37 protein-coding genes, 1 tRNA gene and 1 pseudogene (1 of these 39 only partly in view) are annotated in these 55,143 nt (G+C 68.4%); 18 read left to right on the top strand and 21 right to left on the bottom strand.

The genetic code is table 11. The annotated features are described in order from the left end of the window. Positions 1 to 1,796, top strand: partial view of a dynamin family protein gene (locus HQ314_RS17990; RefSeq protein WP_056444035.1) — the 3' portion only. The gene continues 127 nt to the left of window position 1, outside the view; 1,796 of the gene's 1,923 nt are visible here — the last part of the coding sequence; its start codon lies beyond the left edge, outside the window; its stop codon occupies positions 1,794 to 1,796. Further along, positions 1,793 to 3,262, top strand: coding sequence for a dynamin family protein (locus HQ314_RS17995; RefSeq protein WP_027506933.1), 1,470 nt, complete (start codon positions 1,793 to 1,795; stop codon positions 3,260 to 3,262). The genes HQ314_RS17990 and HQ314_RS17995 overlap by 4 nt, the downstream gene beginning before the upstream one ends. 2 nt (positions 3,263 to 3,264) lie before the next feature. Here HQ314_RS17995 and HQ314_RS18000 read toward each other — a convergent pair whose 3' ends face one another. Then, on the bottom strand, positions 3,265 to 3,822 hold the full coding sequence (locus HQ314_RS18000) for a hypothetical protein (RefSeq protein WP_222633014.1): 558 nt from the start codon (positions 3,820 to 3,822) through the stop codon (positions 3,265 to 3,267). A 181-nt stretch (positions 3,823 to 4,003) separates the two neighbouring features. Between HQ314_RS18000 and HQ314_RS18005 the strand changes: the two genes are divergently transcribed. Then, entirely contained in the window at positions 4,004 to 5,299 is a 1,296-nt protein-coding gene (locus HQ314_RS18005) for a lipase family protein (RefSeq protein ID WP_231476455.1), read from the top strand. Between the two features lie 24 nt (positions 5,300 to 5,323). On the opposite strand, the gene HQ314_RS18010 is transcribed toward HQ314_RS18005, so the two are convergent. After that, positions 5,324 to 6,169: a hypothetical protein gene (locus HQ314_RS18010; protein ID WP_222650782.1), complete on the bottom strand. Its 846-nt coding sequence runs from the start codon at positions 6,167 to 6,169 to the stop codon at positions 5,324 to 5,326. A gap of 151 nt (positions 6,170 to 6,320) precedes the next feature. Between HQ314_RS18010 and HQ314_RS18015 the strand changes: the two genes are divergently transcribed. Beyond that, entirely contained in the window at positions 6,321 to 7,037 is a 717-nt protein-coding gene (locus tag HQ314_RS18015) for an SDR family oxidoreductase (protein WP_222650783.1), read from the top strand. Between the two features lie 5 nt (positions 7,038 to 7,042). Here the strand turns inward: HQ314_RS18015 and HQ314_RS18020 are convergent, their stop codons facing one another. Together HQ314_RS18020 and HQ314_RS18025 are read right to left on the bottom strand one after the other, a co-directional pair. After that, positions 7,043 to 8,170 (bottom strand): ABC transporter permease subunit, encoded by a 1,128-nt coding sequence (locus tag HQ314_RS18020; protein WP_308119463.1) that lies wholly within the window; start codon positions 8,168 to 8,170, stop codon positions 7,043 to 7,045. 1 nt (position 8,171) lies between these two features. Continuing rightward, entirely contained in the window at positions 8,172 to 9,029 is an 858-nt protein-coding gene (locus HQ314_RS18025) for an ABC transporter ATP-binding protein (RefSeq protein WP_222650784.1), read from the bottom strand. A 452-nt stretch (positions 9,030 to 9,481) separates the two neighbouring features. Here HQ314_RS18025 and dnaK point away from each other — a divergent pair, with 452 nt between their 5' ends. From dnaK to HQ314_RS18045, 4 genes are read left to right on the top strand one after another with little or no spacing between them, the layout of a single operon-like run. After that, positions 9,482 to 11,326, top strand: a complete 1,845-nt coding sequence (gene dnaK / locus HQ314_RS18030; RefSeq protein ID WP_222650785.1) for a molecular chaperone DnaK — start codon at positions 9,482 to 9,484, stop codon at positions 11,324 to 11,326. After that, the gene (gene grpE / locus HQ314_RS18035; protein ID WP_222650786.1) at positions 11,323 to 11,931 is read left to right on the top strand and encodes a nucleotide exchange factor GrpE; all 609 of its coding nucleotides are present in this window, start codon (positions 11,323 to 11,325) and stop codon (positions 11,929 to 11,931) included. The genes dnaK and grpE overlap by 4 nt, the downstream gene beginning before the upstream one ends. Before the next feature lie 43 nt (positions 11,932 to 11,974). Next, on the top strand, positions 11,975 to 13,156 hold the full coding sequence (gene dnaJ, locus HQ314_RS18040) for a molecular chaperone DnaJ (RefSeq protein ID WP_027506926.1): 1,182 nt from the start codon (positions 11,975 to 11,977) through the stop codon (positions 13,154 to 13,156). Between the two features lie 27 nt (positions 13,157 to 13,183). Beyond that, a complete protein-coding gene (locus HQ314_RS18045; RefSeq protein ID WP_027506925.1) occupies positions 13,184 to 13,606 on the top strand; it encodes a heat shock protein transcriptional repressor HspR in 423 nt (140 codons plus the stop codon). A gap of 3 nt (positions 13,607 to 13,609) precedes the next feature. On the opposite strand, the gene HQ314_RS18050 is transcribed toward HQ314_RS18045, so the two are convergent. From HQ314_RS18050 to HQ314_RS18060, 3 genes are all read right to left on the bottom strand, one after another. Beyond that, positions 13,610 to 14,359 (bottom strand): FAD-binding oxidoreductase, encoded by a 750-nt coding sequence (locus HQ314_RS18050; RefSeq protein ID WP_308119464.1) that lies wholly within the window; start codon positions 14,357 to 14,359, stop codon positions 13,610 to 13,612. Positions 14,360 to 14,378: 19 nt separating this feature from the next. Then, complete coding sequence (locus tag HQ314_RS18055; RefSeq protein WP_027506923.1) at positions 14,379 to 15,854, bottom strand: trehalose-6-phosphate synthase; 1,476 nt, start codon at positions 15,852 to 15,854, stop codon at positions 14,379 to 14,381. Between the two features lie 119 nt (positions 15,855 to 15,973). Continuing rightward, the gene (locus HQ314_RS18060; RefSeq protein ID WP_200933864.1) at positions 15,974 to 16,141 is read right to left on the bottom strand and encodes a hypothetical protein; all 168 of its coding nucleotides are present in this window, start codon (positions 16,139 to 16,141) and stop codon (positions 15,974 to 15,976) included. A gap of 163 nt (positions 16,142 to 16,304) precedes the next feature. On the opposite strand from HQ314_RS18060, the gene HQ314_RS18065 reads away from it, so the two are divergent. From HQ314_RS18065 to HQ314_RS18080, 4 genes are all read left to right on the top strand, one after another. Beyond that, positions 16,305 to 17,117, top strand: a complete 813-nt coding sequence (locus tag HQ314_RS18065) for an alpha/beta fold hydrolase (RefSeq protein WP_222650788.1) — start codon at positions 16,305 to 16,307, stop codon at positions 17,115 to 17,117. Positions 17,118 to 17,148: 31 nt separating this feature from the next. Next, positions 17,149 to 33,273 carry a non-ribosomal peptide synthetase gene (locus HQ314_RS18070; RefSeq protein ID WP_222650789.1) on the top strand — a complete coding sequence of 5,375 codons (16,125 nt, stop codon included), beginning with the start codon at positions 17,149 to 17,151 and terminating at the stop codon, positions 33,271 to 33,273. 86 nt (positions 33,274 to 33,359) lie between these two features. Then, entirely contained in the window at positions 33,360 to 34,733 is a 1,374-nt protein-coding gene (locus HQ314_RS18075; protein WP_222650790.1) for a lysine N(6)-hydroxylase/L-ornithine N(5)-oxygenase family protein, read from the top strand. Further along, entirely contained in the window at positions 34,730 to 34,978 is a 249-nt protein-coding gene (locus HQ314_RS18080) for an MbtH family protein (protein WP_027506921.1), read from the top strand. The genes HQ314_RS18075 and HQ314_RS18080 overlap by 4 nt, the downstream gene beginning before the upstream one ends. Before the next feature lie 3 nt (positions 34,979 to 34,981). Here the strand turns inward: HQ314_RS18080 and HQ314_RS18085 are convergent, their stop codons facing one another. Further along, positions 34,982 to 36,451 carry a threonine/serine exporter ThrE family protein gene (locus tag HQ314_RS18085; protein WP_374197851.1) on the bottom strand — a complete coding sequence of 490 codons (1,470 nt, stop codon included), beginning with the start codon at positions 36,449 to 36,451 and terminating at the stop codon, positions 34,982 to 34,984. Between the two features lie 202 nt (positions 36,452 to 36,653). On the opposite strand from HQ314_RS18085, the gene HQ314_RS21815 reads away from it, so the two are divergent. From HQ314_RS21815 to HQ314_RS18105, 4 genes are all read left to right on the top strand, one after another. Next, positions 36,654 to 37,511 carry a diguanylate cyclase gene (locus tag HQ314_RS21815; protein ID WP_222650792.1) on the top strand — a complete coding sequence of 286 codons (858 nt, stop codon included), beginning with the start codon at positions 36,654 to 36,656 and terminating at the stop codon, positions 37,509 to 37,511. After that, positions 37,492 to 37,746: a hypothetical protein gene (locus HQ314_RS18095; protein ID WP_222650793.1), complete on the top strand. Its 255-nt coding sequence runs from the start codon at positions 37,492 to 37,494 to the stop codon at positions 37,744 to 37,746. The genes HQ314_RS21815 and HQ314_RS18095 overlap by 20 nt, the downstream gene beginning before the upstream one ends. Before the next feature lie 160 nt (positions 37,747 to 37,906). Next, positions 37,907 to 39,043: a diguanylate cyclase gene (locus tag HQ314_RS18100; protein WP_222650794.1), complete on the top strand. Its 1,137-nt coding sequence runs from the start codon at positions 37,907 to 37,909 to the stop codon at positions 39,041 to 39,043. 25 nt (positions 39,044 to 39,068) lie between these two features. Beyond that, a tRNA-Thr gene (locus HQ314_RS18105) sits at positions 39,069 to 39,140 on the top strand. 365 nt (positions 39,141 to 39,505) lie between these two features. Here HQ314_RS18105 and HQ314_RS18110 read toward each other — a convergent pair. Beyond that, positions 39,506 to 40,078, bottom strand: a pseudogene (locus HQ314_RS18110) (hypothetical protein); the annotation flags it as partial. A gap of 87 nt (positions 40,079 to 40,165) precedes the next feature. Here HQ314_RS18110 and HQ314_RS21895 point away from each other — a divergent pair. After that, the gene (locus HQ314_RS21895; RefSeq protein WP_374197852.1) at positions 40,166 to 40,585 is read left to right on the top strand and encodes a GNAT family N-acetyltransferase; all 420 of its coding nucleotides are present in this window, start codon (positions 40,166 to 40,168) and stop codon (positions 40,583 to 40,585) included. A gap of 327 nt (positions 40,586 to 40,912) precedes the next feature. On the opposite strand, the gene mftG is transcribed toward HQ314_RS21895, so the two are convergent. From mftG to mftA, 6 genes are read right to left on the bottom strand one after another with little or no spacing between them, the layout of a single operon-like run. Continuing rightward, positions 40,913 to 42,328, bottom strand: a complete 1,416-nt coding sequence (gene mftG, locus HQ314_RS18120) for a mycofactocin system GMC family oxidoreductase MftG (RefSeq protein ID WP_222628162.1) — start codon at positions 42,326 to 42,328, stop codon at positions 40,913 to 40,915. 26 nt (positions 42,329 to 42,354) lie between these two features. After that, complete coding sequence (gene mftE / locus HQ314_RS18125; RefSeq protein ID WP_222650796.1) at positions 42,355 to 42,984, bottom strand: mycofactocin biosynthesis peptidyl-dipeptidase MftE; 630 nt, start codon at positions 42,982 to 42,984, stop codon at positions 42,355 to 42,357. 59 nt (positions 42,985 to 43,043) lie between these two features. Continuing rightward, on the bottom strand, positions 43,044 to 44,300 hold the full coding sequence (gene mftD, locus HQ314_RS18130) for a pre-mycofactocin synthase MftD (RefSeq protein ID WP_222650797.1): 1,257 nt from the start codon (positions 44,298 to 44,300) through the stop codon (positions 43,044 to 43,046). Between the two features lie 4 nt (positions 44,301 to 44,304). Then, on the bottom strand, positions 44,305 to 45,642 hold the full coding sequence (mftC, locus tag HQ314_RS18135) for a mycofactocin radical SAM maturase (protein ID WP_222650798.1): 1,338 nt from the start codon (positions 45,640 to 45,642) through the stop codon (positions 44,305 to 44,307). Further along, positions 45,639 to 45,953, bottom strand: a complete 315-nt coding sequence (mftB, locus tag HQ314_RS18140; RefSeq protein ID WP_308119465.1) for a mycofactocin biosynthesis chaperone MftB — start codon at positions 45,951 to 45,953, stop codon at positions 45,639 to 45,641. Before mftB ends, mftC begins: the two co-directional genes overlap by 4 nt. Before the next feature lie 7 nt (positions 45,954 to 45,960). Next, positions 45,961 to 46,071: a mycofactocin precursor MftA gene (gene mftA, locus HQ314_RS18145; RefSeq protein ID WP_155957132.1), complete on the bottom strand. Its 111-nt coding sequence runs from the start codon at positions 46,069 to 46,071 to the stop codon at positions 45,961 to 45,963. Between the two features lie 202 nt (positions 46,072 to 46,273). On the opposite strand from mftA, the gene mftM reads away from it, so the two are divergent. After that, on the top strand, positions 46,274 to 47,122 hold the full coding sequence (mftM, locus tag HQ314_RS18150; protein ID WP_222650799.1) for a mycofactocin oligosaccharide methyltransferase MftM: 849 nt from the start codon (positions 46,274 to 46,276) through the stop codon (positions 47,120 to 47,122). On the opposite strand, the gene HQ314_RS18155 is transcribed toward mftM, so the two are convergent. Genes HQ314_RS18155 through mdo form a run of 6 tightly spaced genes read right to left on the bottom strand, consistent with a single transcriptional unit; the run spans position 47,119 to position 54,212 of the window. Then, positions 47,119 to 47,751, bottom strand: a complete 633-nt coding sequence (locus HQ314_RS18155; RefSeq protein WP_027507086.1) for a response regulator transcription factor — start codon at positions 47,749 to 47,751, stop codon at positions 47,119 to 47,121. The genes mftM and HQ314_RS18155 overlap by 4 nt on opposite strands. Next, positions 47,751 to 49,043: a histidine kinase gene (locus HQ314_RS18160; protein ID WP_308115587.1), complete on the bottom strand. Its 1,293-nt coding sequence runs from the start codon at positions 49,041 to 49,043 to the stop codon at positions 47,751 to 47,753. The genes HQ314_RS18155 and HQ314_RS18160 overlap by 1 nt, the downstream gene beginning before the upstream one ends. After that, the gene (locus tag HQ314_RS18165; protein WP_222650800.1) at positions 49,040 to 50,278 is read right to left on the bottom strand and encodes an iron-containing alcohol dehydrogenase; all 1,239 of its coding nucleotides are present in this window, start codon (positions 50,276 to 50,278) and stop codon (positions 49,040 to 49,042) included. Before HQ314_RS18165 ends, HQ314_RS18160 begins: the two co-directional genes overlap by 4 nt. Before the next feature lie 56 nt (positions 50,279 to 50,334). Further along, positions 50,335 to 51,840, bottom strand: a complete 1,506-nt coding sequence (locus tag HQ314_RS18170) for a VWA domain-containing protein (protein ID WP_222650801.1) — start codon at positions 51,838 to 51,840, stop codon at positions 50,335 to 50,337. Position 51,841: 1 nt separating this feature from the next. Further along, positions 51,842 to 52,909 carry a MoxR family ATPase gene (locus HQ314_RS18175; protein WP_222650802.1) on the bottom strand — a complete coding sequence of 356 codons (1,068 nt, stop codon included), beginning with the start codon at positions 52,907 to 52,909 and terminating at the stop codon, positions 51,842 to 51,844. 31 nt (positions 52,910 to 52,940) lie between these two features. Then, a complete protein-coding gene (gene mdo, locus HQ314_RS18180) occupies positions 52,941 to 54,212 on the bottom strand; it encodes an NDMA-dependent methanol dehydrogenase (protein WP_222640167.1) in 1,272 nt (423 codons plus the stop codon). Positions 54,213 to 55,143 lie beyond the last annotated feature (931 nt).

Raw genomic sequence — 55,143 nt, forward strand, 5'->3', positions numbered from 1 at the left:
ACCTTCTCGACCGGTTGACGGCGGCGCGTGAGCGGGTGCTCGATCCGCGCCTGCGCATCGTCGTGGTCGGACCGCTCAAGCAGGGCAAGAGCCAGTTCGTGAACTCGCTGCTGGGCCTCGACGTGTGTTCGGTGGGCGACGACGAGACCACCGCGGTGCCCACGATGGTCGCGTACGCGGAGACCGAGCGGGCGGAGCTGGTGGTCGGCGAGATCGGCGCCGACCCGGTGCGCATCGACATCCCCATGGCGGACATCCATGCCGTCACACCGACCGACCCGCGCGCGGAGGGTCGCGAGATCCTGCGCCTCGAGATCTCCGTGCCCAGCCCGCTGCTGAAGGACGGGCTCGTCGTCATCGACACCCCCGGCGTCGGCGGCCACGGCAACCCGCACGCCAACAGCACCCTGGGTCTGGTCACGTCGGCGGATGCCGTTCTGGTGCTGTCCGATTCGAGTCAGGAGTTCACCGAGCCCGAGGTGGCCTTCCTGCGCCAGGTGGTGACTCTGTGCCCGGCGGTCGCGTGCCTGGTGACCAAGACCGACCTGTACCCGCACTGGCGGCGCATCGTCGAGGCCGATCGCGGGCACCTCGCGCGGCAGGGCATCGACGTCCCGCTGATGCCGATCTCGTCGATGCTCCGCTCGCACGCGCTGCGGCTGAAGGACGATTCGCTCGACAAGGAGGCCGGCTTCCCGGCTCTCTACGACTTCCTCCGCGGTGTGGTGCAGCGTGCCGACGCCACCACTCGCAAGGCCGTCGCTCTCGACGTCCGCTCGGTGTCCGAGCATCTCGCCCTCGCCCTGGGCAGTGAACTCGCGGCGCTTCGCGATCCGGAGACCGCCGCCGCGGCGGTGGCCGGTCTGCAACAGGCGCGGGCCAACGCCGAGGACATGCAGAAGCGCAGCAGTCGGTGGCAGCAGACACTCAACGACGGCATCACCGATCTGGCCGCCGACATCGACCACGACCTGCGAGACCGGCTGCGCGTCATCACCCGTGAGGCGGAGGAGGCGGTCGACGGGGGAGACCCGGGCAAGGACTGGCCGCGCATCGGTGAGTGGCTCGAGGACCAGATCGCCTCCGCCGTGGGGGACAACTTCGTCTGGGCGCACGAGCGGTCCCTGTGGCTCGCCGAGACGGTCGCTCGGCACTTCGCCGAGACGGCCGATGCGCACATCCCGGCGATGAACATCGCGAACGTCGACGGCGTCATGGACCCGGTGACCTCACTGGGGGACCTCGAGTCCGGCCGGATGGGCATCACCTCGAAGGTGCTCGTGGGCATGCGCGGCTCCTACGGTGGCGTGCTCATGTTCGGACTCATCACGACGATGATGGGACTGGCCCTGCTCAATCCGATCTCGCTCGGCGCCGGAGTCCTGTTGGGCAGCAAGGCCTACAAGGACGACAAGGAGGCGCGGGTGCTCAAGCGGCGGGCCGACGCGAAGGTCGCCATCCGCAAGTTCACCGACGACGTCAGCTTCCAGGTGGGCAAGGAGTCCAAAGACCGCCTGCGGCTCGTTCAGCGCCAGCTCCGTGACCACTTCACCGACATGGCCGATCAGACGGTGCGCTCGGTGAGCGACTCGCTGCGGGCCGCGCAGGAGGCGGCGACCGGCGCCTCGTCCGAGCGTGCCGCGCGCACAGCCGAACTGGAGCAGTCACTGAAGAAGATCTCTGCACTGCGCAGCATCGCGCAGAAGCTCGACCCCGAGGCCGTCGAGGCCGCCGAGGCAGACAAGGTCGTCGAGGCGGCTCGTGCGGACCGCACGCAGATCGGTACCGGCTCGTGAGTGTCACGCTCGACCGTGCGCGGGAACTCGTCGCGGCGGCGCAGGCGGAGTACGTGCGGGAGCCGGACGTCCGGGATGCGTTGCGCGTCTGCGCGGACCGGCTCGACGAGCCGCTGCGCGTCGCGCTCGCCGGATCACTCAAGGCCGGCAAGTCGACGCTCCTCAACGCGCTCGTCGGACAGGACATCGCCCCCACCGACGCGACCGAGTGCACCCGCGTGGTCACGTGGTACCGCCGCGGGACGTCTCCCTCGGTGACGGCCCGGTACGACGGGGACCGCTCGATGAGCATCCCGGTGCTGCGTCGGGGTGGTCGACTGTCGTTCGACTTCGGCGATCTCACCGCGGACCGCGTGGACCGCCTCGACGTCGAGTGGCCGGCGCGAACCCTGGCCCGCAACACCATCATCGACACCCCCGGCACGTCGTCGCTGTCCCTGGACGTGTCCGAGCGGACGTTGTCGATGTTGACGCCCGAGGACTCCGCGTCCGGCGCCGACGCCGTGGTCTATCTCCTGCGCACCCTGAGCGCGTCCGACACGTCGTTCCTCACCCGCATCAACGACGCGGTCGGTGGCGACTCCGGCCCCCTCGGCGTGGTCGGCGTCGTCTCGCGTGCCGACGAGGTGGGCGCCGGCCGCATGGACGCGATGATGTCGGCCAAGGAAGTGGCGTCCCGCTTCGCGGTGGAACTCGAGAAGACCGGTCTGTGCCAGGCCGTCGTGCCCGTCGCCGGCCTGCTCGCCCTCGGGGCACGGACGTTGCGGCAGAGCGAGTTCGGCGCGCTCGTCGCGTTGGCCGACGCTCCGCCCGACGACCTCCAACTGGCGATGCTGTCGGCCGACCGCTTCTCCCGCCCGGACATGCCACTCCCCGTCGATGCGGAGACGCGCGCCGGACTCGTCGACCGTTTCGGGCTCTTCGGCATCCGGATGGCCGTCACGCTCATCCGCATGGGCACGCGCGATTCGCCCTCGCTCGCAAGGGAACTAGTCGAGCGCAGTGGACTCGAGGAGCTACGGCACATCATCGACGTTCAGTTCGGCGAGCGAGCCGACCAGCTCAAGGCGCACTCGGCCCTCGTCGCTCTCGATCGCGTGCTGCGCGCCTCACCGGCCGCGGGATCGCGCGCCATCATCGACGAGGTGGGATCCACCCTCGCCGACGTCCACGGGTTCAAGGAACTGCGTCTGCTCGGTCAGCTACGGGCACGCGAAGTGCGGCTGCCCGAGCCGGAGAAGGCGGAGCTCGCTCGACTGGTGGGTGCGCAGGGCACCGAGACGACGACGCGGTTGGGGCTCGATCCGGACGACTCGGTGGAACTGCAGCGCAAGACGGCCTTCGACGCGGTCCGCAGTTGGCGCTCCCGCGCGTCCCATCCGCTGCTCGACCGGTTCACGGCGCGGGCGTGCGACATCGCCGCGCGCAGCGCCGAGGGCATCCTCGCGGAGCTCGACCGCCGCTGAGATCAGCGCCGGACGGGAGCGGCTGCGAGCCATCGCCCGACGGCGGGGACGAACAGCGGAGCGGTGCCCAGCAGAGCGAGGGCCGCGACGACGAACGGCGCATACGTCGTGGGCTGCTCCAGCGCATCGGAGGTCGCGATCCAGAACGCGATCGATCCCGCGGCCGCGACGATGCCGACCACGGTCAGCGTGGATCGTCCGGTGGGGCGTCGGCCGCGGATCTGCAGGATGCCGGCCAGTCCCACCAGGAGAACGACGGCGCCGACGGCAGCACCGGCGACGAGCGTGATGAGGACCGTCGAGTCGATGTCCTCCGCCGAGGTGCCGGGGGCGTCGGCCGAGAGGACGTCGGCGAGGCGCGACCGTAGTCCCTGGTGGTCGAGTCCCAGCAGCGCGCCGGTGGCCGCCAGGACGACGAGGCACAGACTCCACAGGATCACGGCGGCATCGACGGCGCGTGGGCGCTCGTCGGGAACCGGCTCCCGCATGGGCGTCACGTGCACCGACGGGCGGGGCGGCTTCGGGGGTTGCGAGCCTTCAACACTGTCCGACGCGTTCATGGCTTCAGGCTAGAGGGTCTGTTTCCGCCCGACCCTGTTGTGGTCCGGCCCCGTCCGTTCGGGCTCGCAAAGTGATCGAGCACGAAGTCCGCGGTCGGGGTCACACGGGCTTCTCGGAAGTGGGCCCCATCACTTACGGTCAGGGCGGTAGTGGGCCCGCCTGGGCCCCGTTGTCGATGGGATGAATGTGCGGAAACTGCGGTCTGCCGGCGTCGGTCTGGTGATGTGTCTCGGTCTGTTCGGCGCGGTGGTGCCCACGGCGACCGCCGAACCCCCCGGCCCGGCGTCGAGCTTCTACACGCCCCCCTCACCGCTTCCCGCCGGGAACGACGGTGACCTCATCCGTACCGGGCCGTCGAATCTCGCACTGTCGCTTCCCTTGCCGCAGGGACCGATCCCCGGCACCGCGACGCGCCTGATGTACCGGTCGCAGGACGCCAACGACGCGCCGGTGGCCGTCACCGGGACGTACATCGACCCGTCGGCCGAGTGGACCGGCCCCGGTCCGCGCCCGCTCGTGGTGATCGCCCCCGGCACCCACGGCCAGGGCGACCAGTGCGCGCCGTCGCACCAGTTGAACAACGTCCTCACCTACACCCCCGTGCTCGGACTCATGGTCGAGTACGAGCTGCTCTCCACCTACGCGTTGCTGGCCCGCGGCTACGGCGTCGTCATCACCGACTACGACGGTCTGGGCACGCCGGGTGCGCACACCTACGTCAACCGCGCCGCCGAAGCGCACGCGGTGCTCGACGCGGCGCGCGCCGCGCAGCAACTCGGCAACACCAAGGTCGGACCCGAATCCCCGGTCGGCCTCTGGGGTTACTCCCAGGGCGGCGGCGCCGTGGCAGCGGCCGTGGAGCTCGCTCCCGAGTACGCACCGGAGCTGGACATCAAGGGCACCTACGCCGGTGCCCCCGTCGCCGATCTGGCAGCGACGCTGGCGCAGGTCGACGGCACCATCCTCACCGGTGTCATCGGCTACACCCTGAACGGTCTGCGCCGGTCCAACCCCGAGTTGGGCCCGATCATCGACGCGTCGACCAACCCGGCCGGCAAGGCTGCGCTGGCGGCACTCGAGAATCAGTGCGTCGTGGAAAGTGCACTCACCGTGGGCTTCCACCGCACCAACGAGTGGATCACCACCGGCGAATCGCTGTCGGACTACCTCAAGCGCATTCCCGAGGCGCAGACAGTTCTCGCCGAGAACAAGATCGGTAATCGCACGCCCACCACGCCGGTCTACATCGACACCGGTACGGGCGACGACATCGTTCCGCACGGCCAGGCAGTCGATCTCGCCGCAACCTGGTGTGGAAAGGGCTCGAACGTCCAGCTGAACACTCAGCAGCTGCCGTTCTTCCTCCCCGGGCTCGCGCTCGGCCACGTCCTGCCCGACTTCATCGGACTCGGCGCCGGCACCAATTGGCTCGACGCCCGGTTCCGCGACGTTCCGACAGCGGGCAACTGCGCCTGACCCGTCACCGACGAAGCGCCTCGATCACAGTCGATCGAGGCGCTTCGTCGCGTTCCGGACCCTCGAGGTCGACGCGTCCTTCTCCGACGCCGCCGCGGACCGTGCATCCTGCGCCGCCTCCAGGTCCTGGCGTGCCTTCTCGAGTTGCTCGGTCAGGGCGTCGACCGACTCCTGCAACTCGTCGACGCGATGGTCGGCCTTCTCCAGCGCCTCGGTCGCACCTTGCAGCGCAGCCTCGGCGTCGTCGAGCTCCGCCTGCGCGCGGGCTCGCTGCTCTTCCTTCTCCCGTTCGGCGGTGTCGTCGGGTTCGGGTTCTTGCGCAGGTTTGTCGTCTTCGGCGGGTTCGGGATCGACGGACACCAGCCCCATCGGGCCGAAGCCGCTGTACTCGGCGGCACCCAGCATCCGGCCGCGCCGCATCTCGTCGGCGATGTCCGCATCGGACAGCGCCGCATTCAGGCTCTGGGTCACCTCGCGCCCGACGTCCTCGCCGATCGGGTGACCGCGATCCTCCGCGATCTCCGCAGCCCGGCTCGCCAGCGCGCGCACCGCGCGTTGCCGCTGCTTCGTCAGCGTGCGGAGGGTGGTGCCCGACGGTCGACCGGCGGGCCTCCGGCCTTCCCGCAGATGTTGCTGCGCCTCACGAAGTGCTTCGCCGAGGTCGAGCAGGTCTGAGACGTCGTCCTCCGCGTCGCGCACCGTCACGTTCAGAACCCACCCGACGATCGTCGGTTTGCGCAGCGCACCGATCTGCTTGGCCAGGGCCTTGTCGCCGTCGGAACGCGCCTGCTTCTGCCGGTCCGTGCGGGTGGCGACGAAGTCGGACGGGTCCAGCCCGTACAGCTCGTCGGCCACCTCGTCGAACGTCATGCTGGTCGATTATGCCGCCACGCTGTTTCCATAGAAATTATGGATGGCAAGTCGCGGAACTATCGATAGCGTGATGGGATGATGCTGCGGGCCCGGTGCGCTGAACCTCCCGTGGCCGCGAGAGACGCGGCCGCGGAAGGGACACACCGTCATGAGCACCCTGCAGAACACCCGCATCCTTCTCGTCGGCGGCTCGTCGGGCATCGCGCGGCGCATCGCCGAGTACGCGGTCGCCGCCGGCGCGGAGGTCGTCCTCGGCAGTCGACGCCCGGAGGCCCTGGCCGACACTGTCGCCGAGCTCGGCTCGGGCGCATCGGCGGTGCACCTCGACCTCGACGACGAATCGTCCATCGCCGCCGCCGTCACCACGCTCGGACCTCTCGATCACGTCGTGTCGCTCGCGGCGAACCACGCCAACGGCCCGGTCGCAGACCTCGACCGCGCCGCCGTCGAGGGCGCATTCGCAGCCAAGGTCGTCGGACCGATCCTGCTGGCCAAGCACTTCGCGCCCACGCTGCGGGACGGCGGCTCGTTCGTGTTCTTCTCCGGTGTCGCCGCATGGAAGCCGGCGCCGGGCCTCGCCGTCATGGCCACGACCAACGGTGCTGTCGCATTCCTCGCGGAAGCGTTGGCCGTCGAACTGGCACCGTTGCGGGTCAACGCCGTGTCGCCCGGCATCGTCGACTCGGGTGCGTGGGACGGCATGGGAGACGGGAAGCAGAAGATGTTCGACGCGACGGCTGCCTCCAATCCCGCACGGCGCGTGGGCCGCCCGGAGGACGTGTCGGCAGCGGTGCTGCTCGCCCTGACCAACACCTTCGTCACCGGAACCACCCTCCACGTCGACGGGGGTGGACGGCTGAGCTGAGCGCCTCAGGCGATCCGCACGCCCCTCGGCAAGGTGCGGGCCGGAACGCGGAGTCGGCGCGCGGCGACCGTGAGTCCGAGAGCTCCCAGGATGACATTGACGGCCAGCCCGAGGTACCAACTGTCGCCGACCTTTCCGGATTCGAACGCGACCTGCTCGTCGTAGAAGCTGCGGTTCGAGGCGCTCACGCGGTAGGTCGACACGGTGTCCGCGCAGGTCGGCTCCGTCAGGTACGGGCCCGTGCGCGCCGTCGAGAGCGTCTCGGCTATCGGGCGCGCCACGCTGGGATCGGGTGGCCGCTCGTCCGACATCCAGACACGTACGCTCGGATTGTCATGTGCGGCCACCACATCCGGGAGAATGAGAAACGGGTTGGGCGCCAACAGCCACCAGATACGCTCGGTGTGCTCGTAGGAGCGCACCGTGGCCACGTCGCGACAGTCCGGAACGGTGTCGAACGAATCGTCCACGTACGTGTACTCGGCGCCCACCACCTCGTGGTCCTTCGCCGTGGTCGAGTAGAGCAGGCCGAACAGTGCCGGGAGGCCCAACACCAGGAAGAACACGGTGGCCTGCGTCAGGACGGCCGAACCTGCCGGCCGAGCGGTCAGGGCGGAGTACCCCAGCCCGATCCCGCAGTAGCACAGGAAGATCAGGCAGAGAACGATCACGCCCAGCACCGAGGTGCCGATGCCGTAGGGCGCGGCGACGATGCCCCACACAAGATACGGCGACGCCACGGCGACGAGGGCGAGGCACGACACCCACGACCCGAGAAGCTTGCCGACGGCCAACTGCCAGTGGCTGATCGGCGTCGCCTGCACCACGGCGAGCGTCGCGTCCTTGCGGTCACCGTTGATCGACGTCGCCGTGAGGGTGGGGGCGAGGACCACGCCGAGGAACAGCTCGACTCCCAGTACGACCGCGTAGAGATTGCGCGCCCAGCCGTCGTAGTTCGCATCGGCCTCGTCCACCGACAGTGCCAGATACATCGACCCGAACACGGCCAGCGACATGACCGTGAACGTGACGGCCAGGGTGATGCGCCACCGGGTGGTGCGCAGTCGCTGCCGGAGTTCGAGGCCGATCAGTACGCCGACCACCGACCACCAGCTGCTCATCCGTGCCGCCACGTCAGGTCCTGTCCGCGTCGAGTGCGAGGTACGCGTTCTCGAGTTCCGAGTCGACGCGGGCGAACTCGGCGACGAGCACCCCCGAGTCGACGACCGTGCGCAGGTGTCGCGCCGCGGCCTCCTCGTCGGGGAAGCGCAGGATGTCGGCCGACGAAACAGGCCGGCCCACCGCGCGTAGTCGCCACGATCGTTCGGTGGCGGGTGCCGACTCCCGCGTGCGCCCGTCCGTCATCACGAGCACGTCGTCCACCATCTCCGACAGTTCGGTGAGGATGTGGCTCGACACCAGCACTGCGCATCCGTTGTCGGCGAGCCGGCGGACCTCGTCGCGCAGTTCGACTCGCGAGCGCGGGTCCATGCCGGACGCCGGCTCGTCGAGCAGCAGGATGCGCGGTCGGTGGACCAGAGCGCGGGCGAACCCGAGCCGCTGCTTCTGGCCGCGGGACAACTCGTGCGCGGGTCGGTCGGCGCGATCGTCGAGGTGGACCTGCTGCAGCAGTTCGGCGGCGCGGGCCCGGGCGTCCTGCGAGGACAGCCCGTGCAGCCGTCCGAACGTCGACAGGATCTCGGACGCGGTGAGGCTGTCCCAGGTGCCGAAGACGTCGGGCATCCACCCCACGGCCCGCCGGAGTGCGACCGTCTCGACCGGAGACCCGTCCAGCTCGAGGGTCCCGGAGTCGGGAGCCAGGAGGCCGGCGAGCATCAGCAGCAGTGTCGTCTTGCCGGCGCCGTTGGGTCCGACCAGCCCGGTCACGCTGCCAGGGGTCAGAGTGACGTCGGCGTGGGCGACTGCTGTGTGGCGTCCGAATGTGCGGGTGAGACCTCGGGCCGTCAGGGTCGTGCCGGGAACCGGTGACATGCCGTGGACCCTAACCGTCGGACGTGCGTGTTCAGCCACACTCTCGCGTCGAATTCCGCGGATCTGCAGAAAGCCTCGCGATCGGGTGGGTTCACACGCGCCGACCATGCGTGAGTGCCCTCAACTTGCTGCCGGAGGCGGGATCCCGTCGATCCGGTCGACCTGTGGATGCTGAGGCACGGCCGAGTGCAGGTTTTGCCACATTTTCGCGTCGAATGCTGCCGATCCGCAGAAAGCCTCGCGATCGGGTGGGTCCAGACGCGCGGACCACAGCCGGCCGACCACTCCGGGAACAAACTCGCACACCCCTCCGTTGAGCCGTACGACTGCCATTGAGCGTGGGTCACTCAAGTACGACTTGACGGAGCGAGAATCCGACAGGCAGACTTGAGCGCAGTTCGCTCAGGCAGACGCTCGAACGATCACAGCAGCATCTATCAGGAGGTCTTCACATGGCTCGTGCGGTCGGAATCGACCTCGGGACCACCAACTCGGTCGTGTCCGTCCTGGAGGGCGGCGAACCGGTCGTGGTGGCCAACTCCGAGGGTGCACGCACCACCCCGTCCATCGTCGCGTTCGCCAAGAACGGAGAGGTTCTCGTCGGCCAGTCCGCGAAGAACCAGGCCGTCACGAACGTCGACCGGACCATTCGCTCCGTCAAGCGCCACATCGGCACTGACTGGACCGTCGGCATCGACGACAAGAAGTACACGTCGCAGGAGATCAGCGCGCGCACGCTCATGAAGCTCAAGCGTGACGCCGAGGCGTACCTGGGCGAGGAGATCACGGACGCCGTCATCACCGTGCCCGCGTACTTCGAGGACGCACAGCGTCAGGCCACGAAGGAAGCCGGCCAGATCGCCGGCCTCAACGTCCTGCGCATCGTCAACGAGCCCACCGCCGCCGCTCTGGCGTACGGCCTGGACAAGGGCGAGAAGGAACAGACCATCCTCGTGTTCGACCTCGGTGGCGGCACGTTCGACGTGTCCCTGCTCGAGATCGGCGACGGTGTCGTCGAGGTCCGCGCCACATCCGGTGACAACCACCTCGGTGGCGACGACTGGGACGAGCGCATCGTCACCTGGCTCGTCGACAAGTTCAAAGCTCAGAACGGCATCGATCTGACCAAGGACAAGATGGCTCTCCAGCGCCTGCGTGAGGCTGCGGAGAAGGCCAAGATCGAGCTGTCCTCGAGCCAGAGCACGTCCATCAACCTGCCGTACATCACGGTGGACTCGGACAAGAACCCGCTCTTCCTCGACGAGCAGCTCAGCCGCTCCGAGTTCCAGAAGATCACCGCCGATCTGCTCGACCGCACCCGCGCGCCGTTCCAGGCCGTGGTCAAGGACTCGGGCATCGCGGTCAAGGACATCGACCACGTCGTGCTCGTCGGTGGCTCCACCCGTATGCCGGCCGTCTCCGACCTGGTCAAGGAGCTCTCCGGTGGACGCGAGCCCAACAAGGGCGTCAACCCGGACGAGGTCGTGGCCGTCGGCGCCGCACTGCAGGCCGGTGTGCTCAAGGGTGAGGTCAAGGACGTTCTGCTCCTCGACGTCACGCCGCTGTCCCTCGGCATCGAGACCAAGGGTGGCGTGATGACCAAGCTCATCGAGCGCAACACCACCATCCCCACCAAGCGGTCCGAGACCTTCACCACGGCGGACGACAATCAGCCGTCGGTGCAGATCCAGGTCTTCCAGGGTGAGCGCGAGATCGCGTCGCACAACAAGCTTCTCGGCTCGTTCGAGCTGACGGAGCTGCCGCCCGCCCCGCGCGGTGTGCCCCAGATCGAGGTCACGTTCGACATCGACGCCAACGGCATCGTGCACGTGACGGCGAAGGACAAGGGCACCGGCAAGGAGAACACGATCAAGATCCAGGAGGGCTCCGGCCTCTCCAAGGAGGAGATCGAGCGCATGGTCAAGGACGCCGAGGCTCACGCCGAGGAGGACAAGACCCGTCGCGAGGAGGCCGAGACCCGCAACCAGGCCGAGTCGCTCGTCTACCAGACGGAGAAGTTCGTCAAGGACAACGAGGACAAGGTTCCTGCGGAGACCAAGGAGAAGGTCGAGTCGGCCATCGCCGAGGCTCGCACTGCTCTGAACGGCACCGACATCGCTGCCATCAAGGCAGCGGTGGAGAAGCTGAGCACGGAGTCGCAGGCTCTGGGTCAGGCACTGTACGAGTCGGCAGCAGCCGACGGAGCAGGTGCCGACGGCGCCGCCCCGACCGACGGTAGCGACGATGTCGTCGACGCCGAGGTCGTGGACGAGCCGGTCGACACGGACAAGAAGTGAGTGCTGAGGACACCGGGAAGGTAGACGCACCCGACGTCGACCCCGCCGTGGAGGAGTCCCTCGCGGGCTCCGCCACGGCGCCCCAGCCCGGTGACGTGGAGGACGAAGCAGTGGTTCTCGAGGCAGAGATGTCCGAGGGTTCCGTGGATTCCGAGACTGCACCCGAGAGGGACGAGCTGTCCGAGCGGACGGCCGACCTGCAGCGCCTCAGCGCCGAGTTCGCCAACTACCGGCGACGCGTCGCTCGGGACAAGCAGGTGGACATCGACAACGCCAAGGCGTCGGTGTTGGCCGAGTTGCTGGGTGTGCTCGACGATCTCGATCGGGCGCGCAAGCACGGTGACCTCGAGACGGGGCCGCTGAAGTCGGTGGCGGACAAGCTCGAATCCGTCATCACCGCACAGGGTCTCGTCGCCTTCGGTGACGAGGGCGACGCGTTCGACCCTGCGCTGCACGAGGCCGTGCAGCACGAGGGCGACGGCACCGATCCGGTCGTCGGCAGCGTGTTCCGCAAGGGGTACAAGGTGCGTGATCGAGTTCTGCGCACCGCCATGGTCGCCGTCGTCGACGGTTCGGGCGCCGACGCGGCATCCGACCAGGCATAGTTCGACTACAACGAAGATGTGATGTGAGAGGAGGAGGCGACCGGTGAGCCAACGGGAGTGGATAGAGAAGGACTTCTACAAGGAGCTGGGCGTCTCCTCCTCCGCGTCGCAGGACGAGATCAAGAAGGCGTACCGCAAGCTCGCGCGCGACAACCATCCGGACTCCAATCCGGGGGACGCGAAAGCGGAGGAGCGCTTCAAGGCGGTCAGCGAGGCCAATGCGGTGCTCTCCGACCCCGCGAAGCGCAAGGAGTACGACGAGGCCCGATCACTGTTCGCCAGTGGTGGTTTCGGCCGGGGCGGGTTCTCGCCGGGCGGCGGAACCAACTTCGGCGGCGGGGGTACGGCCGGCGGATTCGACGTCGGTGACCTCTTCGGAGGTGCCGGTGGCGGAGCCGATCTCGGTGATCTGTTCGGCGGGTTGTTCAACCGTGGCGCGGCCGGTGGTCGTACCCAGGCCGCGTCGTCACGTCCGCGGCGTGGGAGTGATCTCGCTGCCGAGGTGACACTCGACTTCCGTGACGCGGCGGTGGGAACGTCGGTCCCGCTGTCCATCACGAGCCCGTCGTCGTGCACCACCTGCCACGGGAGCGGCGCGAAGCCCGGCACGAGCCCGCGGGTCTGCCCGCGGTGCAACGGTGCCGGTGTGGTCAGCCGCAACCAGGGCGCGTTCGGCTTCAGCGAGCCGTGCGACGACTGCCGGGGCACCGGGTCGATCATCGACGATCCGTGCACCGACTGCCGCGGCACCGGCGTGCAGAACCGCACCCGGTCGGTGACGGTGCGGGTTCCCGCCGGTGTCAGTGACGGGCAACGTGTCCGAGTGGCCGGCCGAGGCGAGGCCGGTCTGCGCGGCGCTGCCGCCGGCGATCTGCTGGTGACCGTGCACGTGAAGAGCGACGCCGTGTTCGGCCGCACGGGTGACGATCTCACCCTCACGGTTCCCGTCGCGTACAGCGAACTGGTGCTCGGCACGACGTTGTCGGTGCCGACGCTCGACGGCCGAGTCGGTCTGAAGGTTCCGGCAGGCACGGTGGACGGCCGCACCTTCCGGGTGAAGGGTCGCGGCATTCCCAAGAAGTCGAAGATCGGTGACCTGTTGGTCACGGTGAAGGTGGCCGTGCCGTCCGAGTTGGACGACGCGGCACGTGATGCCCTCGAGGCCTACGCTGCGGCGGAGAAGGCGAGTGGTTTCGATCCCCGCTCCGGGTGGCCCGGAGCCTGACGGTTCTGATGCGAGAGGAGAGATGAGATGACTCGGACGCCCAGCGATCCGCAGGATGCGCGCGACGCAGGCGCGGACCCGGATGCCCGGATCTTCGTCATCTCCGTCGCCGCCGAGCTCGCCGGCATGCACGCCCAGACACTGCGCACCTACGACCGTCTCGGACTGGTGACGCCGTTCCGCACCACCGGCGGTGGGCGACGGTACTCTCCGCGCGACGTCGCGCTGCTCCGCGAGGTGCAGCGTCTCTCGCAGGACGAGGGCGTCAATCTGGCGGGTATCAAGCGCATCATCGAACTCACCAATCAGGTGGAGGCGCTGCAGGCCCGCGTCACCGAGATGGCGACCGAGCTGGCCAAGGTTCACGCCGGGTACCGACGCGATCTCGTTCCGGTGCAACGCAGTAACGCGCTCGTCGTGTGGACGCCGCGCAACCCGAAGCAGACCTGACCCTCACCCCGTGCGGATGTTCTCCGCCGGGGTTCCCGTCGTCACCAGGGCACGCGTCGTGAAGCTCGACATCGCCGGTGATCCGCACACCAGCACGCGCTGCGACAGGTACGGCCCGCGCCGCGCCACCACCTCGCCGACGCGGCCGACGAGGTACTCGTGAAGTGCGAAGCCGGAGTCGGGTGCCGTCTGCAGCCGCACGGCCTCGGCGGCATCGAAGAACTCGTCGCGGTACGGCGGGTCCACGGGCTCGTCCACCACCGGGATCACCGTGAGCCATGGCGCTGATCGCGCCATCAGGGACAGCATGTCGGCGGCATAGAGATCGCGGGGGTGCCTGCCTCCCACGTAGAGCCGCACCCGCGGAGGCCGTGGCCGACGTGCCAGGCCCAGCAGCAGTGCGCGCATCGGTGCGAGACCCGTTCCGCCCGCGACCATCACGACGTCGTCGTCGGTGTCGTCGACACGGAGGTCGCCCGCCGGGTCGTCGAGAGTCCAGATGTCGCCCTCACGGGTCTCGCGGACGATGCTGCGACTGACCCAGCCTGCCGGTACCTCGCGAATGTGGAACTCGTACTTGCCGTCTCGCGACGGGGGTAGGGCGGGGGAGTACCGACGAGGCAGGTGTGGCGAGGTGGGCACCGTCACGGCGACGGACTGCCCCGCGGCGAACGGAACCAGCTCGCCGACGAGGCGGACGATCAGAAGATCACGGCGCAGCCGATGGCACTGCACCACTTGCGCTTCGACCACGGTCACCGGTCTTCGCGCATCACATCGTCGCCTGACCGATGTCCCGGTTGGAGATCATCTGGTTGGGCTCCTCGTCGCCGGTGCGTCCCAGCGCGGCGAGGAACGACCGCGCCCAGCGATCGACGTCGTGCGCGAGCACCTGCCGCCGCATCGCCCGGATGTGGCGTCGGCCCGATTCCGGCGTCTGCTCTATCGCGGCCATCATCGCGTCCTTGACGCTGTTCAGGTCGTGTGGGTTGCACTGGTACGCCTGGCGCAGTTCGGCTGCGGCGCCGGTGAACTCGCTGAGCACGAGGGAACCGCCCAGGTCGCTGCGGCACGCCACGTACTCCTTGGCGACGAGGTTCATGCCGTCGCGGATGGGCGTCACCAGCATGACGTCGGCGGCCACGTAGTAGGCGATGAGCTCCTCGCGCGGAATGGGACGGTGCAGGTAGTGCACCACCGGATGTCCGACGCGGCTGAACTCGCCGTTGATGCGCCCGACCATGCCCTCGATCTCACCGCGCATCTGCTTGTAGCTCTCGACGCGTTCGCGGCTCGGTGTGGCCAGCTGGATCATCACGACGTCCTCGGGATCCACCCGGCCCTCGGTCAGCAATTCCAGGAACGCCTCGAGACGGACGTCGATGCCCTTGGTGTAGTCGAGTCGGTCGACGCCCAGCATGATCGTCTTCGGATTGCCCAGCTCTTCGCGCATCTCTCGTGCACGATCGCGCACCGGCTTACGCCGCGACTTCTCGTCGAGATCGCCCGAGTCGATGGAGATGGGGAAGGCGCCCACGCGCACGGACCGGAAACCCACCTGCACCACACCGAGTTTGGAGCGGACTCCGATGTTGCCGCGCGAGGTCGGCTGGCCGGCGAGACGCCGTGCGAGGTAGAGGAAGTTCTGCGCGCCGCCCGGCAGATGGAAGCCGATGAGATCCGCGCCCAGCAGGCCCTCGACGATCTCGGTGCGCCACGGCATCTGCATGAACAGCTCGACGGGCGGGAACGGGATGTGCAGGAAGAAGCCGATCGTCAGATCGGGGCGCAGCATGCGCAGCATCTTCGGAACCAGCTGGAGTTGGTAGTCCTGGATCCACACGGTGGCGTTCTCGGCGGCCGCCTTGGACGTGGCCTCGGCGAAGCGTCGGTTCACCTCGACGTAGGCGTCCCACCAGCTCCGGTCGTAGACGGGCCGGACGATGACGTCGTGGTAGAGCGGCCACAGGGTGGCATTGGAGAAGCCCTCGTAGTAGTCGGCGACCTCCTGCTGCGAGAGCGGGACCGGGACCAGCTCGAGGCCGTCGTCCTCGAACGGATCGACGTCGACGTCGGGGACACCGGCCCATCCGACCCAGGCGCCGTTGTTGCTCCGCAGGATCGGCTCGAGCGCGGTGACGAGACCACCGGGGCTGCGCTTCCAGACTCGGGAACCGTCGGGCGCGGTGTCGAGGTCCACAGGCAACCTGTTGGCGACGACGACGAAGTCCGAACCTGATGCGGTCACTGCTGATCCTCTGTCTCGACGTCGGGGCGCGCGGTGAGGCCGGCAGCCTGCCGCGACGGTGTCAGCACGTGCTTACCCCACTCGCCGAACGCCAATCGGAGTGCAGGAGCGAGCGGCACTCAGGCGCGGACGGGCGGGTTGATCCCCAGCATGGACAGCAGCATGCGGCACTCGTCGGCGTCCGTCGCGTAGGCGGCGACGACGCGACGTGCCATGCGGGCGGTCTCGTCGGACAGGGTCTCGATCTCTTCGTCGGCGATGTCGGTCTCGGCGGGCTCGGTGGCCATGCGGGTCTCCTGGGGTCGAACGATGTGGTGGTGCAGCCCGGTGGGGCGCACTCGCGTACCTGAACTCTACGAGTTCGCGCTCGTTCCCGGCAAAACCGGACGCGCACCGTGACCGGTAGCGTCTGCCCCGAACAGCTGTCGTATCGGAAGAAGGACATCCGCCATGCCCATCGGCACCATCAACGGCATCCGCCTCAACTACACCGTGACGGGCAAGGGTCCGCTCGTCGTGATGGTCATGGGGACGGGCAGCCCCGGCCGGGTGTGGCAGCTGCATCAGGTGCCGGCGCTCACGGCCGCGGGATTCCGGGTGTGCACCTTCGACAACCGCGGCATCGCCCCGACCGACGAGTGCGCGGGCGGCATGACGATGGACGATCTGGTCGCGGACACCGCGGCGCTCATCGAGTACCTGCGGTCCGGCCCCGACGAGAAGGCAGCCGTCGTGGGCACGTCGATGGGTGCGCGCGTGGCGCAGGAACTGGCCTTGACCAGGCCCGACCTGGTGTCGCGAGCGATCTTCGCGGCCGGTCACGCCCGGCTCGACGAGTTCCAGAAGGTGCTCGGCGCCGGCGAGCGCGAGCTGGCTGACAGCTCGGCGACGCTGCCGCCGAAGTACGCGGCCGCAGTGACGGCGGCCCTGAACCTCTCTCCCGCGTCGCTCGCCGACCCCGCGAAGGCACGGGACTGGCTCGACCTGTTCGAGTTCTCCGTGCAGCCGCTGACCCCGGGCCAGCGTGCCCAGCTCTCTCTGGACGAGTCGTTCGACCGCCGGGCCGCCTACCGCGACATCACGGTGCCGTGCCTGGCGATGGGCTTCGCCGACGACCGGATGATTCCCGCCTACCTCGCGCGCGAGGTGGCCGACCTGGTTCCGGGCGGTCGCTACGTGGAGATCGCCGACGCGGGGCACTACGGATACCTGGAGAAGCCCGACGAGGTCAATCAGGCGATTCTCACGTTCCTCCGCGAGTAACGCCGGAAGGGCGTTAGGTTAGCCTACGTTCATGTCTCGGGGATCTGTCGTCACCACCGCTGTGCTGCCGTTGACCGCTGCTCAGACGGAGGTCTGGACCGCGCAGCACCTGCTGGGTGACCGCACCGACTTCGTCATCTCGCTGCTCGTCGAGATCACCGGCCCGCTCGACCTCGACCGTGCGTGTGACGTCATCCGGTCGGTCATCGCCGACGCGGACGCGCTGCACGTGCGATTCGACTTCTCCGGTCCCGAGCCCGTGCAGTACCGCAGTGACGACGAGTGGTCGGTCGGGGTCGTCGACCTACGCGCGGCTGCCGACCCGATGGCCGAGGCGAAGGCCTGGATCGCGGCCGACATCGCGTCGGCGGACACCAGCGGCGCCCGCGATCTCTTCGCGACGGCGCTCCTCCGCCTCGGGGACGAGCACGTGCTCTGGCACCAGAGGTATCACCACGGCATCGTCGACGGCTTCGGCATGTCGATCATCTTCAACGAGGTCCGCGCGCGCTATGCGGATCCTGATCGGGGAGTCGCACCCGCGGGCAGGCCGGAGGCCGCTCGTCCCACCGTATCCGCGTGGGCTCTCGAGCCGCTGGTGGTGGCCGATGCGGAGTACCGCGCGTCCGAGGGTTTCCGTCGCGACCGCGACTACTGGCTCGACCAGATGGCCGACGCCCCCGAGCCGCCGGTGCTGCTGCCCGACGTGCCCGACACGGGGGCTGCGGTCACCGAGCGGGTCTCGGTGCCGATCGACCGCCTCGCCCCGCTGTACGACGTCGCCGAGACGGAGGACGTCCGACGCACCCGCCTCGCGCCGGCGGTGTGGATCGCGTACCTGTCCGCGGTCACCGGCCGTCACGATCTCGTCGTCTCACTGCCGTCGACCGCCCGCGTGGGCCGTCGTGCGCGGACGACGCCGTTCATGGCGTCGACCATCCTTCCCGTGCGACTGCGACTCTCGCCGTCGATGACGGTGGCCGACGTCGCGCGGGAACTGCAGCGGGCATCGATCGGTGCGGTCCGGCACGGTCGCTTCCGCGGGGAGGACATCGCTAGGGAGCTGCGGGACTCCGGCGACCGCGTGGTGCACGGGCCGGGCATCAACGTCCTCATGGTGGAGCACGGCATCGACATCGGCGGTTCGCCGGCGCACATGCACAGCCTCGAGACCGGACCGGTGCGCGATCTCGACGTCACCGTCACCGGCGGCCGGGACGACGAGCCTCTCGTTTTCGACCTGCGCTCGCGCCCCGGTGCCCACGACGCGCTGATCGGCCACCGGGACCGCTTCGAGTGGGTGCTCGATCAGGTTCTCGCGCAGCCGGATCGGACGTTGTCCTCCCTGTCGACGATGTCGGAGCCCGATCTCGATCGCCTACTGCACACCTTCAACGACACCGCGGAACCGTCCGTGTCGACGTCGGTGCCCGCTCTGTTCGCGGCGCAGGTCGCCGCCACCCCCGATGCGGTGGCCGTGGTGCTGGGCGAGCGAACGCTCACGTTCACCGAGCTCTCGCAGCGGGTGCACCAGCTCGCTCATGCACTTCTCGACGCGGGCCTGCCCCGTGAGGGTGTCGTGGCCGTGTCGATGCCGCGCTCGATCGAGATGGTCGTGGGAGTGCTGGCCGCGATGGTGGCGGGCGGTGCGTTCGTCCCGCTCGATCCGGACTGGCCGGCGGATCGCCGCGAGCGGGTGCAGCAGGATGCGGACACCCGCCTCGTTCTCACCGGTGCGGGCCACGAGAAGGGCCGGTGGACCGTCGATCTCGACGACTGGCAGTTCGGCGACGAGCCGACGTCCGCGCCGGACGTCGTGGTGCACGGCTCGCAGCTCGCCTACGTCATCTTCACCTCCGGCAGTACCGGGACGCCCAAGGGTGCCATGATCCGCCACGAGGCCATCTGTGCCCGCATGGTGTGGCAGCGCGATCGGGTGCTCGGTTTCGGACCGGGCGACGCGTCGTTGTTCAAGGCGCCGTTGTCCTTCGACATCTCGGTGAACGAGATCCTGCTCCCGTTGCTGTCGGGTGGCACCCTCGTGATCGCCGAACCGGGAGGCGAGCGGGACGGTCTGTACCTGCTGGATGTCATCTCGCGTCGCCACGTCACCTTCGTCTACCTGGTGTCGTCCATGCTCGACGCGCTGCTGGCCCTCGACACGGACGGATCGTTGTCCGGCCTGCGGCACGTGTGGTGCGGCGGTGAGGTGCTCACTCCGGAGTTGTTCGCGCGCTTCCGCTCTCGACTCGGCACCACGCTGTACCACGGGTACGGGCCCGCGGAGGCCACCATCGGTGTGTCCCATGCAATCTACACGGGCGACGCTCCTCGCATCGCCACGTCGATCGGCCGCCCCAACCCGAACACGCGCCTCTACGTGCTCGATTCGTTGCTGCGCCCGGTGCCGGTCGGCGTCGGGGGAGAGCTCTACGCGGGCGGGTTCCTCCTCGGTCGTGGCTACGTGGGCGCACCGGACATGACCGCGTCGCGTTTCGTGGCCGACCCGTTCGGCCCCGCCGGCGCCCGGCTGTACCGCACCGGCGACCGCGCACGTTGGGCGGAGGACGGCACCCTCGACTTCCTCGGCCGGGTGGACAACCAGGTCAAGATCCGCGGCATGCGCCTCGAGCTCGAGGAGGTGGAAGCCGCGCTCGGCTCGTGCCCCGGTGTGCGACGCGCCGCCGTCGACGTGCGCCGAACCGGCGCGGGCGCGGCGTTTCTCGCCGCCTGGGTCGTGCCGGACGGCGCCGCGCTGACACCGGAGGTGCTGCGCTCGCACTGTGCTCGCGTCCTCCCCGAGTACATGGTGCCGTCCACCTACGTGGTGCTCGATGCCTTCCCCACCACCGCGAACGGCAAGGTCGATCGGCGGGCTCTGCCCGATCCGGAGCAGGTGCGCGGCGACGCCGTGGCCCCGCGGACCGAGCGGGAGCGCGTGCTGTGCGAGGTGATGGCGTCGGCGCTCGGTGTGGAGAGTGTGGGCGTCACGGACGACTTCTTCGCCCTGGGCGGCGACAGCATCGTGGCGATCACGGTGGTCGCGCAGGCCCGCGAACGAGGCCTGGCGATCGGCCCGCGCGACGTCTTCACCCTGCGTACCGCCGAGGCGATCGCCGGCGCGGCTCCGGCGGAGCTGGTGACCGTCGACGACGATCCCGTCGGCGAGGTGGTGGCCACGCCCATCGTCGCGCGGACACTCGAGCACGGCGGCATCGGTGCCGCGTTCCACCAGACCGCCTCCGTGGCACTGCCTCAGGGCACCGACCCGGCTCTTGTGTGTGCGGCCGTCGAGCTCGTCGTCGCCCACCATCCGGCGCTGCGTGCCGTGTGGAGCGAGGGTCTGACCGTGCCCGCCGACACCGTGTCCCCCGAGTTCGGCACGGGCTCCGTCGCGGACACCGTGGCCCGCCTCGATCCGACGCGGCCGGGTGGCATGGTGGCCGTGTCTCTCGAGGCCGACACGCTGATTCTGTCGGTGCACCACCTCGTCGTCGACGGGGTGTCGTGGCGCATCCTGCTCGGGGATCTACTGACGGCACTGGGTGCGCTGAGCGAGGACCGCACGCCCACGCTGCCACCGGTCACCACGTCGATCCGCCGCTGGGCGAGCCTGGTCGCCGATGCCGCGGACGCCGGCCACTTCGACCACGAACTACCCTGGTGGCGTGAGGTTCTGACGACCTCGAGCGACACCGTCGGTGCTCGCACACTCACCGCGGCCGATCGACTGTCGGCGACGCACACGGTCACCACCCCCGCCGACGTCACGGCGGCACTGCTGACCGACGTCGCCACCGCCTACCGCACTGGGCCCACCGAGGTGCTCCTCGCAGCACTCGCCCGCACCCTCGCGTCGTGGGACGGGTACTCGGCGCCGTCGGTCGTCGTGGACGTGGAGGGACACGGCCGTGACATCGAGGTCGTCGAGGCTGCGGGGGTCGAGGCTGCTGGGGTCGATCTGACGCGCACCGTCGGGTGGTTCACCACCGTCCGTCCCGTTGCACTGCCGACCGGTCCGGACCCGGACGCCGATGTCCTGCTGCAGATCCGGGACTCGCTGCGCTCGGCACCCGCGTCGGGCGTCGGATACGGCGCACTGCGGTACCTGCGCCGCGAGCCCGCCCTGGCGGAGGCCGCAGCGCCGAGCGTCCTGTTCAACTACCTCGGCCGCAGTACCGACGTGGGGGTGTCTGTCACCGGCGGCTCCGACCCTGATCAGCCTGCGGCGCACGCGCTGACGATCGACGTGATCGAGACCGGGGGACAGCTCGCCTCGACCCTGCGCTGGGTGCCCGGTGTGGTGGACGACAGCATCGTGGATGCGTGGACCGCCGCACTCGACCGCGTCGCCGCATCTGCGTCGAGCGCCCGCCGCACCCCCGCCGACTTCCCGCTCGCCGCTCTCGGCGCGGACGACGTCGCGGCGCTCCCGGACGACGTCGAGGACGTCCTGCCCCTCACCGCGGTGCAGGACGGCATCTACTTCCACAGCACCTTCGGGGACGCGGACCCGTACGTCGTGGGCCAGGTGGTCGAGATCAGTGGCCCGGTCGACAGTGCCGTGCTCCGCACCGCGCTCGAGCACGTGGTGGCTCGACACGCATCGCTGCGCACCAGCTTCCGACCCCTCGCCGACGGGCGCGTGGTCCAGGTGGTGCACCGCACCGTCGATGTCCCGTTCACCGTGTCCGACAGCACCGTCGACGAGGTGCTGGCCGAGCACGCCGGTGCCGGCATGGATCTGGGCACCGCTCCGCTGGTGCGCTACACCCTCGTCCGCCACGACGAGACCCGCTCGTCCCTCGTGCAGTCGATCCACCACATCGTCGCGGACGGATGGTCGATCCCGATCATGCTGCGCGAGATGCTCGCTCACTACGGGGACACTCCGGTTCTTCCGGCGGTCACGGCACCCGCGGCGTGGGTCCGCCACCTCGCCGAGCGCGACATCGACGCGTCGGCGCGGGTCTGGCGCGCCGCACTCGAGGGTGTCCGCGAGTCGGTACCCGTCCCGGCGTTCGGCGCCGCCGGCAGCGGTACCGCATCCGTCCGGGTCGACCTCTCCTCCGACGTCACCGCCGTGGTGTCGGGACGTGCGCGCGATGCCGCGGTGACGCAGGGTTCCCTGCTGCACGGAGCCTGGGGTCTCGCGCTCGCACGCGCCACCGGTCGACGCGACGTCGTGTTCGGGTCGACGGTGTCCGGACGGTCGGCACCGGTCGCCGGTATCGAGTCCATGGTGGGGCTCTTCATCGACACCATCCCGGCACGATGGAGACTGCGAGCGGACGACACCGTCGCCTCCGCGGTACAGCGCTGGCAGCAGGAGCAGGCCGATCTGCTCGATCACCACCATGTCGGCGTGCCGACGCTGCGTCGTGTCGCGGGCGTGGACTCGTTGTTCGACTCGCTGGTCGTGGTGGAGAACTACCCGTTGGGCGACACCGCCATCGCCGATCCGTCCGGCACCATCGCGTTGACGGGTATTCGGGTCGAGGAGAACTCGCCGTACCCGTTGACGCTCATGGTGATTCCGGGTGATCGGTTGACGCTGGAGCTGAAGTACGACGCGGCGCTGGTCTCGGCAGCGACGGCGCAGTCGATGCTGGACACCGTCGTCGCCGTCGCGACCGCACCGGCCGACACCCTGGTGTCCGCCGTGATGCCGACGGACCGTCCGGCGGTCGTCGACGCGCCCTCGTCCGACAGTTCGACCACCCTGGTGGATCTCCTCGAGGTGCAGCGCCGGACCACCCCGAACGGCGTCGCCCTCGTCCACGGCGAGGAGTCCCTCACCTACGCCGAGCTGCACTTGCGCGCCGAGCGGGTCGCCGCCGGTCTTCGCGAGCGTGGCGCCGGTCCGGGATCGGTGGTGGCGGTGGCACTTCCGCGCTCGATCGATCTGGTGGTCGCACTGCTCGCGGTCGTCCGGTCGGGCGCGGCGTACCTGCCGCTCGATCCGGGGTACCCGGCCGAGCGTCTGGCCTTCATGATCGAGGACGCGCATCCCGCCGCGGTGATCGACGGCGATCTCGCACCGTTCGAGGCCGGGCCGACGGCAGCACCCGGGCCCGCCCCAGCCGACGCCGCGTACGTCATCTACACCTCGGGATCGACCGGCCGTCCCAAGGGAGTGGTGGTGCCGCACAGCGCCATCGTGCCCCGCCTCGAGTGGATGCGCGATCACACTCCGCTCGCCGTGGGCACCCGAGTGCTGCAGAAGACGCCCTCCAGTTTCGACGTCTCGGTCAGCGAGTTCTTCGGACCGCTGGTGTCCGGAGCGACGCTCGTGCTCGCGGACCCGGATGCGCACCGCGACACCGCCCGTCTCGTCGAGGTGATCCGCGCGCAGCAGATCACCTGGGTGCACTTCGTCCCCTCGATGCTCGACGCGTTCCTCACCGATCCGGACGTCGCGACGTGCACGTCGCTGCGCGTGATCGTCTGCAGCGGTGAGGCACTGTCCGCAGAGTCCGCGCGCCGCGTCGGCGAGCTGCTTCCACACGTGCGCCTGGACAACCTCTACGGCCCGACCGAGGCGGCCGTCGACGTCACCGCCGCGCAGGGCGTGCAGAACCACCCCGGCGACGCGGTGCCCATCGGATCTGCGCTGCCCGCCGTCGGGTTCCGCGTACTCGACGGGTGGCTGTCGCCGGTGGGACCGGACGTGCCGGGAGAGCTGTACCTGGCGGGTCCGCAGCTGGCGCGCGGGTATCTTCGCCGCCCCGGTCTCACCTCCACCAGGTTCGTCGCCGGGCCGGACGGGGAGAGGCTCTACCGCACCGGCGACATCGTGCGGTGGCGCGACGGGGCGCTGGACTACCTCGGTCGCGCCGACACCCAGGTCAAAGTGCGGGGCTTCCGTATCGAGCTCGGTGAGATCGACGCGGCGCTGCGCTCGCATCCGTCCGTCGACCGGGCCGCCACGGTGGTGCGCACCGACCGCGGGACCGCGCAGATCGCCGCGTTCGTGGTGGGGTCGGTGGACGAGGCCGCACTGCGGTCGTACCTGGCCGACCGTCTGCCCGGGCACATGGTGCCGACGACGCTGTCCGTGGTGGCTGATCTGCCGACCGGCCCCAGCGGCAAGCTCGACCGGGCAGCGCTGCTGGCCGCCCTACGTGCGGACACTCCGACCACCACGGAGACGGAGTCGGGTCCGGTCGCGCTGCTGTGCACCCACTTCCACACCGTTCTCGGTGGAGCGGCGGTCGGTGAGGACGACGACTTCTTCGCCCGCGGCGGCGACAGCATCCTGGCCATCCGGCTCGTGAACCTGGCGCGGGGCAGCGGTCTCGAGATCAGCGCCCGCGACGTCTTCGAGAAGCGCACTCCGCGTGCGCTCGCGGAGGTCGCACGGGTCGAGACTCCGCAGGCCGCCACGGTCGCGGAGTCCGGTGTCGGGGAGGTGCGCCCGCTCCCCGTGGTGCACCGGCTGTCCGAGTGGTCCGGTAGCACCGATCGGTTCAACCAGTCACTGCTGCTGGTGGTTCCGGCTCCGGTCGACAAGACAACGCCGCAGCGCACCGTCGATGCGCTGGTCCAACATCACGACAGCCTGCGCCTCGTCCTGACCCGTCACCTCCGCGGTGTCTGGACCACCGCGGTGCGCCCCGACGCCTCGGTCACCGTGCACCGCGTCCACGCGGTCGATCTCGACGAGTCTGCGTTCGCCGACCTCGTCGCGCGCGAATCCGATGCCGCCACCGACCGTCTGGCTCCCGAGGCCGGCGCCGTGCTCGAGGTCGTGTGGTTCGACCGTGGCTCCGAGCCCGGCCGGCTGCTGCTCGTCGCGCATCACCTCGTCGTCGACGGGGTCTCGTGGGGCATCCTCGTCGAGGACCTCGCACTGGCGTGGATCGCGCACGACAGCGGCCAGACCCCGACGTTGGACCGCGTGCGGACCTCACTGCGGGAGTATGGGCGCCTGCTCGACGAGAGTGCCCACAGCCCCGCTCGTCTCGCGGAACTGGACCACTGGATCGCCGTCACCGCGCCGGGCGGCGCGCTCATCACCGGCCGACCTCCGGTCTCCCCGCAGACACCGAGAGACACCGACCACGCCGTGGTCGGTCAGGGCGACGTCCGCACCGTCGACGTGTCGTCCGAGGTCACCGCCGAGGTGCTCGCCAGTGTGCCCTCTCTCGTGCGCGGCGACGTCACCGACGTCGTCGCCGCAGCGCTCCGGCTCGCCCTCACCCGGTGGTCTGTCGACCGCGACGTACTGGTCGACCTCGAGCGCCACGGTCGGTCGGACGCGGCGGATCTCTCGCGCACCACGGGGTGGTTCACGTCCATCGCTCCGGTCCGGCTGCGGCCGGGAACCGATCCCGTCACGGTGCTCGCGGAGACGAAGGAGGCCCTGCGTGCGGCGCCCGACGGTGGCCTCGGATACGGGCTCCTGCGCTACGGGAATGCCCGCACCGCAGCCCTTCTCGCGCACGGTGAGCAGTCGCAGATCCTGCTGAACTACCTGGGCCGGGTGCCGGCCGCCGGGTCGGCCCCGTTCGACAGGGCTCCGGAGACCGTGCGTACCGATCCCGATGCCGACATGGGCGGTCCCTACCGTCTGGTGATCAACGCGCACGTGACGGACGGTGCACAGCCGGCTCTCTCGGCCCAGTTCGCCTGGTCGTCCGCGCACCTGTCGTCCGAGGCGGTCACCTCGCTCACCGACGAGTTCCGCACGGCGCTCGGAGATCTCGCGGAGGCCGCCCGCACACACGACGGACCGCCGATCCTCACGCCGTCGGACGTCCCTCTCGTCGACCTCACTCCCGACGAGCTGACGGCGCTGACCGCACAGGGATCCGTCGAGACCGTGTGGCCGTTGACTCCTCTGCAGGAGGGACTGGTCTTCGAGAGCCTGTCCGCGGGGGAGCGCGACATCTACACGGCGCAGTTCGCGCTGGACTTCGATCACCGCCTCGATCTCGATCGGCTGAATAGTGCCCTCGCCGGGCTGCAGCGCCGCCACCCACAGCTGCGCGCAGGGTTCACGCAGACGGCCGCCGGTGTGCCGATGCAGGTCGTGTCGTCGTCGTGCGAGGTGCCCGTGCGCGAGGCACACGCCGGAGACGACGACGAGGCCGAGCGGTGGATGCAGGAGGACCGCGACACCCCGTTCGACCTGTCGACACCACCGCTGTGGCGGGTGCTCGTGCTGCATCTCGACGGTGGGCGCGATCGCCTGGTGATCAACCGACAGTTCCTCGTCTGGGACGGCTGGTCCAACGGTGTGGTGGTGGGAGAGTTGCTCGCCCGCTACGAGAATCCGGGGCTGCCCGCGCCGGCGGACACCGCGTTCGAGCGGTACCTGACGTGGCTCGCGGAACGCGACCGCGTCGCGGCCCGCACCGCGTGGGCGACGGCGATGGCCGGTCTCGACGAGCCGACGCTGGTGGCGCACCGCGCCGCGCCGCCGGTCGGTATCCCGTTGCGTCGACGCGACGAGCTCGGTGCGTCGACGACGGCTGCGCTCGTCGCCGCCACCCGTCAGCGCGGTGTCACGCTCAACGCCGTGGTTACCGCCGCTCTGGCACTGGCGATCTCGTCGGCCACCGGCCGCACCGACGTGGTCTTCGGCATCACGGTCGCGGGCCGACCGCCCGAGGTCGAGGGACTCGACACCGCACCAGGGATGTTCCTGTCGACGGTGCCCGTCCGTACCGTGCTCGATCCCCGCGAGAACGTCGACGCCCTGGTCCGCCGTGTCCAGGGCGACCGCGTGGAGGCGATGGAGTTCGATCACCTCGGTCTCGCCGAGATCATCGAGGTGTCGCCGCACCGCACTCTGTTCGACACGCTCTGCGTGGTGCAGAACTTCGTCTCCGAGGACTCAGCGGCGTCCCTGAACGCAGCGCACGGTGTCGCGGGCACCGACAGCATCGACCACACGAACTATCCGCTCACCGTCGTCGTCACGCCGGGTGCTCGGATCGCCGTGACGGTCGAGTACCGGCCGGAGGCGATCGACGTCGAGCGCGTCGACCTGATCGCGGACGAGTTCACCCGCCTGGTGGCCGGATTCGCGACCGAGGGGTCGCGTTCGGTTCTGCCGGCGCTGCCACGCCTCGACCGACAGGTCGACGAGGTTCCCGATCTCACCGTGACCGAGATGCTGCTCCGCACAGCGCAGAAGGATCCCGACGCGATCGCACTCGTCGCCGGGTCCGAGCACCTCACCTACGCCGGGTTGGCCGGCCGGGTGGAAGGTCTGGCGCGCGTCCTGCTGGGCCGCGGTGCGGGACCGGAGACCGTGGTGGCCCTCGCGTTGCCTCGCAGTCTCGACATGGTGGTCGCGCTGTTCGCCGTGTTGCGCACCGGCGCGGCCTATCTGCCCCTCGAACTCGATCACCCCGATGCCCGTATCCATGCTCTGCTCGACGACGCTCGTCCGCTGTGCACCGTGACCACGGAGGCGGTCGGTCGCCGACTGAGCGGACGCGACGGCATCGTCCTGCTGGGGCCGCTCGACGACGAGTCACCGGTCACCGCAGCCGAACTGGGGGCGTTCGCACCCGGAACGCCGCACCGGCTCGATCACCCGGCCTACGTCATCTACACGTCCGGGTCGACCGGGACGCCCAAGGGCGTCGTCACGCCGTACCGCGGACTGACCAACATGCAGCTGAACCACCGGTCCGCGATCTTCGACCCGGTGGTGGATGCGGCACACGGTCGGACACTGCGGATCGCGCACACGGTGTCGTTCGCGTTCGACATGTCGTGGGAAGAACTCCTGTGGCTCGTCGAGGGTCACGAGGTGCACGTCGCCGACGAGGTGCTGCGCCGCGACGCCGATGCCCTGGTCCGCTACATCGACGAGGAGCGCATCGACGTCATCAATGTGACCCCCACGTACGCATCCCTCCTCCTCGAGACAGGTCTGCTCGACGGGCATCGACCGGCGCTCGTCCTGCTGGGCGGTGAAGCCGTCGGCGACGACGTGTGGTCCGCACTGCGATCCACCGACGGCGTGCTCGGCTACAACCTGTACGGCCCCACCGAGTACACGATCAACACTCTCGGTGCGGGTACCGACGAGAGCGAGACGCCGACGGTCGGGTTGCCGATCCGCGCCACCGAGGCGCACGTGCTGGACGGCTGGCTGCGGCCCGCACCGGACGGCGTGGCCGGCGAGTTGTACATCGCCGGAGCCGGACTCGCCCGTGGCTACGCGGGACGGTTCGGCCTCACGGCGGACCGCTTCGTCGCCGACCCCTTCGGGACGGGGGAGCGCATGTACCGCACGGGTGACCTCGTCCGTCGCCGCGTCGGAACGGAGTTGATCGACTACCTCGGCCGCACCGACGATCAGGTCAAGATCCGCGGTCACCGGGTGGAACTCGGTGAGGTCGCCTCGGTCGTGTCGTCGGTGGCCGGCGTCCGCCGCGCCGCGGTCGTCACCTCGACGGGGCCGGGCGGGCTGGCCCGGTTGATCGCCTACGTCGACACCGACGCGGATGCCGAATCGGTACGGGCGGTCTGCGCCGTGGTCCTGCCGGACTACATGGTGCCCACCGTCGTGCTCGTCTCGTCCTTCCCGATGACCGTCAACGGCAAGCTCGACGTCGCCGCACTGCCGGCGCCGGACGAGAGTGCCGTCGACGCTGTGCCGCCGCGGACCGAGGTCGAACGGCTGCTGTGCAACGTGTTCGACGACGTGCTCGGCCGCCGCGGCACCGGGATCCACGACGACTTCTTCGATCTCGGTGGCCATTCACTTCTGGCGACTCGCGTCGTCGGCCGTGCACGGACCGCGCTCGGCACCGAGCTGAGTGTGCGCGATCTGTTCGCCGCGCCGACCGTGGCGGGTCTCGCCGCGCTAGTCGGATCGCGAGGCGATGACGCGCGGCCGGCTCTGCGTCGGTACGACCGGCCGGATGTCGTGCCCATGTCGGCTGCGCAGCAACGGCTCTGGCTGCTGCATCAGCTGGATCCGGACTCGGCCGCCTACAACTTTCCGATCGTCCTGCCGCTCCCCGAGCAGGTGGACGAGGATGCGTTCCGGCTCGCCCTCGCCGACGTCGTCGAACGGCACGAGTCGCTCCGCACCGTCTTCGGCGATGCGGACGGCGTTCTGGCGCAGCATGTCCTGTCGACAGCGTCACCGGAGTTGTTCGTTCACGAAGGCGATGCCGCCGCCGTGGTCGCCGAGATGACGGCGCGGCCGTTCGATCTGCGCCGGGAGATTCCTGTCCGCGCGGCGCTGATCCGGAACGAGGACACCTCGTGCGTCGTCGTGCTCGTCCTACACCACATCACGACCGACGAGTGGTCGGACCGGCCGCTGCTGGCCGACCTGATGGCGGCCTACGCCGCGCGACTGTCCGGTGACACGGATGCCCGCCCTCCGCTGCCCGTGCAGTACGCGGACTACACGCTGTGGCAGGCCGACCTGCTCGGCGACGCCGCAGATCCGGAGTCGCTCGCGGGGCGCCAGCTCGCCTACTGGCAGTCCGCCCTGGCCGGCGCTCCCGACGAGATCGAACTCGCGACCGACCGGCCGCGTCCGCCGCGGCCGAGTCATCGCGGATCGGTGGTGCGTCGCACCGTCGATCCCGAGACCGTGCGCGCCCTGCGGACACTCGCGCGGAGTCTCGACGCGAGTGTCTTCATGACCCTGCACGCGGCGTCTGCGGTGCTGCTGCACCGGATCACCGGGTCCGACGACATCGTGCTCGGCGCCCCGGTGGCCGGGCGCGGTGAGGAGGGGCTCGACCAGCTCGTCGGGTTCTTCGTCAACACGCTGGTTCTGCGCACCGCGGTCGACGGTCGCTCCACGCTGCAGCGGGCGGTGGAGGAGGCGCGCAGCGTCGACCTCGAGGCCTTCGCGCACGCGGATGTGCCGTTCGACGCGGTGGTCGCGCGGGTCGCTCCCGAGCGCAGCATGTCGCGGAACCCGCTGTTCCAGGTCATGATCAGCCACCACACCGGTCCGCTCGGCAACGGTGACGCGGCGCTGATGACACCGGCGAAGTTCGACCTGGTGTTCAACTACACCGAGGATCTCACCTCGGACCGCCTGGTGCTCGAGCTCGAGTACGCCGAGGATCTGTTCGACGCGTCGACCGCCGAGGCCGTCACAGCACGTCAGCTCGCGGTGCTCGACGCACTGGCGACCGACGCCACGGCGGTGGTCGACGACGTCGACATCTTCCTGCCCACCGAGCGCGACGACGTCCTCCGGCGCTTCAACGACACCGCCCGTGCGGTGCCCGAGGAGTCGCTGTTCGAGTCGTACCTGCGGTGGGTCGAGACCACTCCGGACGCGATCGCTGTGGTCGACGAGATCACGACGTGGACATACGCGGATCTGCACGAGCACGTCCTCGACATCGCCGCGGAGTTGCAGCGGCGCGGTGTCGGCCCCGAGGCCGTGGTCGCGGTCGCGGTGCCGCGGTCGGTGTGGACCATCGCGGCGACCATGGGGGTCCTCGCGGTGGGCGCGGCGTATCTCCCGCTCGACCTGAAGCATCCTGCGGACCGGCTCGAGTACATGGTCACCGATTCCGGGGCGACCCTCGCCCTGACGTCGGCCGCGGCCACCGCGCAGGTGCCGTCCGCGGCCGAACACGTCCTCGTGGAGGACATCCCGCCGTCGACCGGTGTCGAGCTCGCGCGACCGGCCTCGCTCGAACTCGCGGCGTACGTCATCTACACGTCCGGTTCGACCGGACGCCCCAAGGGTGTCGTGGTGCCGCACGAGGGCATCTCGTCACTCGTGGCCACGGCGGAGGACCGCATGCGACTCACCACCGGATCGGTGGTCCTGCAGTTCGCGTCGGTCGGCTTCGACGTCGCGGTCTTCGAACTCGCCATGGCCCTGTGCACGGGATCGCGACTGGTGATCGTGCCCGACGACGCGCGTGTGGCGGGTCCCGAGCTCACCGACTTCTGCGCCGAGCACGGGGCGACCCACGCGATCATCCCGCCGTCGCTCATGGCGGCGCTCCCGCCGGGATGCGCACTGCCGGAGGGGTGCACCGTGCTCGTCGGTACCGAGACGGTGCCGCCCGCGGTGATCTCCGCCTGGTCCGAGCATCTGAACCTGCTCGCGGCGTACGGACTGACCGAGGCGACGGTCAACAACACTCTGTGGCAGGCCCGTCCGGGCTGGACGTCCTCCGTGCCCATCGGCGTGCCCGATCCCAACGAGCGCGCGTACGTGCTCGACGATCGGCTGCGGCCCGTCCCGGTCGGGGTGTCGGGGGAGCTGTACATCGCCGGCCGCGGGCTGGCGCGCGGGTACCTCGGGCAGCCTGGGCTCAGTGCCCACCGCTTCGTGCCCGATGTCGCCGCTCCCGGCGGCAGGATGTACCGCACCGGCGACCGGGCACGCTGGCGTGCCGACGGCAATCTCGACTTTCTCGGCCGCGTAGACGATCAGATCAAGGTGCGGGGGTTCCGGATCGAGCCGGGCGAGATCATGGCCGCGATGGCGTCGTTCGACGGTGTCGATCAGACCGCGGTCGTCGTGCACGAGTCGTCCGGGGTGAGTCGCCTCGTCGGATACGTCACCGGGCGTGACGATCTCACGGGCGACGCGCTGCGGACGCACGCGGCGACGGTGCTGCCGGACTACATGGTGCCCACTCTCGTCGTGGTGGTCGACGGGACGTTGCCGTTGACACCCAACGGCAAGTTGGACCGAGCGGCGTTGCCGCAGCCGGAGTGGTCGTCGGTGGTCGGCGGTCGGGCTCCCACCACGGACGTCGAGCGTGCGCTGGTGCGTAGTGCCGCAGCAGTTCTGGGCCTGGACGAGCTGGGGACGGACGACGACTTCTTCGCTCTCGGCGGTCATTCGATGGCCGCGATGCAGTGGGTGTCGGCCGTCCGCGCCGAACTCGACGTCGACATCTCGGTGCGCGACGTGTTCGAGGCGTCGACCGTCCGCGCCTTGGCGGAGCGACTCGCCGATCGCGGTGGACACGAGGGACCGCACCTGACGGCGCACGCGGACAGGCCGGATGTCGTGCCGCTGAGTCCGATGCAGGAGACCAGGCTGCAGAACGGGCACGTGGTGCAGGCCGACCACGCACTGGTTCTCGAGCTGCCCGACGTGGACGCGGCGGTGCTCGCCGCCGCGGTCCGCGATGTCGCAGAGCGGCACGAACCGCTGCACTCGGTTCTGGTGCCGGGCGAGGGGTCCGCACTCGGCGACCCGGTGGCGCTCGAGACCGTCGACGTCGGGGCAGACGACATCCGCCGCCGCGCCTACGAGATCGCACAGGAACCCCTGCATCTGACGCAGCGACCCGGTCTGCGAATCATGCTGCTACGGAACGATTCCAGGGAAGTAATAGTTCTCCTGGTCATGCACTACTGGGCCGTCGACGAGTGGTCGGTCGTCCCGTTGCTCACCGATCTGATGCACGCTGCGCAGGCGCGCTCCGGTGCCGAGGCGCCGGAATTCATGCCGCTACCGCTGCGGTACAGCGACGTCGCGCGCTGGGCCGTCGCCCGACGGGACGCCGACGACTCGGCGATCGCGTCATGGCGCGAGACCCTGGACGGTGTGCCGAGTCGGGTGAGTCTTCCGATCGCGCTGGGGGAGTCGGGGTCCGACGCCGTCGCGATCGACATCGATGTCGACGTGGTGCGAGCACTGCGCAGCATCGAGGGTGCGGGTCTCGTGTCGGTTCTGCATGCTGCCTTCGCGCTCGCTCTCACCGACCTCGGTGCGGGTGAGGACCTGGCGATCGCCACGATGGTCGCCGGCCGCGACGACGAGAGCACGCACGCCATGGTGGGTGCGTTCGCCGACGTCGTGCCGATCCGCACGCGAACAGGATCCGATCTGGCGACGGTCGCTCGTCGGGTGCAGGCGGAGACCGTCGCGGCCCTGAGCCGTTCCGGTCCTTCCTATGTCGACATCGTCGAGGGCGCCGGCGTGCGCGAGATGCACCGTCCGCAGTTCCTGGTGGTGCACCACCACGTCGCAGATCTCGGCGACGCCGGCGCGGCACTCCTGCCGGTACCCGTCGGTCGACCGTGGGCCGACCTGACGCTGAGTGTCCACGAGGGCGAATCGGACCACGACGCTGCACTTTTCGCGCAGCTGCAGTTCGCTGCGGGTGCCGATCGCGGGGCGATCGGTCGGTTCGTGGAACGGCTCACTCTGCACCTGCGATCGGTCGTCGAGGGCTAGTGGACCAGCAAAGGCTAGGCTAAGCTGACCGACGGTCCCGACGTCCACGCGACGATCCGATCCGGGACGGAACGGGTGGGAGAAGCATGAGCAGTCCAGAAGTACTCGACGTCGTGGGTGTCGGTTTCGGACCTGCGAATCTCGCGCTGGCGATCGCGATCGAGGAACACAACGAGACGTGCGCGGAGCACGAGCGCGTCCGGGCGGTGTTCGTGGAACGTCAGGAGAGCTTCGGGTGGCATCCCGGCATGCTGATCGACGGCGCGACGATGCAGATCGCGTTCCCGAAGGACCTGGTCACGTTCCGCAATCCGCGGAGCGGGTTCACGTTCTTCAACTATCTGTACGAACGCGACCGGCTGGTGGACTTCGTCAATCACCAGACGTTCTTCCCGACGCGGCACGAGTTCCACGACTACCTGTCCTGGGCTGCCGACCGTGTCGACGCCGACGTCCGCTTCGGCACGTCGGTCACGGACATCAGGCAGGACGGCGACGTCCTGACCGTCCGGTGCGACGACGGCACAGTCGTGCGCACCCGCAACGTCTCCGTCGGCGCCGGGTTGACCCAGCGGGTCCCCGAGTGGGCATCGCTGTCCGCACGGTGCTTCCACAACCACGATTTCCTGCCACGTATGGCCGAGCTGCCGAAGCCGACCCACGGACGGTTCGTGGTGCTGGGCGCCGGCCAGTCGGCAGCCGAGGTGGTGCAGTACCTGCACGGTCACTACCCGCACGCCGAGGTCCACAGTGTCTTCACGCGGTACGGCTACAGCCCCGCCGACGACAGTCCCTACGCCAACCGCATCTTCGATCCGTCCGCGGTCGACGAACTGCACCGGGCACCGGCCCTCGAGCGGGAGCGGCTCATCGCGCTGCACCGCAGCACCAACTACTCGGTCGTCGACATCGAGCTGATCGAGGAGCTCTACCGCGCTGAGTACGCGGAGCGCGTCAGCGGTCACCGCCGGCTGTTCATGCGCCGCGCGTCCACCATCGACGGCGTGGTCGAGACGGCCGACGGCATCGAGGTGACCATCCGGGACAGCATCGACGGCATCGCCGACACCCTCGACTGCGACGCGCTCGTGCTCGCGACCGGCTTCCGGCCCGCGCCTCTGCGCCCGCTCCTCGGCGAACTGGCGCCCGAGGACGGCGGCCCCCGCGTCGTCACACGCGACTATCGCCTGCTGGCGACACCGGAGGCCGACACCGCCGGTGCACCCGGTGTCTACCTGCAGGGCGGCACCGAGACCACGCACGGCATCACGTCGTCGTTGCTCTCGAATGTCGCGATCAGATCCGGAGAAATCCTGAACTCCATCGTTGCGAGGCGTGCCGGTGGCGCGGTCCTTGCTAGGGTCGACACCGGTTCCACAGGCGCGGCGACCCGCGCCGAGACCGACAAGGCCCGCCGGGAACGCCCGGCATCGACGTTTGCAGTGAGCGAGGCAAGATGAGCACCAACCCGTTCGACGACGAAGACGGACGCTTCTACGTGTTGGTCAACGACGAGGATCAGCACTCGTTGTGGCCCACCTTCGCCGAGGTGCCCCAGGGATGGCGCGTCGTGTTCGGCGAGGAGAGCCGGGCAGCGTGCCTGGAGTACGTCGAGAAGAACTGGACCGACATGCGTCCCCGCAGTCTCCGCGAGGCCATGGAAGAGGACGCCGCGGGTCGTCACCGCGTCGAGAATCCCTCCTGATCTCTACTTCCAGCGCACTGCGGACCGTCTCCGCGACCTGACCGGAAGCTTCGAGCGCACCGAGTCCGCGCGGCCCAGTCTCATGATGGGTCGACGCAGGGACTCGGTGCGTTCGACTATGCGGGGGCGGCGCAGTGTGCGCGCACCCCATTCGCCCAGCGTGACGCCGCCGGCCAGTGCGCCGCCCGTGCCCACCGCCGCCAGCAGTGCGCTGAGGCCCAGCAACGTCTGATCGTTGAGCAGGGCGAAAAGGCCGCGGTACACCGACAGACCCGGCAACAGCGGGGTGATACCGGCGACGGCGACGATCAGCGGCGGGATCAGGGCTCGGCGAGCCATGAGACCACCGGCGAAGCCGACCACCGTCGCGGCGATCGCGGACGAGAGCACCGGCCCGAAGCCGACCTGCTGCGCGATGAGGAACACCAGCGCACCGGCGAAACCGCCGGCGAACGCCGCCGTGAGACCTCGGCGCTCCGCGTAGCAGGCCAGTGCGTAGAAGAGGGCCGCGAAGGCGCCGGCCAGCACCTTGGTGGGCACCTGGGCGAGGTCCGGAGGCGCGACGTTGCTCATGACCGGCAGCTCGGCGCCCAGCAGCGCCGCCAGTCGCAGGGTCGTCGCCACGCCCGCGATGATGCCGCCCGTCATCATCAACAGCTCGAAGAAGCGGGCCGCGGCGGTGATCGGGGCGCCCGTGATGGCGTCCTGCACCGAGCCGACCAGCGACAGCCCCGACAACAGCACTGTCACGCCGGCCGCGATGACCTGGGACGGCAGGATCGAGATGCCCAGTTGTTCCTGGAAGTTGTACAGCGTGATGGCGGGCGCCGACGCGATGAAACCGCCGACCACCTGCTGGAAGAAGAAGGGCAGACCGGCACGGTTCAGCACTCGGCCGACGCGGTCGATCACCATCGTCGACAGGAAGCTCACGGCGGCCACCAGCACACCGCCGCCGAGCAGGACGGAGATCGCCGCGGCCATGCCCGCCCACGCCAGGGTGGCGATCCACCGGTTGTAGGGGTGCGGTGCCCGGGTGACCTCCTTCAGCTCCGCCAGCGCGACCGCCGGTGTCGGCACCTCCAGGCGGATCTTGCGGGCGAGAGCGTCCACGTCGGCCAGGCGCGTGAAGTCCATGGACCGGTAGTGCACGATGCGCATCGTGCTTGCCGGGGGGAGGGTCGGGCCGCGGTAGGCGCTGATGACGATCGAGTTGTAGGTGACGTCCACGTCGCACCGGGCCAGGCCGTATGTCGAGGCGATGAACTGCACCTGGTTGGCGGTGTCGATGGCACCGGTCCCGGCGGCCAGGGTCACCTCACCGACACGCACCGCGAGGTCGAGCACCTCCGACACGCTGGCGTCGTCGGTGAGGTCGATGGGCTGGAGCGGACTGGGTGCACCCGCCGGAGTGTCGACGATGGCGCGTCGCTCGCCTGTCATGCGTCGTAACGTCGACGCGAAGCCCTGCAGGTAGGTCATTCCTTCTCTCGGTCCGCTCTCGTGTCCGGTTGTCCCGACGAAGGTACCGGGTCCACCCGGGTGTTCCCTGACCGAGGCGGCTCACGCCCGCACACCGTTTTCGGCGTCCGGATGCGCCCACTCGTGGCACAGTGCTGGAACCACGTCGACCGTCGGGGGGCGACGACGTCCGACCCTGCAAGGACGGCCCACCGTGCGCGTGCTCCCCGGAATCTCGGCGGCCGACGTCGACTACGAGAGCGTCGTGGCGTACCACCGCCACGGCACCGCGATCCGGCGAGCGCCATACCTCATAGCGTTCGCATGCGTCCTGCTTCTCGTGAAGACCGGTGCGGATCTGGCCACCGTCCGAGGTGCCGGGTTCCGTCCGACGGTTCTCCTCGTGTCCGCAGCGGTCACCGCCGCTCTCGCGCTGTGGTGGCTCCGCGGACGAATGCCGGGTCGCTACGGATCGGTCGCGTTCGTGGCCGTCGCCGACATCGTCGTCCTCGCCCCGCTGGTGGTGCTGCCCCCGTCGTCGGTGATCGTCGTTCAGAGCGTGCTGTTGCTCGCGGTGGGTAACTACGCGAGCGCGTTCCACGGCCTGCGCATGTACCTCGCGCACAGCATCCTCGTCCTCGGGGTGACGACGGCGCTGGTGCTGCGAGCGCTCGCCGTGGGGTCCGAGAGCCTGGTCGTCGTGGCCGCGACCGCGGTGGTCGTCGCGTTCGTCGTGTACGGCGGATCCACGCTGAACCACGTCTTCTTCACCCAGCTTCGCGACGACGCGGTGCGGGCCCATCACGATCAGCTCACCGGGCTGCGCAATCGTCTGGGCCTGCTCGTCGACGTGGAGAAGCAGATCCGTGACGCCGCCGGCGTGCCGGTCACCATGTCGATCCTGTGCATCGATCTCGACGCGTTCAAGTCCGTCAATGATCGGCACGGCCACGCGGCCGGCGACGAGGTCCTCAGACGCGCCGCCGGTCGGATCGCCGCGGTCGCCGGGGACGCCCGTCAGCGCGCGGACGGGCGGGGAGGAGTTCGCCCTCGTGGTCGTCGGTGTGGGTGACCCCGCGCCGGAGATGGCGAACGCCCTTCTCGACGCCATTCACCGCCCCGACGATCCCACCCCCGTCACTGCGTCCGTCGGTGTGTCCAGCGTCCCCGTGCCGTTCGGACGCGTCGATGTGCGTGACCTTCTGGACACGGTTCTCGCCTCTGCTGATCGAGCCATGTACGAGGCGAAACGGTGCGGTGGGCATCGCGCAGCCGTCGCGACGGGCGACGACGCGCACTGCCTCTGACGACCGGAAACCGTCCTATACCTCGTTCGGTCGGTCTTTTTCGGGCTCTGTTCCCGCAATGACCGTGTCGACCGGGGATCGTGTGCCTACCATTGCGGTCGACGACGGTGTGGGGACCACCGTCGACACTGTTGTCCGTTTCGATGCAAGGCTGGCTCGAGTGCGTGTTCTCCGCGAATGGTGGTCGTCCGACATCGACTACGCGTGGGTCGCCAATTACCACCGGACCCACGCCTACCTGAGGTCGGCGCCGTACTTCATCAGCGCGGCCTGCTTCCTGCTCGCAGTGAAGACGGTCGCGGATCTGGTCACAGCCCGTGACGCCGGACTCGGCGCATCCGGGTGGGTGTTCGCCGTGGCCACCGTCGTCTCCATCGCGCTCGGTCTGATGTGGGGGCGCGGCCACTTCCTCTCCCGGACGTGGTCGCTGCGCTTCGTCATCATCGGCGACGTCACCATCGCCGCGGTGCTGTTCGCGTTGCCGCCGTCCCAGATCGTCGTCATCTCCGCCGCGCTGTTGGTGACGGTGGGGAACTACGCCAATGCGTTCCACGGCGTGCGCGTCTTCGTCTGCCACGAAGCCTGGGCCATCGGCGTCGCCGGGCTGCTGTTCTTCCGACTGGTGACCACCACGTCGGTGGAGGTGTCCGCCGCCGTGTCGACCCTGGTCACCGTCCTCGTCGTCCTCTTCGCCGCGTCGTCTCTCAATCACTTGTTCTTCACCGCACTGCGTGACGACGCGGCGCGCGCGTTCTACGACCAGCTGACCGGTCTACGGAACAGACGCGGGTTGCTCGTCGACGTCGAGTCGATGCTCCGCAGCGCGCGACTCGCACCCGCCGACGGCGCCACCGTCGTGTCCGCCGTCTGCCTCGATCTCGACGCCTTCAAGTCCGTCAACGACCGCTTCGGCCACACCATCGGCGACGACGTCCTCCGCAGCGCCGCCGCCCGGATCGGTCGGGTGTCCTTCGACGCCGTCTCCGCGCGCATCGGCGGCGAGGAGTTCCTGGTCGTCGTCGCCGGCGACGAGTCGAGGGGACCGGCGGTCGCCCGCGCGTTGCTGCACGCCATCCATCGAGACGATGACGCGACACCGATCTCCGCATCCATCGGGGTGGCGTCCCTACCCCTGTCGCAGGCCCGCGGCGACACCGCCGTGATGCTCAACAGCCTGCTCGATCGCGCAGACGCCGCCATGTACGAGGCGAAGCGACAGGGCGGGAACAGGGTCAGCGTCGCCGACCCCGGAACCGACGGGGTGGGCGGGCGCCGGCAGGAGGGGCTCTCGTTATGATGGTGCCGCTCGGTTCGCCGGGCACGCCTCCTTAGCTCAGTGGTAGAGCACTCGCCTTGTAAGCGAGCGGTCTTCGGTTCAATCCCGAAAGGAGGCTCTCGATAGGCCTCTGACCAGCACGAAGGTTTCGATATGGCCTGATCTGACCTCTCGTTTCACGACTTCCCCCGGTACGTCCGTGCAGGTCCGCCACAGTCCAGGGGCGTCCGGTCGCCTGCGAATTCTCTTGAAACTCGGCTCGATGTCACGAGTTGTCACAACTCATCCGTAACTCGTTCGATGGACTCGGGTGGACGTCAGTGGCCGTGGGGGGACTTCGGCGACGAAGAGGCCATCACAGAACGTGGACTTCCGGGGACGTTTGTGGCCGGATTCCACTCGCTTCGCGTCCGGTCGCCGGCGGCGTGGACGTGTGCGGACGTCGGTGCACGGTGCACCGCTCGCTTCGCGAATCCCGCCGGGTCACTCCGTCTGCGTGTTCTCGTGTCGCTGGCGCTGTCTGGTTCCGTACGCGGCTTCCTTGACTGCGTCGTCGTCCTCGAGGCCGGATCCGAGGGCGCCGCCGATGGTGGCGATCGAGGCGAGGAGCCAGCTGAGTTCGAGGTAGTCGGCGACGGTCGCGCTGTGCCCGAGGGTGGAGGACAGGACGTGCGCTCGGAGAGGGAGCCAAGCGGTGAAGAGCAGCAGACCGAACAGGGCGATGTGGAGGACGGCGACGCCGATGGTGAGGGTGATGACGGTCGCAGTGTTGTAGAGCTTCGAGCGTTCGCGTTCCTCGTCGGATTCGGGCCGTTCCCACAGTTCGTGGTCGATGACGAGCCAGAGGATGAGCGTCACCGTCGACAGGATCGTCGCCGCACAGAGGCGCCATCCGCCCATGGTGTCGGCGAACGACCAGATGGTGCTGGTGGACAACGCGAATGCGCCGGTGGCGAAGGCGCCGACGAGCACCTTGGACAGGCCGGTGACCAGCCGCCAGGGCCGGTTGGCTCGTACCATTCCCGAGAGCAGCCGGAGCCTGCGTAGTCCCTTCGGTACGAGATCGAACTTCCCTCGCCGCCCGTGTTGTCCGACCCTCACGCGGAGGTGAGGACGTCGTACCTGGTGGGCGAGCTGGCTGACATGCTCCATCGTGAGCGGAGCACGGACTGGTTGCGAGCTGCGAGCCTCGACTTCGATGCGTACGTGGCCGAGCGGGTAGGAGTGCGCGATCGATGGGGTGTCCCTTCCCGGGTGTGGTGGTACACATCGGGTGAGTACTACCTCGGCTCTCTCGTGCTGCGTCACCGTCTGATCGACGACGAGGGTGGCGGTCACATCGGCTATCACGTCGTGTATCCGTGGCAGCGGCGTGGGCACGCGACACGCATGCTGCGAGCCGCACTGGGTAGATGCTCTCGGGTGGGTATCACACGCACATTGCTAACCGTGGCTCCCGACAATGTCGCCTCGCTGAGGGTCGTCGATCGCAACGGGGGTGTACCCGACGGGGTGAATTATGAAGGCGAGGCGCGGTTCTGGATCGACACATCGGATCAATGACGTACCTCGGTTTCCCTGAAGCCCGGAAGCCCTGAATTCTCGGCGACGAACGTGCTCACCCCGGATGCCTTCCGCGTGCGAGGCGCACACGGTGCCCGCTCTGCTCGAGCGCGATGCTCGCGTTCCCCTTGACGACCGGTGATGCGACGGTGTGGTCGCTGACAGCTGTACCCCGGCAGGCGGACCGTCGCGCGTCAGACCACGGCTGCGACGATCGCTGTGACGATCGGGCAGGCACTGGTGGCGGAGAATGCCGAAACAACTATCTTGGGTGAGAACGGATTTCGGACGCCGTATATCTCTGGGCCTCCGAGGTGACGCCGCGCGTCACACTTGTCGTTCGCGATGCGATCCTGTGGTCGAGGGCTGACCGATCGCGAGATGCGCGGCGTGCAGTGCCGCCATCACCACCGTTTCGTGCGGGCCGACCGAGGGGATGCTCGGGAACATCGACGAGTCCATCACGTGGAGGCCGTCGATTCCGTGCACGGCGCAGTGGTCGTCGACCACGGAGAGCGGATCGGTGCCCATGCGGGCGCTGCAGCACATGTGCGCCGACGTTCCGAGCCTGTCCACCAAGCGCTCCGCGCGAGCACTCTCGACCACGCCGAACGACGACGCGAGCGTTCGAGCCAGAGCGACGCCGGCCTGCAGTCCGGCTCTGTCTCGTGGTGAAGTGAGGTAGCGGTATTCGATTCGCGGCGCGGCGAATGGGTCGGCCGACACCGGCGAGATGCGTCCGCGCGAGTCGGGTCGCATGACAGCAACACCCAGCACCGGATTCATCGGCGGCAGCCCGGATATCAACTGGTCGAAAGATGCTGTGTAAGGGCGGATCTCCACATCGCCGACGTGCAGGACGACGTCGAGAGCGCGGGTTCGCCCGCCGGATGGAGGTCGAAGCGGAACGTACGGCACCGTCACCTCCGGGTGATCACGAAACCCCACTCCCACGCCGGGCAGCGCATGGTGCACGTCCACGCCCACGTTCCGGAGCACTGCGGGGTCGCCGATGCCTGAATGCATCAGAAGCAGTGGTGTTCTCACCGCACCCGCGGTCAGGATGATCGTGTCCGCCCGGAGGACGAAGTGCCCGTCGTCGTCGGTGCCCGTGACGCCGACCGCGCGTGTCCCCTCGAGAAGTACCCGCGCGACACGGGTGCGCGGTCGCACGTCGACGAGATGGCGTACTGGCGCCAGATACGCGTGTGCCGTGGTGACGCGGTAGCCGTCCCGAACATTCGAGGGCACGGCCATCCACGCATCGGTGCCTTTCTCGGCTCGGCTGACACACGAGAACCCGGCTGACGAGCATGCCCGGGCGAAGGCTCGGCCGATCTCCGAGTCGATACTCGCCGTGGGCACCATGTGCCGCTCGACGTCGTCGTAACGGCGCCGGACCATGGGCCAGGACCATGTCGTCCGCGGCCAGGCGTCGAAGTCGGCAGAGGGGGCGCGGACAAAGTACGCACCGTTGACGGCGCCGCTTCCCCCGAGGACTCTGCCTCTGGCCATGAATCCTGTCCGACCGGCGGAGAGCTCGACCTCGAACGTGTCCACCCGCTCCGATTCGGGCCCGATAGGCAGCTGCGTCGCAGAGCGCAGATCCTCGGCGTCGATGTCGGACTTCCCGGCTTCGAGAAGTGCGACGGTGGCCCCCGCCGCAGCGATTGTCGCTGCGACAACGCATCCCGCACTACCGCCCCCGACGACGACGACGTCGAACGAGTCACCGGTGGTCACAGTCGGCCGTGCGTGTCGGGAGCCCACTATCGAACGGCTGCGGCGAGGGAGTCCCGCATCGATGCCACGAGCGAAGCGCCCTCGGCGGCGCTCGCACCCCGAGGGTCGCCCAGAACACCGTTGCTGGTGATCGCGCTCATCCCCAGGGTGCGTAGGCGCGGAAGCAACGAGGCGATCGGGGCGGTGATTCCCACCTCCACAGCAGACTCGTCGACCAGGTTCGGTGCGAGATGCATCATGAGGGACGTTTCCGTACGACCGGCGTGGGCATCGCCGCCGGCGACCGCGCAGGGAAACCATGCGACATCTCGGCCCTCGTATCGCAGGAGACCGACCGCGGAGACGAGGGACGACAGGTTGCCACCGTGGCCATTGACGAACACCACTCGATCGGCCCATCGGCAGATGGATCGGCCGTACTCGACGAGGACAGCGGTCAGTGCTTCAGCTCCGAGAGAGACCGTGCCGGCGAAGCCCTCATGTTCGCCGCTGGCCCCATAGGCGAGGGCAGGGGCGAGGACGGCGTCATCGAGAGACCCCGCGACTGCTGCGGCGACGCGGGTGTCGGTGTCCAAGGGGAGATGCGGGCCGTGTTGCTCCAGCGACCCCACCGGCACCGCCACCAACCGAGCCCCGACCGTCTCGCGCGAGCGCATCGTTCCCAGGTTCAAGGACTGAGCGGGCCTCGACGACGACACGCTGAACCGCCCTACCGTCAGGACGACCGACGTGCGGAGGTCAGCACGGTGGTGGCAGCATCGGACACTGTCGGCGCGGGCACGCTCTCACCCAGCCGGCGAGTGAAGCCGTCCGGAACGACGATGTCCTGCGGGGTCAGGTCGTGGATCGAACTCTTGCCCATGCCGAGCAGCGCGCTGTCGGTACCCATGCGCAGCACATCCAGAACGTTCTCCACACCGGCCTGTCCGTTCGCGGCGAGACCCCACAGGTAGGCACGGCCGATCATCACCGCGCGGGCACCGAGGGCGACGGCCTTGACGACATCGCTGCCGCGGCGGATCCCGCCGTCGAGCAGTACCTCGATCTCGTCGCCGACGGCCTCGGCGACGGCGGGCAGCATACGGATGGTGGCCGGTGTGCCGTCGAGGTTGTTGCCGCCGTGGTTGGAGACGGAGATGGCGGAGAAACCGGCGTCGACGGCTCGGTGGGCGTCGTCGATGCGGGAGATGCCCTTGAGCATGAACGGGCCGTCCCACTGCGCACGGAGCCAGGCGATGTCGTCCCAGGACGGCGGTGGAGTCTGCTGCCACATGCCGTACGCGCCGAAGAACGTGGGTAGCTGAGGTGCACCGGCGGGCAGGATGTTCGGCGTCGTCAGGTCTGGCACTCTGCCGGTTCGTGCGAACTTGTACAGCCAGGCGGGACGGAGAATGCCCTCGGGTGCGAACTTGACCATGGCCGCGAGATTCATCTTCTCCGGAATGGCGGGGCTGCCCCAGTCGCGCCCGTAGGAGAACGACCAGTCGAGGGTGAGGATCATCCCCACCGCCCCGGCAGCTTTCGCCCGTTCCATGCGGGCGACCATCTCATCGCGGGTGCCGAGCCAGTAGACCTGGAAGAGTGTCTGCGGGTTGGCCGCCGCCACGTCCTCGACCGACTTCGATGCGAACGAGGACAGGCCGATGGCGGTGCCACGTGCCGCCGCCGCACGAGCCACGGCAACCTCACCGTCGGGGTCGACCGCCTGAACTCCCGTCGGCGAGATGATGACGGGCATGGAGATGTGCTGCCCCATCACCGTTGTCGACTGATCACGCTCGTGACAATGTCCGGCGACACTGGGTGCGAATCCGAGTTCGCCGAAGGCCGCGAGATTGTCGTCGTAGGTCGTGCCACGTTCGGAGCCGGCGATCAGTGCGGAGTACACCGATGCCGGGAGTCGCTTCTTCGCTCGTCTCTGAGCTTCGGCGACAGTCTCCATCCAGGCGGGTCGTGACCAGGGGGTGCGCATGGTGTCAGTCCTTCTCTCGGGGCATTCCCGCAAGGGGGCTCTCGTCACACAGTTTCGATGCCGGCGGCCGGCCTCCGGCCTTCCCGAGTGCCGGCCGGCCTCCGGCCTTCCCGAGTGCCGGCCGGCCTCCGGCCTTCCCGAGGGCGGGCGCGCCGTCGCGGCGGGTGAGCAGCGTCAAGGGGATCGACGCTTTCGGGGTGGACCGCTTCCCGGTGCGTGAGTGGTCGACACTCGATTTCGGGACGGTGCCGCGGTCGGCGGCGAGCGCGGATTCGCCGTAGCCCTGGACGCATTCGGGGTCGGGGCCGTCCATGGGCAGTCCGGTGAAGAATTTCGCGGCCATGCATCCGCCGCGGCAGGCGTCGAAGTGCGCGCACTTGGTGCAGGCGCCGCTAGTCTGCGGTGAGCGCAGTTCCTGGAACAGTTCCGAGGTCTGCCAGACGGCTTGGAAGCCGCCCATGTTGGGGGTGGCGTCGCGGACGATGTTGCCGGCGAGGAACTGGTCGTGGATGGCGAAGGGGCAGGCGTAGACGTCGCCGATCGGGTCGATCAGGCACACCACTCGCCCGGCGCCGCAGAGGTTCAATCCCGGGAGGGCGTCGCCGAAGGCGGAGAGGTGGAAGAAGGAGTCGCCGGTGAGGACACCGTCGCCGTTGGCGACGAGCCAGTCGTAGAGTTCGCGCTGTTGTCCGGCGGTGGGGTGCAGGTCGTCCCACACGTCGGCGCCGCGGCCGGACGGGCGCAGGCGGGTGATGCGGAGGGTGGCGTCGTAGGCGTCGGCGAGGGCCTTGAACTCGTCGAGCTGGGAGACGTTGTGGCGGGTGACGACGACGGAGATCTTCGCGTCACGGAACCCGGCGTCCTTCAGGTTCTTCAGGGCGCGGACGGCCATGTCGAACGAGCCGGGGCCGCGGACGGCGTCGTTGACCTCGGCGGTGGCGCCGTCGATGGAGATCTGCACGTCGACGTAGTCGGACGCGGCGAGCCTCGCGGCGACCTTCTCGTCGATCTTGACGCCGTTGGTGGAGAACTTCACGCCCACCTGGTGGGCGGTGGCGTAGTCGACGAGTTCCCAGAAGTCGGATCGGACGGTCGGTTCACCGCCGCCGATGTTGACGTAGAAGACCTGCATCTTCTGCAGTTCGTCGATGATCGACTTGCACTGCTCGGTGGACAGTTCTCGTGGGTCGCGCCGCCCGGAGGAGGACAGGCAGTGCACGCAGGAGAGGTTGCAGGCGTAGGTGAGCTCCCACGTCAGGCAGATGGGGGCGTCGAGCCCGAGTTCGAACTGGTCGACCAGGCGGCCGACCGGTTGCTCGGGGCGGGCGAGAGTGGAGGTCATGCCGGGCCTTCCTTCACGGGAGTGGGAACGATCATCGTCGAGTCCGCGAGAGCGGCGAGTGCCTGCGCGTAGCGCGGCATCGCTGATTCCTCGATTCCCATGGCCGACATCGCGGATCGTGCATCCGGATGCGATGACAGCGAGGTGACCAGTGACACGATGACGGTGTTCTTGAGGAACGAGAGCTTGCGGGTCCCGAAGTGATACAGCAACGCCCCGAACGGTTCCGGGCGCAACGCGACCTGAGGATTGAGCTGCCACGCCAGGGCCAGGTCCACCGTTCGGGGCGATGCAGCGAGCACGTCGGTCACGGCCGACTCAGTAGACGCCGCACATGCCGTCGATGGAGACTTCCTCCACCAACGACTCCTGAACCAATGGCTCCTGCTGCGACGTGTCTGTCGTCTCGGTGGGATCGCTGTGAGTCATGACGTACCTCCGGTCTCGGGTGTCTCGAACGCGCATTCTCGGGTGAGGTGCGTGAATTCACTGTAGGACCGAGAGAGATTCAGGTGTCCGATGTTCCTCTGTGACAGGCCTGTTGGCGCCCGAGGACTGCCCGATCGGGCAGGTTCGGAACCGGCCGTCACGTCGCGGCGTTCGGCCCTAGGATCGATGCTGTCCCCGACAGATGTGGGAGAGGCCTGTGACCGCGACACTCCAACCATTCGATTCCCTCGCACCGTGTGCGCCCGGTGTGTGGAGGCACGGCAACGTGACCGTCACCCGCTCCGACGATCGGATCGCCGGTGGCATCCATATCGTGCGGAGCGGAGGCGTGCTGGAGGTGCGACACTCCCTGACCGCGGATCGCCTCAGCGATGCGCTGGTCGGCGAGGTCACCGACCGAGTCTCGGCCTCCGGCTCGAGCAGATCGGAGTTCGAAGCGATCATGGTCGGCCTCGTGAGGTCCACCGTCCCCGGCGCGGTCGCGGCCTGGGCCACTTTTTATCGTAATTCGTTGATAGAGTTGACATCCGGTACGTCGGACTTTGCACCGATTCATGCCTGCGCTGACGACCTGGTCGACGGCGACAGCGTGCTCGACCTCGGTTCGTGCTTCGGATTCTTTCCCCTGCGGCTCGCTTCTCGTGGCGTGGACGTGATCGCCACGGATCTTCACGGGGGAACCGTGCGTCTGCTCGACGCCATGACGACTGCTCTGGGCCTCGACGTCGCCACCCTGGTGTGCGATGCCGCCTCCGTGCCTGTGCCCGACGCTCACGTCGACACCGTGACGGCGTTGCACCTTCTCGAACACGTCGACCTGAGATCGGGTGACGCGATCGTGCAGGAGGCGCTGCGCGTCGCACGCCGGCGAGTGGTGATCGCGGTGCCGTTCGAAGAGGAAGCCGAACGCTGTCACGGCCATGTCCGCACCTTCGATCTCGCCGCACTGGCATCCGCGGTCTCGCGCAGTGGCGCGCCCTTCGACGTGTTCGAGCACCACGGTGGCTGGGCCGTGCTCGACGCACGCTAGATCAAGCCGCCCTTGCTCGCAGCGTAGACGGCCTCTGCACGGCGACTGACGCCCAATTTGCGCATGATGTTGCTGACGTGGAACTTGACTGTGGTCGCCGAGATGAACAGTTCGGTGCCGATCCTGGTGTTGGACATGCCGTTCGCGAGCAGGCGCAAGACTTCGAGTTCGCGCTCGGTCAGTCTTCCGTCGGGTTCGCCTCCTCGGTTGAGCGACCGCACCACCGCGGAGGCACTGCGGGCGTCGAATGCGGACTCGCCGCGAGACACTGCACGGATGGCTCGCACGAGTTCCGTGGTGTCGACATCCTTGACCACGTAGCCGCGTGCTCCCGCATGAACGGCTTCGACGACGAGTCGCTCGTCGAGGAATGTGGTCAGCACGAGCAGGCCCATGGACGGATGCGACTTCGACAACTTCTTGCACAGGGTCAGACCCTCGTAATCCGAACTGGCAGAAAGCTTGAGATCCATCAGAACCACGTCAGGGGTGAGGTGAGCCGCCGTCGTGGTGGCTTCGTCGAGCGATGCCGCCTCGCCGACGATTCTCAGGTCGGGCTCGCGTTCGAGGACGGAACGCAGACCCTGGCGCAGGATCGCGTGGTCGTCGACGAGAAGGATGGAGGTCATCATGCTCCGATCGGAATCGTTGCGGCGATGCGTATTCCGCCCAGGCGCGACCGTCTGACGTCGAAGGTGCCGTCGAACTCTCTCACGCGCGCAGCCATGTTCACGAGACCGCGGTGTGAGCCGTCGAGGTCGTTGGTCTCCGCGAGTCGCATCACGACGCGGAGATCGCGGGGATCGCCGTCGCCGTCGTCGTCGACGGTCAGCAGTACCGAGTGGTCGCGATACGTGAGTCGGAGTGCGGCGCGGGAGGCATTCGAATGCACCGCCGAATTGAACAACGCTTCACCGGCGATACGAAGGACCGCATGCTCGAGGTCGCTCGACAACTCGACAGCGTTACCGACGGTGTTGACCTTGACCTGCAATTCGTCCGGCATGTGAACGACAGCGAGTTGATCGAGCATCTCCGGGAGTGACGAGCGATTCGAGTCACCCGCGTGGTTCAGCGCGTAGATCGCAGATCGCAACTGTTCGACTGCACGCCTGGTCAGGTCTTTCGCCAGATCGAGGCGATCTCGACGCTCCGCGTCGGGGATCTCGCTGCGACACACCTCGATCTGCATACCGGCGGAGAGCACTGCCTGGGTGACACTGTCGTGTAGTTCACGGGCGATGCGGTGCCGCTCCTCGTCCACTACCTGGTGGCGCTGAGCCGCGCCGAGCTGTCTCTGCGTGGTCTCCAGTTCAGCGTTACGCACCGCGAGGTCCGCCGCGGTGCGGCGGGCGTTCTGGAACAGGGCCGAGTTCTGCAGCGCCACCGCAGTTTGCGAGGCGAGGATGCTCAGGACGGCCCCGTCGGTGGCATCGAGAGTTCGGTGCTCACCGGTCCACGCGGCGAACGCTCCCACAGCGCCGCCCACCGAATCGATGGGGACGAACGCGTAGTGGGGTTCTATGACGATGCCACCCTGCACCCGCGCTCGGCGGATGTCGTCGAGGCACTCCACCACGTCGTCGGGCAGAGGAGGGCCCTCGACGTCGTCCACGAGAAACGGTGTCGCATCGGGGCCGAGGACCAGTCGGCGAGGGCCGGCGTCCGGAAGTGCGCCGTCCGTGAGGGCGAAGACGACCCAGCGGGCGCTGAGGTGTGCGCGAGCGGCCTCGGCCACTGCACAGATCAAAGTTTCGGGTCCCTCGACCGTGCGGACGAGCGCACGAGACACCAGATCGAGGGCGTGGAAAATCCGTTCGGCCCGTTCGGCGGCTCCCCGGTATTGCGGGTAGTACGTGCTCTTCGACGAGCGCAGGCCGGTGAGGCGGGACAGGTCCGTCACCGGTTCGCGCTGAGTCACAGTGCTTTCCGGAACAGTGCTGCGATGTCGCTCTGAGTGGCCGGCCGCGGATTGGTGGCCATGCAGGCGTCGCGGAGCGAGAACTCCGCGAGGCGCTCGACATCGGCGTCGGTGACGCCGATGCTCCCGAGTGTGCGGGGAACTCCGACGGCCCGCGCCAGGGTCTCGACCCGATCCGCGACCGCGAACGCTGCCTCTGCGGCCGATCCGCGTGCCTCGGGGAGCCCGAGACTCGCGGCGACGGGCACGTACGGCCGACCGTCGGCACCCGCGTTGAAGCGGATGACATGAGGTAGAAGTATCCCGTTGATGACGCCGTGGGGGAGGTCGAGAAGACCACCCACCTGGTGACTCATCGCGTGCGCGGCTCCGAGGATGGCATTGGTGAACGCGAGTCCACCCTCCAGGCTGGCCTGGGCCATCACGGTGCGCGCGGGAAGCCCGTCGGGGTCTGCGATCGTGTGGGCGAGAGTCTCGATGACGAGAGTGACAGCCCGGAGGGCATGGTGGTCCGTGAGGGGATTGTGGGCGAGCGAGACGAACGCCTCGATCCCGTGCGTCAGGGCATCCAGACCGGTGGCCGCACTGAGCCATTCCGGCATGGTGGTGAGCAGTCTCGGATCGATGATCGTGATGTCCGGGACCAGTGCACGGCCGAGAATGGTGATCTTGGTGCCACGGTCGGTGTCCGTCACGATGCAGAATTGAGAGACGTCGGCTCCGGTGCCGGCGGTGCTGGGGACCATCACGACAGGCGGGATGGGTGATTCGACCGTGTCGACGCCCTCGTAGTCGAGGATGCGACCGCCGTTCGACGCCAGGATGGCCACGCCCTTCGCCGCGTCCATGACGCTGCCGCCACCGATCGCCACGAGGACGTCGCACCCGCGGTCGCGATAGACGACGTGGCCGGCCGCGATCTCGTGGTCTTTCGGGTTCGGGGTCGGTTCCGCCCACACCACCGGCGACATGCCGCGCTCTCGTAATTCGTTCTCGATCGCCGCGACCCACCCTGCCTCGAGCAGTCCCACGTCGGTCACCAGGAACGGGCGCACTCCTCCCAGTCTCGCGACCGCATGCGCGACCTCGCCGGTGGAACCCACCCCGAAGACGATCTCGGGGGCATGGAACTTGACGACCCGGCCGACGGCATTGACGTCACCCAGCGGCACGTCCAGCCCGGGAACAGTCGGGTCCGTCGAATGCGCCGAGGACGGTGCAGAGAATCCGGACATGTGATCCAGCTTACGGCGCAACGGACTGTCGATACCTGCCCGATCGGGCAGGACCGTCACCGCAGAGCGTTGCCGAGTTCGGGCGCTCGGTCGATGAGTTGCCGGGCATCGCGGGCCACCACGACGCCGTCGCACACGTCCGCGTACTCGCGCATGGAGCACGACGCCTGGTCCCAGTATCGCTCCGATTCCGGGGTGATCCAAGCCAGTCGGTGAACCCGGCGTGCGATCTCCTGGAGTTTGTCCACTCCCGCCGGGAGACCGTTGCATCGGCCGTCGCCGACGACGATGACGGACGTCCGTGAGGTGATGAACGAGCCGTGGTGGGTGAGTACCTCGTCGAGCACGCGTCCGTAGTCGCTGCTGGCTTCGAGGTCCAGTTCCGGACTGGACAGCACCGTGGCGAGAGCATCGTCTCCAGTGCTTCGGGCCAACTCGTCGGTGACGTCGACTGGTCGATCGACGAAGGCCAACACCGAGCATCTGTTGACTCGGTGGCGCATGCTCTGTGCGAGTCGCAGGGTGAATGCGGTGATGGGCCGTACCGACAGGGAGACGTCGGCGAGTACGAGCAGCCGAACCTGTTCCGGAACAGGGGTGCGCACGATCAGGTGGAACGGCACCCCATCGGTCCGCATCCCGGCGCGCACGGTCCTGCGCATGTCGAGTCGGCCGCGACCGTGTTCACGAGGTCGAGGTCTGGGCGCCCCCCTCATCCGGCGGAGTATCTCCCGGCACGCCCCGTCCACGTCGACGCGAGACAGGGCGTTCGGATCGGCCTCCGTCGCGGGTGTCGTACCCCCCGCGCTGTGCGCCAGCGCATCGACGAAGGCTTCGATGGCCTCCGCGAGTCGATCGAGCTGCGTCCGAGTCATCTCGCCCGCGTCGACTGCGTCGCCGTAGACCGCCGCGGGGTCGTAGGCGTCCAGCCAACCCAGAATTCCGTTCGGGTCGTCCCACCGAAGAGTCCCCCGCGACACGACCGCGTCATCGGACGACAACTCACCGACCGTCGCGCTGTCGGCACGGTCCACGTCCACGGTGAACGTGACTCCGCGGCGACCCGACGCGGAGTCGGCGTCCACGGATACCTGAGAGTCGCTGCTCGTGAGGCTCAGGTCGTCGTCGTCCTTGTGCGGATTGAATCCCTGCTCGGCATCGGGCGTGTCGAAGTGTTCGCCCACGTCCGCGGCGCGCTCGTTGAAGTCCGCGTAGCGGGCGGTGGTGTGCTCCTCGCCGGAGACCTCCAGGTCCGTGGGCATACCGCCGGCCACCACCGCCGCGCTCGCTGTGCGTCCCGGCTCGTCGATCGGGAGAACGGGATCGAACAGCGCCGAGAAGGCCAGGTCGAAGCCCTCCTGCTCGTATGGGTACTTCGCGCACGTGGCGCGCAGTGCCGAGCGCAGAAGCGCTGTGTCGGAGGCTCCGATCAGGCCCAGGACACGCCTCACCTCGATCACCTCCGCGGGCGACGCCGCGACGCCGAATCGGCGGAGGAGCCGGCCGAACACGGCCGACAGAACGTCGAGTACCCGTGCCGGAGTGGCGGACGCGGTCGTCATGTCACGCCTTCTTCCCGACTCCACCACGGTCGCGTCCACCGTGCCCGCGGAAAGCAGCGGTGGTGCTGTTGGGTGGTCGACTGGCGATGCTGGGCGGTGGACCCGAACGGTCGACGGTGTCGTGCGGTGTGGATGGCTGGCGCTGTCGCCGAACGAGTTCGACGTCACTCACGTATTTCAGCAGTGCGGAGGACAGTAGATCCCTCGTGCGCTCGGTGTCGTGTTCTTTCAGGATCATCGCGGCTCGGGCTGCGTCGATGACCTCGGAGACCGACGGGCTCTTGCGCAGGGGGAGTTCCCGCATCGACCGAGCCAGCTCGACGACGTCAGCGACCACGGACTCCTCCACCTCCGGGGCGCGCGAGGAGACGATCTCGCACTCGACCTCCGCGCTCGGGAAATCGACCGCGAAGTGCAGGCAGCGCCGCTTGAGCGCGGCGGACAGTTCACGAGTGTCGTTGGATGTCAGGATCACCCACGGATCTGTCCGCGCCCGGAATGTCCCGACTTCGGGAATGGTGATCTGCTTCTCCGCCAACACCTCGAGGAGCAGCGCTTCCATCGCTTCCTCTGTGCGGTCGACCTCGTCGATGAGCAGCACCACCGGCTGCTCCGAGAGGATCGCATCGAGGAGGGGTCGGACAGCGAGAAAGCCCTCGGAGTAGAGACCGAAATCCGTGTCGGACAATAAGGCTGACGCTGCGGCGAGATCCGGTGCATCGGCGAGTTCGGCGCCCATGCGGTCCCGCAACATCTGGACGTGCAGCAGTTGCTTCGCGTAGTCCCACTCGTACAGCGCGCGATTGTCGTCGAGACCCTCGTAGCACTGCAGGCGGACCAGCCGACGCCCTCCCGCGAGGGCGAGCGCCTTGGCCAGTTCCGTCTTACCGACGCCGGCCGGACCTTCGAGCAACAACGGTCGATCCAGCGCGATGGCGAGGTGCACCACCACCGACAGGTCGTCGGTCGCGATGTACCCGGTCTCCCGGAGCGATGCGCGCACGTCCGCGGGCGTCGCCAGATCAGAAGTGGTCTCCTGTTGTCGAACGAAGGGTCCGGCCGTGGTCATAGTCGTGGTCCTTTCCGTGATCTTTCGTGTGTCAGTACGACGCGTTGATGGAATGACCGACGACCGGAATCATCGACTCGACCGTGACCTCGCGGGGATTGCCCGGCGTGCACCAGTCGTCCTGGATGTGCTCGGAAATGGCGAGGACGGTCTTCTCGTCTCCGGTGATGACGTCTCCGCGGCCGGTGTACTTGCCCGTGTTCATCCGGTTCTTGTCGTATAGGCGGGTGTTCACCTCTCCGAAGTTGTCCGGGATGCCGACGTCCTTCGACAGTCGAATGGCCGCCTCCACAGCAGCATCCGCGGCCTGCACGGTGGTGAGGTTGCGGGTGTCGACTCCCAGGGCGCCGGCCAGCTGCGCGTACCTTTCGTACCGGCTCGGCAGGTTGTACTCCCAGACCCGCGGAAGAGCGATGGCGTTGTTGAGTCCGTGGTGGCTGTCGAAGAAAGCGCTCACGGCATGCGAGATGGAGTGCACGATGCCGAGGCCGCCGGAGTTGAAGGCTTGCCCGGCGATGTACTGCGCGTTCATCATTCCTTCGCGGGCCTTCAGGTTCCGAGGCTCGTACACCGCTTCGCGGAGGTTCTTCGCGACCAGTTCGACGGAATACAACGCATTGCCCAGCGACGGCGCGAAGTCCAGCCGGGAGACGAAGGGCTCGCTTCCGTGGGCGAGGACGTCGAAGCCGCAGTACGCGGTGAAGTGCTGCGGGCAGGTGTAGTAGAGCAGCGGGTCGTCGATCGCGACGGTGACGATGGAGGCCTCGTCGAACGCCACCCACTTGTGGGGCTTGTCCATGTCCGACGTGTCGGTGATGACGTAGGCCCACGAGGTCTCCGAGCCCGTACCCGCCGTCGTGGAGACGGCGATGTGCGGTGGGTTCTCCTTGTTGGTCGACTTCGAGAAGCCCTCGAACTCGTTGATGTTGCGTCCATCGTGCGCGATGACGACACGTGCACCCTTGGCTGCATCGTGACTCGAGCCGCCACCGACGGAGATGATGCTGTCGCACTTCTCCTTCTGGTAGAGCGCGGCGGCGTCCATGACGTTGTAGTCCTTGGGGTTGGACTCCACCTTGTCGAACAACACGACCTCGACGCCCTGGTATTCGATCTTCCCGATCAGTTCCTCGATGATGCCCGAACCCCGGAGGCCCGTCGTGACAAGTAGTGATCGCTTGAAGCCCAGATTCTTCGCCTCGACGCCGATGATGTCGTGTGCGCCGACCCCGAGAAGTGCGCGAGGGAAGGGGTGGAACTCCTTGATCGGGAAGTCCCAGATCTGATTGAGCTCGATGGCCATGGTCGTCTCCTGTGGTCGGCAACGGTTCGACAGTCGATGTGACTGCCATCACCATCCCTGGGGAGATCGACGGGCGGCGGACTTCCCGCTCGAACTGACCTGTTGCGCACCGAGACTGTCCTTTCGGAGAGGTCTCGATGCTGGCCGAAACGAGTGCGCACGAGCAATGAAGGCCCTCGCGACGCTTGGCGTGCGCGCTGATGTGCGCTGTGTCAGCAGAACCATGGTGTGGGAGGCACACGCGCGCCCATGGGCCGGGGAAGTCACTCCACGGGCATCACTGGTTCCTGACGCGGTCACGGTGACACGCTGTCGTGTCACACCCGGCGTTTGCCGTATGTAGAGCCGAGTAGCTGAAGGGACTCTGGCTCACCGGCGCCAGTGGCCGAAACCGCCTCTGCCGCCTTACCCGTCTCAGTCGATCCCCGTGGACGAGATAGGCTGTCCAGCAGAGTGATACAGATCCAGCGAGAGCGAAGCGAAGGTTTGTCGGTGTCACGAGAGTGTCACAAGTCGGGACGGACGGAGGTGGACCGGGGCGGACGGTTATGGACAAAGGAGTAGTTCACGACGGGTTTCCTGAGTCCAGGTGAATCCACCTGATCGGGTCGTCGAAGCCTTGTAAGCGAGCGGTCTTCGGTTCAATCCCGAAAGGGGGCTCTCGATATGCCTCTGAGCAGCACGAATGCTCCGAAATGGCCCCATCTGACCTCTCGTTTCACGACTTCCGCCTGTACGTCCGTGCAGGTCCGCCACGGTCCAGGTGCGTCCGGTCACCTGCGAGAACTGCCGAAATGCGGCTCGATGTCACGAGTTGTCACAACTCATTCGTAACTCGTTCGCGGAATCAGGTGGACGTGGGGGCGGCGCATGGACTTCTGAACGAGCGAGTCTGCGATTGTCGGCGGACGTCCCAGGACTTCTGCGAGGG

The sequence above is a fragment of the Rhodococcus sp. BP-332 genome (assembly GCF_019836065.1).
In the GTDB taxonomy this organism is placed as follows: Bacteria; Actinomycetota; Actinomycetes; order Mycobacteriales; family Mycobacteriaceae; genus Rhodococcoides.

Coding starts and splice junctions, on each gene's coding strand:
- HQ314_RS18000 (WP_222633014.1), bottom strand. CDS start 3,822: ATGAACGCGTCGGACAGTGTTGAAGGCTCGCAACCCCCGAAGCCGCCC.
- HQ314_RS18005 (WP_231476455.1), top strand. CDS start 4,004: ATGAATGTGCGGAAACTGCGGTCTGCCGGCGTCGGTCTGGTGATGTGT.
- HQ314_RS18010 (WP_222650782.1), bottom strand. CDS start 6,169: ATGACGTTCGACGAGGTGGCCGACGAGCTGTACGGGCTGGACCCGTCC.
- HQ314_RS18015 (WP_222650783.1), top strand. CDS start 6,321: ATGAGCACCCTGCAGAACACCCGCATCCTTCTCGTCGGCGGCTCGTCG.
- HQ314_RS18025 (WP_222650784.1), bottom strand. CDS start 9,029: ATGTCACCGGTTCCCGGCACGACCCTGACGGCCCGAGGTCTCACCCGC.
- dnaK (WP_222650785.1), top strand. CDS start 9,482: ATGGCTCGTGCGGTCGGAATCGACCTCGGGACCACCAACTCGGTCGTG.
- HQ314_RS18045 (WP_027506925.1), top strand. CDS start 13,184: ATGACTCGGACGCCCAGCGATCCGCAGGATGCGCGCGACGCAGGCGCG.
- HQ314_RS18060 (WP_200933864.1), bottom strand. CDS start 16,141: ATGGCCACCGAGCCCGCCGAGACCGACATCGCCGACGAAGAGATCGAG.
- HQ314_RS18065 (WP_222650788.1), top strand. CDS start 16,305: ATGCCCATCGGCACCATCAACGGCATCCGCCTCAACTACACCGTGACG.
- HQ314_RS18070 (WP_222650789.1), top strand. CDS start 17,149: ATGTCTCGGGGATCTGTCGTCACCACCGCTGTGCTGCCGTTGACCGCT.
- HQ314_RS18075 (WP_222650790.1), top strand. CDS start 33,360: ATGAGCAGTCCAGAAGTACTCGACGTCGTGGGTGTCGGTTTCGGACCT.
- HQ314_RS18080 (WP_027506921.1), top strand. CDS start 34,730: ATGAGCACCAACCCGTTCGACGACGAAGACGGACGCTTCTACGTGTTG.
- HQ314_RS21895 (WP_374197852.1), top strand. CDS start 40,166: ATGCTCCATCGTGAGCGGAGCACGGACTGGTTGCGAGCTGCGAGCCTC.
- mftE (WP_222650796.1), bottom strand. CDS start 42,984: ATGCGCTCGCGCGAGACGGTCGGGGCTCGGTTGGTGGCGGTGCCGGTG.
- mftD (WP_222650797.1), bottom strand. CDS start 44,300: ATGCGCACCCCCTGGTCACGACCCGCCTGGATGGAGACTGTCGCCGAA.
- mftC (WP_222650798.1), bottom strand. CDS start 45,642: ATGACCTCCACTCTCGCCCGCCCCGAGCAACCGGTCGGCCGCCTGGTC.
- mftA (WP_155957132.1), bottom strand. CDS start 46,071: ATGACTCACAGCGATCCCACCGAGACGACAGACACGTCGCAGCAGGAG.
- mftM (WP_222650799.1), top strand. CDS start 46,274: ATGTGGGAGAGGCCTGTGACCGCGACACTCCAACCATTCGATTCCCTC.
- HQ314_RS18155 (WP_027507086.1), bottom strand. CDS start 47,751: ATGACCTCCATCCTTCTCGTCGACGACCACGCGATCCTGCGCCAGGGT.
- HQ314_RS18165 (WP_222650800.1), bottom strand. CDS start 50,278: ATGTCCGGATTCTCTGCACCGTCCTCGGCGCATTCGACGGACCCGACT.
- HQ314_RS18170 (WP_222650801.1), bottom strand. CDS start 51,840: ATGACGACCGCGTCCGCCACTCCGGCACGGGTACTCGACGTTCTGTCG.
- HQ314_RS18175 (WP_222650802.1), bottom strand. CDS start 52,909: ATGACCACGGCCGGACCCTTCGTTCGACAACAGGAGACCACTTCTGAT.
- mdo (WP_222640167.1), bottom strand. CDS start 54,212: ATGGCCATCGAGCTCAATCAGATCTGGGACTTCCCGATCAAGGAGTTC.